Raw genomic sequence first — 55,806 nt, 5'->3', positions numbered from 1 at the left:
CCCGTCCAAGAATTGGGGCGCAGTTCAGTATGAACTCGGGGCTCTTTGTGCCGCACATCTATGAGAGGAAAAATTCGATGCGTACGGGCGCTACCCCATGAAGCCGCCCTGGGATGGCGGCAACCTCGCCGTTACCCGTCTGATGGGTGTGCTCAAGGCATCCGTTCCCCTCTTTATCGACGTAACGGGCAAAAAAGTTCGTCGAGGAGACCATCCGCACGCACCACGGTGTGGCCGACGCCATTGAGACGCGCAACCCCACCGCCGCTCACGATGCGATGTATCTGCACCTGGTCTACAACCGCAATATGATTGCGGAAGGCACACAAACAAAAGGCATTTAAGGCTCGACAATAATCTTTCTTTGATAAAACGCAGGCAGCGAGCGCTTGCGTTTTATCAAATGGTGCAATGGGGTCAGGTTTACATGCATCAACTTAGCGCAAAGTAACCTGGCCCCCACGCAACAAAGGGTTAACTAGAGCTCACAGGCAACCTTGTAGCCATCGCCGATGGCGTCGCGAATGTTACCGCACTTGTTGGCATCGCCCAGCACGTGGGTGGCAACACCGGCTGCAGCCAGGTCGTCTGCCAGCTTGGTATTGGGACGATAGCCCATGGCAAGCACCAGCGTATCGGCACCGGTGATGGTGTGGACCTCGCCGTCCTTCTCGTAGCTGATAGCATCCTCGGTAATCTCGGTCACCTTGGCCTCAGTCAGCACGTGGACACCCTTGGAGAGCATGCGCGTGATGAGCACCGCGCGGCCGGCACCGCCCTCGTTGGCGGCGAGCGTCTTGGTCATCTCGATGACGGTGACATCGCGATTGGCCGGCGACAGGTCGTTGACCAACGGGGCCAGGTAATCGGCCGTCTCGCAGCCGACGGTGCCGCCGCCCACGATGACGATCTTCTTGCCCGGAAAAGCCTTGCCGCCCAACAGGTCGTCAGCCGTCATAACCTGCTTAAAGCCCTGCATGAAGGCCGGAGCGATGGGCTCGGCGCCATAAGCTAGGACGACCTCGTAGCCGGCGTAGTCACGCTGAATGTCCTCGGCAGTAAGCTCAGTGCCAAATACGCACGTGACGCCGGCCTCGGCCAGGCGACGGTACTGGTACTTGATCACACGAGTGAGCTCCTGCTTTGCCGGCGGAACGGCCGCGATGCGCATCTCGCCGCCCGGTTCGTCCTGCTTATCCACGAGCACCACGTTATGGCCGCGCTTGGCGGCAATGTAGGCCGCCTCCATGCCAGCGGGACCGGCGCCCACGACGAGCACGTTCTTGGCCTCGGCGGCAGGCTCGTAGCCGGCCTCGTCGCGCTCGACGTCCGGGTTGACGGTGCAGGAGATGCGCTTGCCAAACATGATGCCGTTCAGGCAGCGCAGGCAGCCGATGCAGGGACGGATCTCGTCGGCGTTGCCGGCAGCCGCCTTATTGCAGAACTCGGCATCGCACAGATTGGCGCGGCCCATCATGCAGATGTCGGCGGCGCCGTCCTCGATCAGCTCCTCGGCGATCCAGGCCTCGTTGATGCGGCCGACCGTGGCAACGGGAATGTTGACGTGCTTCTTAATCTCGCGCGAGCAGGCGGCATGCGAGGCCTGCTGCGTACCGGCGGCGGGAATTGCGGAGCCACGCTTGATGGTGGTGCCGCCCGACACATGAATCATGTCGACGCCGGCCTTCTCCAGGCGACGCGAGACGTAGATCATGTCGTTGAGGGTCAGGCCGCCATCGGTGTACTCGTCGCCCGAGATACGGACGTCGATAATGAAGTCCTTGCCGCAGCGCTCGCGAATCTCGGCGATGACCTCGAGCAGGAAGCGCATGCGGGCGTCGAGCGAGCCGCCGTACTCGTCGGTACGCTTGTTGTAGAGCGGAGTCAAAAAGCCGCCGAGCATACCGTGGGCGTGCGCCGCATGGACCTCGACGCCATCGACGCCGGCCTTCTGCATACGCACGGCAGCGTCGCCGAACTGATGCGTGAGCTCGTGGATCTCGTCAACCGTGATGGGACGCGGTGCCTCGCGGGCATAGGACGGGCCCACAAAGGACGGGGCGATCAGGCGCGGCGTGCCTGGAATGTTAAAGGCCATGTAGGCGGGGTGGAAGAGCTGCGGCATGATCTTGCAGCCGTACTCGTGGACGGCCGCGGCGAGCTTTTCCCAGCCGGGGATAAACGTGTCGTCGTAGCAGCACATGTCACCCGGCAGATAGGTATAGGTGGGCTCGACCGTCACGACCTCGGTGATGATGAGGCCCACGCCGCCCTTGGCGCGGGCGCGGTAATGATCGACCAAGTCGTCGGTCACATAGCCATGATCGGCCAGGTTGGTTGACACTGGCGGCATAAAGACGCGGTTCTTGACCTCGGTCGTACCGACCTTGATCGGGCTAAAGAGCATTGGATAGGCAGAAGACTCCATGCAGGCTTCCTTTCGTTTGAGCCGCTCGGCGGCAGTTACTAACGTACTTATCGTATCAGTATCCGCCGCATTCGCACTCGCTCGCACTCCCCACCTTCAATCCCGACCCTCACAAAAAAGTTGCGGTGGAATACGGAGTAGATGAGACTTTTGACAGCCAAAACAGTCCGTATTTCACCGCAACCGATGGGCGGGGTGGAATTGAGGGCTCAGATAGTCAGTCATGCCCTCATCCGCCACTCCCTCACTTACAGCGCGCCGTCCAGCATAAGGTTCACCTTGAGCACGTTAACCGTGGGCTCGCCGAACACGCCGAGGAAACGGCCCTTGGTGCACTGGGCGATGATCTCGCGCACCTCGTCTTCGCTCTTGCCCGTGGCCTTGGCAAGGCGCGGGACCTGGTACTCGGCGGCATCCGGAGAGATCTCCGGGTCGAGGCCGGACCCCGAACACGTCACCAGGTCGACGGGCACAGCGTCCATATCGGCATCGGAGTTGGCGGCGCGAATCTTCTTCACGCGCGCATCCACAAGCTGCCGATACTTCTCACTCGCCGGGGACAGGTTGGACGGGGCACCATACGCCATGAGCTCGCCGTCTTCGCCTTCGACAATTGACACGTTCTGGATACGACCCCACATGTGGGCTTCGTCATCGAAGTTCTGGCCGATGAGCTCGGAACCCACAACCTTGCCGTCGACCGTAATAAGCGATCCGTTCGCCTGGTACGGAAACGCAAGCTGCACGACGCCGGTCACCACGAGCGTGTATCCCAGGCCGCAGACGATGGTAAACAGCGCGAACACGCCAAGTGCGCGCGATGCGATACCTTTGAACATACAAACCTCCGTCTACATCATGCCAATGCCGAACAAGGCCAGCAGCATGTCGATAATCTTGATGAATACGAACGGCGCCACGATGCCGCCCAGACCCCACACCAGCAGGTTATGGGTCAACAGCTGGCCGGATGGAACCTCGCGGTACTTGACGCCCTTGAGAGCCGCCGGAATTAGCGCGACGATGACCAGCGCGTTGTAGATGATGGCGGACAGCACGGCCGTCAACGGGTTGGTGAGGCTCAGGATGTTGAGGGCGCCCAGTCCCGAATAGATCGGCGAGAACAGGGCCGGGATGATAGCGAAGTACTTCGCCACGTCGTTGGCCACCGAGAAGGTCGTGAGCGAGCCGCGGGTCATGAGCAGCTGCTTGCCAATACGCACGACCTCGATGAGCTTGGTGGGGCTGGAGTCGAGGTCGACCATGTTGCCGGCCTCCTTGGCAGCCTGGGTGCCCGTGTTCATGGCCACGGCGACGTCGGCCTGGGCCAGAGCGGGCGCGTCGTTGGTGCCGTCGCCGGTCATGGCGACCAGGTGACCCTCACGCTGGAACTCGCGGATCTTCTCGAGTTTGCCTTCAGGGGTGGCCTCGGCCAGGAAGTCGTCAACGCCGGCCTCGGCGGCGATTGCCGCGGCGGTGAGCGGATTGTCGCCCGTCACCATGATGGTCTTGATGCCCATCTTGCGCAGGTCGGCGAACTTCTCCTTAACGCCGGACTTGATGATGTCCTTGAGGTACACAACGCCCAGCACGCGGCAGTTCTTGGTCACGACCAGCGGGGTGCCGCCGGCCTTGGCGATGCGTTCGACGGCCTCTTCGCACTCCTGGGAGAACACGCCGCCGGCTGCCTCCAGATAGGTGCGCACGGAATCGGCAGCGCCCTTGCGGATCTCATTGCCCTCGTAGTTCACGCCGGACATACGCGTTGCCGCGGTGAACGGGATGAACTCCATGCCCTTATCCTCGAGCGTGCGGCCGCGCAGACCGAACTGCTCCTTGGCGAGCACGACGATGGAACGGCCCTCGGGGGTCTCGTCGGCCAGCGAGGAAAGCTGGGCGGCATCGGCCAGCTCCGCGGGATCGACGCCGTCGACCGGGATGAACTCGGCGGCTTGGCGGTTACCCAGGGTGATGGTGCCGGTCTTGTCGAGCATGAGGATGTCGACGTCGCCGGCGGCCTCGATGGCGCGGCCGGACATGGCCAGCACGTTGGCCTCGTTCAGACGGCTCATGCCGGCGATGCCGATGGCGGACAGAAGGGCGCCGATGGTAGTGGGAGCCAGGCACACGAGCAGCGCCACGAGCGTGGTCACGGCCGTGGGGTTGACCATGTCGTTAAGACCGACCGAGAAGCAGGAGTAACAATACAGGGCCAGCGTGACCAGAATAAAGACGATGGAAAGGGCCACCAGGAAGATCTCCAGAGCGATCTCGTTAGGGGTCTTCTTGCGCGCGGCACCCTCGACCATCGCGATCATCTTGTCCAGGAAGCTCTGGCCGGGCTCACTGGAGATCTTGACGATGATCCAGTCGGACAGCACCGTGGTACCGCCGGTAACGGCAGAGCGGTCGCCGCCGGCCTCGCGGACCACGGGGGCGGACTCGCCGGTGATGGCGGACTCGTCAACGGAGGCAGCGCCCTCGATGACGTCGCCGTCGCCGGGAATCTGCTCGCCGGCGCGTACGATCACCAGGTCGCCGCGCGTGAGCTCGGTGCCGGGAACGACGGTGAAGTGCTCCTTGTCCTCAACGGACTCGATGCGATGGGCCTCGACATCCTTCTTGGCCGCACGCAGAGAATCAGCCTGAGCCTTACCGCGGCCCTCGGCAAGCGCCTCGGCGAAGTTCGAGAACAGGTCGGTGAGCCACAGGATGACCGCGATGGCGACCACATAGTAGGTGGGCACACCCGCGTCCCGCACACCGAAGATGGAAGCGACGACCAGGACGGAGGTCATGACGGCTGAAAGCCACACCAGGAACATGACCGGGTTTTGAATCTGGACGCGAGGGTCCAGCTTGGCAAACGAGTCGCGGACCGCGCGGCCCATCATGTCTTTTTGCATAGTCATAAATCTGCGCCCTCCTTTACGCAATCATCTGGAAGAACTCGGCAACGGGGCCAAGCGCCAGGGCCGGGAAGAAGCTCAGGGCACCGATCAGCAGAACGATGAACACGAGCAGGAATACGAACATGCCGTTGGTGGTAGACAGGGTACCGGCGCTCTCGGCGACCTTACCCTTCTTGGCCAGCGAGCCGGCGATAGCCAGCGTACCGATGATGGGCATGAAGCGGGCGAACAGCATCTCGAGGCCGAGCATGACGTTGATCCAGGGAATGTTGCAGTTCATACCTGCAAACGCCGAGCCGTTGTTGCCGCCGCATGAGGTGAAGGCATACAGCACCTCGGAGAAGCCGTGCGCGCCACCATTGTTGAGCTGGTCGGCAAGACCGGGCACCATGCAGGCGATGGCCGAGCACACCAGAATGGCAAACGGAGTTGCCAGGCACAGGACAACTGCCCAGCGCATCTCGCCCGGCTCGATCTTCTTGCCCAGGAACTCGGGCGTGCGGCCGACCATAAGGCCGGCGATGAACACTGTGAGGATGGCGAAGCCGATCATGCCGTACAGGCCGCAGCCCACGCCGCCGAAGACAACCTCGCCCAGAGCCATCTGGAGCATCTGGACAAAACCGCCCAGCGGGGTGTAGGAGTCGTGCATGGAGTTAACCGAGCCGTTGGAAGCGGCGGTGGTGTAAGCCGACCACGTGGAGGAGGTGACGATACCGAAGCGGCTCTCCTTGCCCTCCATGTTGCCGCCGGCTTGGCCGTCGGTCATCTCGATATTGACCGCTCCGCCATCGGCCAGCTGCGGGGTGCCCGCATGCTCGTTGACGGCGATGATGCCGGTGAAGATCACCAGCAGGATGAACATGGCGGCAAAGATGGCCTTGCCCTGCTTGGTGTTCTTGACGCCGATACCGAAGGTGAAGCAGCAGGCAGCCGGGATCAGCAGCAGGCTGGTCATCTCGATGATGTTGGTGAAGGCACTGGGGTTCTCATACGGATGGGCGGAGTTCACGCCGAAGAAGCCGCCGCCGTTGGTTCCGGACTGCTTGATGGCGACCTGAGGAGCCGCAGGACCCTGGGGCAGGAACTGCTCGGTGACCACGCGCGCGCCCTCGACAACCTTGCCGTCGACCTTGACCGTGTCGCCCTCGATCTGGGCGCCGTCGAGGACGCTCCAGCCGCCGTCTGCATTAGGCTGGACGGCGACGGGCTCTACGAGCTCAGCCTTCTGAGCCGGCTGGAAGTTGGAGATGACGCCACCGGCAGCCAGGCAGATGCCGAACACGAGGTTCAGCGGGATGAGCACATACAGGACGGTGCGGGTGAGGTCGACCCAGAAGGAACCCAAGCTCTGCTCCTTGACCTGACGGAAGCCACGAATCAGCGCGAACATGACCGCGATACCGGTGCCAGCGGAAACGAAGTTCTGCACGGTGAGACCCATGAACTGCACAAGGTAGGACAGGGTGGTCTCGCCGGAGTAGGACTGCCAGTTGGTGTTGGTTATGAAGGAAGCAGCCGTATTGAACGACAGGTCCCATGGCACACCCGGCAGGTGCTGGGGATTGCCTGGCAAGAAGGACTGAAGCGCTTGAAGTGCCACAAGGACCACGAGGCCGATCCCCGAAAAGACCAGCACGCTCGCCAGGTAGCGCCTACACCCCATCTGCTCTGCCGCGTCGATGCGAAGCAGACGATAGACGCCACGCTCCACAGGAGCAATCACAGGCGACAGGAACGTATGCTCACCATCCATGATATGGGCCATGAACCGACCGAGCGGAACGGCCAGGACGACGAGCACGGCAAAGTACAAGATGTACTGAATCGCAGCGTCCATAGTTTACGAATCACTCCTCATCAGAATGTAGATGTAATAGATAAGGAGTCCAATGCAGACGACTCCGATGATGGGAATGAGGATGTTCATTTACCGCCCCTTTCACGCGCGGTCCGATGTCTCGGACGCCTGCTCTCGCAAGCGCCTGGGGACAGTAAACGCTTCTAGAGATTAAAGAGGCGTGAGGGCCGGGGCTCACGACCTTAAGATGCCGTAAAGATGCAGGTAGAAAGCACTATTGCGGCTGCAGTGCGCCTATACTCGACCTCGCGAGCATACAGTGGCGTCCTCACCGCGTATGCACGCATGGGCAACGTTTCAGAAAGGCTACGCTATGCAGCGCGACGCATCGGACACTCGCGTCAATCCAGACCTCATCCTCAAGGCAATTGAGAAAGACGAGGCCGCCGATGACGCTCGAACCAGCCGGGGACACCTCAAGATTTTCTTTGGCTACGCTGCTGGTGCAGGCAAAACCTATGCGATGCTTCAAGCCGCCCACGCCGCCAAGCGGCGAGGTGTCGACGTCGTCGCGGGATACATCGAGCCGCACGAACGTCCGGCAACTGCCCATCTTGCACAAGGGCTTGAGAACGTGCCCTGTAAACTCGCTGAGCACAACGGCATTGCGCTCAGCGAGTTCGATCTAGATGCGGCTATCGAACGCGCCCCTCAGCTCATCCTTGTCGACGAGCTCGCCCATACGAATGCGCCGGGGTCTCGCCACGACAAACGTTATCAAGACGTCGAGGAACTTCTACATGCAGGCATCGACGTCTATACGACTGTGAACGTTCAGCATATCGAGAGCCTAAACGACATGGTTGCATCCATCACCGGCGTTGTCGTGAGCGAACGAATCCCCGACCGCATCTTCGATGATGCCGACCAGGTCGAGCTCGTTGACATAGAGCCCGAAGACCTACTTGAGCGCCTTCGCGCCGGCCTCGTCTACCGTCCCGCACAAGCCGAGCGAGCGCAACAGCATTTTTTTACCGTCGAGAACCTCACCGCACTCCGAGAAATCGCGCTGCGCCGCTGCGCCGATCGCACCGGCCACCTCACAGACGCCGCACGCGTGCTGGGAAACCGTGACTACTACACCAGGGAGCGTATCTTAGTCTGTGTCTCCCCGGCGCCGACCAATCCCCGCATCGTCCGTGCCGCCGCACGCATGGCGAAAGCGTTTCGCAGCGAGCTCGTCGCCCTGTTCGTAGAGAGCCCGCGCACGCAAGCCATGAGCGATGATGAGCGCGCCAAGCTTGCAGACAATATCGCCCTAGCCGAGCAGCTCGGAGCACATATGGAAACCGTCTATGGCGACGACGTCGCGTTTCAGATCTCCGAGTTCGCACGCCTGTCGGGTATTTCGAAGATCGTCATGGGGCGCACGGGCGAGCACAGCAGCGTCCGTCAGGCCCTCTTTGGCCGCAAATCTCTCGTAGAACAGCTCATAACATTCGCCCCGAACCTCGACATTTACATCATTCCAGACCAGTCGACTCCGCCCTCCCGACCCAAAGGACGCCGCCATGCGCTCGCCCTGCAGCCGCCCAGCAGCCGAAACGTGCTTCGCACGCTGGCCCTCTCTCTTGTCGCCACAGCGATCGGCACGGCTTTCCGCCATCTGGGATTTGCCGATTCCAGCATCATATCCCTCTATATCCTCACGGCCCTGCTGACCGCCGTCACCACGACGGGGCGTATCTGCACGATCGTATCGAGCGTGCTCTCTGTAGTGCTTTACAACTTCTGCTTCGTAACGCCTCTGTTTTCGCTCGCCAGCTACGACCGAAGCTATCTGGTCACGTTCGGCATCATGTTCGCTACCGCTATGGTCGCCGGCGAGTTAACTGCGCGCATCGCCGACAACGCCCGTACCTCCGCCGAGAACGCATTCAAAACGCGCGTACTCCTCGAAACGAACCAGCTCTTGCAGCAAGCCCATAGCGCGGAGGAGTGTGCCCGCGTCGCCATGAACCAACTCATCAAACTGCTAAAACTCGACGTGGTCTTCTACACCGCCGAACACGGCACGCTCGGCAAGACGCTCTATGAGTCCGCTGGCACCGAAAACCGATCCGCGTCGCTGCTCACCGACTACGAGCGCGCTGTTGCAACCTGGACCTACACCAACAACAAACGCGCGGGCGCAAGCACGCGGACCCTGCCCGAGGCGCGCTGCCTCTACCTCGCGGTTCGCACCGGCGACAAGGTATTCGGTGTCATCGGCATCGACCTGGAGGGGCGCGAGATCGAAGCCTTCGAGCATTCGATCGTCCTATCTATCGTAGGCGAATGCGCCTTGGCGCTCGAAAGCGACCGGGCGGCGCAAGAGCGCGAAGAGGCTGCGGTCTTGGCGAAAAACGAGCAGCTGCGCGCCAACCTTTTGCGCTCCATCGGCCACGATTTGAGGACACCACTCACGGCTATATCCGGATCTGCGGCAATCCTTCGGAAGAGCGACGAGAAGCTCAGCCTCGAACAACGCTGCGATCTTGCCGATGCCATCTACGACGACTCCCTCTGGCTTATCGATACCGTGGAGAACCTCCTCGCCATCACACGCGTCGAGGATGGCACCATTTGCCTCAACTTCACATCCGAGCTCATCGACGAGGTCATCGAGGCCGCCCTCAGCCATGTCGCCCAAGCATCGCATGGACGTACCGTCACCATCGAGCACACTGACGACATCCTGCTGGTACGCATCGACGTCCATCTCATCATGCAGGTGCTTACGAATCTCATCATGAACGCCTTCAAATACACGCCCGAGGACTCGACTGTCACCATCAGCGCACGTCGCGAGGGTGCGTTCGTCGTGGTGGACGTCGCAGACGATGGGCCGGGTGTGGCAGACTGCGACAAGCCTCATATCTTTGAGCGCTTCTTCACCTCACGCAATACGCGGCCCGTGGATTCGCGTCGAAGCATCGGCCTTGGGCTGTCGCTCTGCCGCTCCATCGTGGAGGCGCATGGCGGCGTCATCGAAGCTCGCGACAACCACCCCCATGGGGCCGTCTTCCGTTTTACCCTGCCCGCCGAGGAGATCGAGATTCATGAATAATGCCGCTAAGCCACGCATCCTCCTGGTCGAAGATGACCTGACCGTTCAAAACCTCGTTTCGACCGCGCTTGACCTCCACGGCTATGTCGTGAGCAAGGTTTGCAACGGCCAGGCCGCCATCATGGATGCGGTGTCGCACGGCCCCAGCCTCATCATGCTCGACCTCGGCCTTCCCGACATTGACGGTATCGAGGTCATCACGAAGATCCGAAGCTGGTCGGCAGTCCCCATTATCGTCATTTCGGCGCGCACCGAAGATTCCGACAAGATTGCAGCACTTGACGCAGGGGCAGACGACTACCTCACCAAGCCCTTTTCTGTGGATGAGTTGCTCGCGCGCGTCCGTGCGAATTTGAGGCGCTCCTCGATGGCGTCAAGCGAATCGACAGAAGCGAGCACGTTCGACAACGGTCCGCTGCATATCGACTACGCCGCGGGATACGCGACGAAAGACGGACGCGAGCTCTCGCTCACCCCAACCGAGTACAAATTGCTCGTCCTTCTGGCGAAAAACGTCGACAAGGTGCTCACCCACACCTTCATCACCCGCGAGATATGGGGCACGAGCTGGGACAGCGATCTGGCGAGCCTGCGCGTGTTCATGCGCACCCTGCGCAAGAAGATCGAGGCAGACCCCTCTCACCCCAAGATGATTCAGACGCACATGGGTGTCGGGTACCGCATGCAGCGTCTCTAGCCCACCCCACAAAAAAGTTGCGGTGGAATACGGAGTAGATAAGGCCTTTGACGGCCAAAACAGTCTGTATTTCACCGCAACTGATGGGCGGGATGGAGTTAGAGGCCCAGGTAGTTGGTCATGCCTTCGACGGCGAGATTGGCGCTCGCTACGGCATGGACCACGGTGAGCGGGCCGTTGACCACATAGTTAGCGATACCCAAAAATACTCTTCAACTCGCCACACTCTCCCCCAAATGTGCAAAGCGCCCCGCGAACGGATGCTCGCGAGGCGCTTGGGTGCCTGGACCTTTATTTGATACCGCGGCCCAAGTCTTCGGCGATTTTGTCTACGCCCTTAAGTGCGGCGCAGGTCTTTTTGTTGGAGCAATGCCCCGTACAAACGCCACCCTGGGCGCAGTCGGCGCAGGTGCCCTTTCGGTAGATGCGCACGCACACGGCGACAAACGCAATGCCGATAACAGCCAACACAACAATATCGATAGGTGCCATAGTAAGCCTCCTCTAGTTAACCACCACTTACTTTACCCCATCTTCCACCTGCCAAAAAGGGACAGGTTTGTTTTGGTCGGTTTTATCTGCGGAAACGCCACATCTTACTTCTGGAGCAAAGCAATCTGTCCCCCATTGCACCAAAAAGCCCGAGTGTCGCTGGGACACCCGGGCTCGTGGAAAGGGGCTAATCCTTATTCGGACTTAAGCGGAAACTGCGGCGGAAGCAGTATTGGTCTCGTCCTCGTCGGTCCACGCGTGCTTGGGCATGGGGCGGAAGATCTGGAAGAGCATCGCAACCAGCAGAACGATGGCCACAACCGTCCAAATACCAAACCGGCCAAGGACAAGCAGGTTGTAGAACTGGTTGATGAACAGGCCGATCACCCAAGCGAAGGCGCACTCATAGCCGATGGCAATCGCGGTCCACTTGCCGGAGTCCATCTGGTTGCGGATAGTACCCATGGCGGCAAAGCACGGGGCGCACAGCAGGTTGAAGGCACCGAAGGCCACGCAGGCGCCCATGGTCGGGAACATGCCGGCGAACGCGGTCCATAGGCTCGGGTCGGTCTCGGCGGCGTCGGCCACGGACAGCAGCGAGCCGGCGGTGGCGACGACGTTCTCCTTGGCGACAAGGCCCGAGACAGTCAGCGCGGTTGCCTGCCAGGTGCTAAAGCCGAGCGGGGCGAAAATCCAAGCGACCAGGTTGCCGAGCATGGCAAGCACGGAGTAGTCCATGAACTCCTCGGGGATGCCCTCCATAGCAGGCAGGAAGCCAAACGTGCCGTTGTAGCTACCAAAGTTGGACAGGAACCAAACAACGACGGTGGACGCGAAGATGACCGTGCCGGCCTTCTTGATAAAGGCCCAGCAGCGCTCCCACACGTGCAGCGCCCAAGAGCGGATCGCCGGGAAGTGGTAGGCGGGAAGCTCCATGACGAACGGCGTCGGGCGACCGGCGAAGAGCTTGGTTTTCTTGAGCATGAGGCCCGAGGCGATGACGGCAAAGACGCCCAGGAAGTAGAAGAGCGGGCTGATCCATGCGGCCGTGGTGGAAGAATCGCCGATGATGGAACCCATGAGCAGGGCAATGATCGGCAGCTTGGCGCCACAGGGGATGAACGTAGTGGTCATGACCGTCATGCGACGGTCCTTCTCGTTCTCGATGGTCTTGGTGGCCATGACGCCGGGGACGCCGCAGCCCGAGGACACGAGCATGGGGATGAAGGACTTACCGGACAGGCCAAACCGGCGGAACACGCGGTCCATGATAAAGGCGACGCGGGCCATATAGCCGCAGTCCTCCAGGAAGGACAGCATGACGAACAGCAGGAACATCTGCGGGACGAAGCCGAAGATGGCGCCCAGGCCGCCGACGATGCCGTCGCAGACCAGCGAATCGACCAGGCCACCGTCCTCGGTGCCGCCCGCCACAAGGGCGTCGTGGACCACGGTGGTGATACCCGGGACATAGGGGCCGTACTGCGCCGGGTCGATCGAGTCGGCGGCGTCACCCGCAGCCTCGACAGCTGCGTCGTAGGCGTCGCGGCCCTGGCCGAGCACATACCAACCGTCGGTGCCAAAGAGCTGGTCGTTGGTGAAGTCGGTTACCGTGCCGCCCAGGGTGGAAACGGCGATGTAGTACACGCAGAACATGATGACCACAAAGATCGGCAGACCCAGGATACGGTTGGTAACCACGCGGTCGATCTTCTCGGAAGTGCTCATCTTGGCCGGAGCCTTGGTGAGGCACTCGTCAATGATGTGGGCAATCACGCTGTAACGCTCGCCGGTGATAATGGACTCGGCGTCGTCGTCGCAGTCCTGTTCGCACTGGGCGACCAGCTGCTCCACGCGAGCGGCCTTCTCCTTGGTGAGGTTGATGAGCTTGCAGGCGTCCGCGTCGCGCTCGAACAGCTTGACGGCGTAGTAGCGACGCTTGTTGGCGGGAACGCTCGCCGGCAGATTGTTCTCGATGTGGTCCAGAACGTCCTCAATGGAGGAATCGAACTTGTGCTCCGGCACCTGGCCCTTGGAAGCAGCGGACTTTTTGACCTGCTCGAATAGCTCCGTGATGCCCTTGTTCTTAAGAGCGGAGATCATCATGACCGGGCAGCCGAGCTTCTTGGAGAGCTTGTCCGTGTCGATCTTGTCGCCGTTCTTCTCGACCAAGTCGGCCATGTTGAGGGCAACGACCACGGGCAGGCCGGTCTCGATAACCTGAAGCGCCAGGTACAGGTTGCGCTCGAGGTTGGTAGCGTCGACCACCTGGACGACGACATCAGGCTCGCCGCTCATGAGGTAATCGCGCGAGCACTGCTCCTCGGGGCTGTAGGGGGAAAGCGAGTAGATGCCAGGGAGGTCCGTGATGGTAACGTTCTTGTCGCTCAGGAGCTTGGCTTCCTTTTTCTCAACCGTGACGCCGGGCCAGTTGCCAACGTAGCCGTTGGCGCCGGTGATCAGGTTGAAAAGCGTGGTCTTGCCGCAGTTGGGGTTACCCGCCAGCGCGACATGGATCTGAGAGTCCGCCATTCAATCCTTCTTCCTTGTGTGCCTGCGCTGCTTTCTCCGCGCAGGCTGGATAATGTGCTTTAAAGTTGTAGCATTAAGTTAGAAAAACCTAACTTTATCTGCAGAAATATACGTCGCGAGTCCTTACTGAACCTCGACGACGGCGGCCTCCTCCTTGCGGATGGAAAGCTCGTAGCCGCGCACGTTGATCTCGACCGGATCACCGAGCGGTGCAACTTTCACGACCTTGAACGAAGTGCCCTTGATGAGCCCCAGGTCCATAAGGTGACGGCGAAGCGCACCCTCACCGTGAAGCTTGACGATGGTAGAGCTCTCGCCCACCTTAACGTCACCCAACGTCTTCATCCTCTTGTCCCCCTTTCAGTTTTTATGAAATGCTGCGGACTAACCGACGGTCATGATGTGCATGGCAACCTTGGAATCGATGCCAAAGCGTGCGCCCAGCACCGTGACGATGATATTGGCGCCACTCGAGCTCACCACGTGGATTTCGTTGCCCTCGACAAAGCCGAGGTCCTTGAGGTGGTGCTTCATGTCCTCATTGCCCTTTACACGAGACACGCGCACGGTTTCGCCCGCTTTTACCATCGAAAGCGGCATGGCCGGCATCTGCGGTCCGCAAGACATGAGTGGCTCCTAACGTCAGTTCGTCCTCAACATCGACGCGATAAAAGTTAACCACGTCTATGTTCGCTTTAGTAAACTAGCACGTGGTTAACTTTTTGGAAAGGGTCCCTATTCAGATTTCGAAAAAGTTTCCTATATGAAACAAAAAGGCGCGGCAAAGAGCTGTCCTTTGCCGCGCCCTGTCATGCTTAGAGCGAGAGGTTTCTGATCGACGTAACGCAGGAAGCCTCGTCTACGCCCGAAACGCGAAAGATGATGTCCTCGCCGCACTCGCCGTAGAGAGCCATGAGGCCCATGACATCGCGACCGTCGGTATGGCGGTCGCCGATGCTGACCGACACGTCGCTACGGTGCTTGGCAATGATGTCATAGAGCAGCGCAACCGGGCGGGCGTGTAGTCCCAACGGATCTTTAATCGTCTTTGTAAACTCGACCATGTCCCCTCCCACGACATCACACATTCGGCCGGCAAACCCAGCCACGTGGTAGTTATTGTAGCGTTAGATGCTTATCGAGGGCCCCTCCGGATACCCCGTGGTCAAAAAGTGGCAAATATGAGTACTGTCACAAATTTAGTAGCAGCAAAATCGAGAGCAAATTGCCTAGCTTGAGCGATTCGAAGAGGTTGAAAGCCGTCAAACGCCCTTTAAAGGGAGTTAGATAAATCGATTTTGAGCCCATTTTCGCTCAGAGCAGGCCGAAAAATATGGCACTTCTTTTGCAACAGTACTCATATTTGGCATTTTTTGACCACGGGGGCCAAAACCATGCCCCAAAACACAAAAGGAGGGGCCTCGTAAGGCCCCTCCTTAGGAAAGGGAATCGATTTATTCCACAGCCGTAGATTAATCCTAGCCGCTACTCCATCATATCGAGGACGGAAGGGCGAAGCTCGTTCTCGGCGGCCTCGGGATCGGTCTCGCGCAGGCGGTTGATGTAGCGGTTGTACCACATCACGGCAAGGCCCAAGAAGACAACCACGCCGCCAACGTTGTAGACCAGCGTCAGCCACAGCGGCTGATCGAGCGGAATGGTGCCGCAGATAAGCACGAAGCAGAAGACCACAAGCAGGAATGCGGCAACGACCAGGCCAAAGCGGCGCGAACCCATGCGGAAGCCACGGGGAGCGGCGTCAAAGTTCTTGCGCAGCATAAAGTAGGCAAGCAAAATCAGCAGCGGTGGGAGCAGAGCGGTGGCAGCAGTCATGTTGGTAACGATCATGAGCAGGTCGTCGAGGTTACCGGAGCCCAGGGCCGGAATGATCAGGATGGGGACGACGATGGCGAACTGCAGCCAAGCAGCGCGGGCAGGAATGCCATGCTCGTTGAGCTCGACGATCTTGCTACCAAAGACGCCCTTGGGGATCTCGGTGAAGAAAACCTTGATGGGAGCAGAGGTCCACATCATGAGGGAGCCCAGCGTGGCGGCGAGAAGGATCAAGCCGATGGCGCGCGTAGACACTTCCATGGGAATGCCAAAGTGGGCAAAGACAGCGCCGAATACGTCGAAGATACCGGTGGAGATGGCAACGCCGCCCTCGGGGATGAACAGGTTAACCAGCAGCGAAGCGCCTGCATACAGAAGGCCGATGGTCAGGCCGGCGATAACGACGGTGCGCACGAAGGCCTTGACGCCACCCTTAAGGTCGTTAAGGAACACGCCGACAGACTCAGCGCCGCCAACGCCCTGGATGATCCAGGCAAGCGTACCGAAGAAGCCCCACGCAGTTGCGAAGTTGCTCATGTCGGGAGCCATGTTAGCGGGAGTAGGAGCCGTAGCGAACTCAACGCCGCCAAAGGCAGCAGCCAGGGACAGCAGGATGAACACGGCGGTCAGGCCGAGAGCCGCGGTCGAACCGAAGGAGGAAATGGAGCCGATCCACTTAGCGCCCTTGGTCGAAACCCACGTGGCGATAGCAAAGACGACGATCTCGATAATGGTGATCCACAGCTGCGAAAGCTCGGCGTTGGCACCAAAGAACACGTAGCTCGCGTAGATGATGACGTTGGGCAGGACGGACGCAAAGAAGAACAGGTTAACGAACCAGTAGCTAAATGCCGTCAGGAACGCCCAGCGACCACCCATCGAGGTCTTAACCCATGCGTACACGCCAGACTCGGAGTCCTTGTTGAGGCCGACGAACTCGGCGGTAACCAGGGTATAGGGGACAAAGTACAAAAGCGTGGCGAAGAAGAACGACGGCGCAGCTGCCAAGCCGATGGCCGCGTTGTTGTTGATGATGTTCTTGATACCGAACACGGCGGCGACCGTCATGCCCAGCAGAGCGAACGAACCAATCGTTCCTCGTTTTTCAGAGCTCATAAGCCCTCCCAATCATCTGTTAAATGTCATCTAAAACCGTCCGAGCTGCAAGTGCAAACACGGACGGCGCACCTGCTAAGGGGAATGGGGAAAAGGGAGTCAACAAAGCCATCCCCCTTAACGGCGCGAAGCAAACGTCCAGGCGGACGAATACTACTTGTTGGGGAAGGAATAACCTTCGACTGTCACGTGCAGCACCACGACGCGGGGATCCGCGGCATCGGCCACGACACGGTAGGCCTCGTCAATTTCGACGACGGCAACGCCGCCGGTGGGAATCGTCACGGTCTCCCCCGTACCCTCAAAGCGCTCGCGATCATCGATATCGCTGTAGGCGCGCGTACAGGTAAGATCGGCCTTGGAAGCCACCTCAACGGTCAGATTGCCGTCGAGCGGGGCGAGCACGGCATGGTAGCGACGGTGACCGACCAGATCGGCAGTAGCCGCCTCGTGGGCGTTCACCCACCAATACACCAGCGAGTCGCCGATAGAGTACGCCACATCGTGCTGCAGTTCAGAAACGCCGTCGAGTGCCTGACCGGTACGCATCCACTTCTTGACGGACTTCATCTGGGCGTCGAAATCGGCACGCGAGTTAAAGATATGCATGACTTATGCCTCCTTAATGGGTGCCAGCGCCTGAGCCAGATCGGCAGACGTCAGCGGTCGCAGGGACACCTCAAAGCTGAAGCTCTCAAAACGGGTGCGATAGGAATCGAGCACCTCGGAACCCCAAGAGTTCGAGCCAAGGCCGAGCAGCTGGTCGTTGATGTTGACCGTAACCGTGTCGCCCGGGACAAGATCGTAGACATGCTTGGCATTATCGATAGCCTCGCAGCTATAGGGCCATGCGGAGAACGAGAACGGATTGGAAGCGGCGTCGCTCGGACGCGTCACGACCAGACCGTCACCGTGGCTGGAGCGCAGGGCGACCCAGCGGGTACCCTCGCGGTTGGCGCAGTCCTGGGGCATAACGTAGGGCGTGAACATGTCGTCGACCGTAGTGCGGTAATGACCGACCGGGTTGGCGCGCAGCGAGTCCGGATAGTTCTCGCCCGGGCCGTGGCCATACCACTCGACGGCACGATCACAACCGGGGACCTCGAAGGAGATGCCGATGCGCGGGATAATGTCCGAATAGTCGCCGTAGGGCTCGCCGGAAACCTTGAGGTCGACGCGGCCACTCGGAAGCACGGTATAGACGAGCTCGACGCGCATGCCGAACGCGCGGACGGGAGGAGCGATACGCTGGCTCACGGTAACGACAACCGCATTGTCGTCCTGCTTCCAAGAAACATTGCGGGTAGACGTCTGCATCACATCGATGAAGTTATCCTTCCACAGGGAGTCGTACTCCTGGGCGTGGTTATCGACGAGCGGATGCCAAAAACCAACCTGGGGACCGGAGGTCATGACGTCGCGACCGGATGCCTTCCACTCGCTCACGGTACCGTTGACCTTGCTGAAGGTCAGCTCGCCGTTGAGGGAGCGAATACGAATCTCCTGCTCGGTCTCCTCGACCGTAAGCTCAGGACGAGTGGGGGCGGCAATTGCCGGCGCCGGATGGTTTGCGATGGCAAACTGGCTTGCACCCAGTTGGAACATCGGCTCGCACCAGGCGTGAGCCGCCATGGTGTAGGCGTGCACGGTCAGCAGGGTCTCGCCCACTGCGGCCTCGCGAATCACCAGCGGAAGCTGGACGGACTCGCCGGGGGCAACCGCACCGGGCATGAGCGTCTTGCGGCAGACCACGTCGCCGTCCACCAGGGTCTCCGCCGACAGGCAGACATCCTCGAGGGTGGTAAACCAACGCTTGTTGGTGACGGTCAGCTCGCCCGCCTCGGCATCGTAGGCCATGCGAACCGGGCAGATGACCTGGCCGTACTCGGTAAGGCCCGGGCTCGGCTGCTGCCAGGGGAACACCATGCCGTCGATGCAGAAGTTGCTGTTGTTGGGGTAATCGCCGTTGTCGCCGCCATACATGTCGTAGGCAACGCCGTCCTCGGTCACAGCAGCCAAACCGTGGTCGCACCATTCCCAAATAAACTGGCCTTGGATGCAATCCCAGCGATCGAAGACCTCCTGGTACTCGGACAGGCCTCCGGGACCATTACCCATGGAGTGGCCGTACTCGCAGTTGATGCGCGGCTTGGGGAACGGATGCTCGCCAAAGTCGTTCATCTGCGACACGCGGGAGTACATGGTGGAAATGACGTCGACGGTATCGGCGTTGCGATCCTCCTCGTAGTGGACCGGACGACCGTCGAGCTCGTGAGCTTTGGCGTACATCGCGCGGATGTTGCAGCCATAGCCGCTCTCGTTGCCCATCGACCACATGATGATGCACGCGTGGTTGCGTTCCTGCATCACCAGGCGCTCAACACGGTCAACGTAAGCCGGCTCCCAGGCAGGGTCGTCGGTGACCAGGGCGATATTGCCGATATTCTCGAAGCCGTGGCTCTCCATATCGGTCTCGGCGACCAGCATGATGCCGTACTCGTCGCACAGCTCGTAGAAGCGCGGATCGTTGGCGTAGTGGGACGTGCGCACCGCGTTGATGTTGTGCTGCTTCATGAGCTCCAGGTCGCGGCGCATGCGCTCGAGACCCACGGCGCGGCCCTTGTGATCGTCGTGGTCGTGGCGGTTGACGCCATGCATCTTAAAGTAGGTGCCGTTGAGGTAGATATGATTGCCCTCGACCGTCACCTCGGCAAGGCCTTGGCGATGCGGAACGTACTCGCTGACCTCGTCGCCGTCGTAGACCTCAAGCGTAAGGTCATAGAGGAAGGGGTCCTCGGGGTTCCAGAAGTGGGCATCGGCAACGCTGCACTCGGCATGGCCGTCGACGCACTCGCCCGTAGCGACCACATTCTGGCCATCGCTGAGCGTATACACGACGCGACTTGCGCCCTCGGCAACCGTATCGAGCGTGATCAGAGCGGCATCGCCCTCGCGGTGCGTGCGGAACCTAAAGTCGACCAGATGCGCGGCGGGACGCTGCATGAGGTACACATCGCGGAAGATGCCCGATGCCCACCACATGTCCTGGTCCTCGATGTAGCTACCATCGCTGTACTGCAGAACCTTGACCGCAAACAGGTTGTCGCCCTCGACGAGCGCGTCGGTCACGTCAAACTCGGCGGACAGGCGCGAACCCTTGGTCATGCCGATAAACTTGCCGTTGACATACAGCTCGCCGTAGCTCTCGATACCGTCGAAGCGAATAATCTCGCGAGCGCCGGCAGGCACGGCGGGAAGTTTGACGATGCGCTGGTAGACGCCCGTAGGGTCGTCGGAGGGAACGAACGGCTGATCCACCGGGAACGGAAAACCCTCGTCGGTGTAGGCAAGGTTGCCATAGCCGTCTACCTGCCACAGGTGCGGAACCTCCACGTGATCCCACTCGGGCTTGTACGTGCAAAGTGCTTCGTTGGAGACGGCCGCGGGGCCCTCAAAAAGGCGGAACTGCCACGAGCCGGACAGCTGGACAAATCCGCGCGACAGCTCGCGGCTGTACGTAGCGGCGAGATCGGCGGCCTCATAACCCATAAAGTACGCATGGGGTGCCAGGCGGTTCCTGTGGGTGAGCGCTTGGTTTTCCCAATCGTTAATGGCGTCCATGGTGATGCTCCTTCGTCATCGTAGTGCTTCTTTGTGCAACCGGTTGTCCTTATCTTACGGGCGGTACAAAAATCTGTGCAACCGGTTGTCCGCCGAACGGTCGATTTTGTCGGATTAACGGTGCAACCGGTTGTACAACCACGACACTTATGTCACCCTGAGTATCGAAACTCAGCGCAAAACAGCATTCCCAGGCGGCTGACAACGGCCGCGCCCATCTATGCCCCACCCGTGCAAGCCATGTTCAACAGCAGCTTGAACGTGAAATGCCACCAGTGGCCGGATATCATGAACGCTGTTCAGGCGCACTATAGTAAGCTGTATCCGCACCAGCCCGTATCAATGACAACATCGACCGCATTTTCCAGGAGACGCCATGACCCAACCAGTTCGCACCGCACCTACGCTTGCCGAGGTTGCCGCAGCTGCCGGCGTGTCGCGCTCCACGGCATCGCGCGCCCTCAACGATTCGCCCCGCATTAGCGAGGAAACCAAAAAGCGCGTCCGCGCAGCGGCCAAGGAAGTCAATTTTGTCCCCAACGCTCGTGGCCGAGCGCTCGCTGTCGGACGCACGGAAATCATCGCCGTGCTCGTGACCGAGCCCCTGAGTGAACTCTTCAGCGACCCCACCTATAGCGAGTTTTTGAGCGGCATTACCGAAGAACTGTCGGAGTCATCCTATCTGCCCGTTATCTTGCAGGCGTCTTCTACGCATGAGCGCAACCGCGCACGCGAGCACTTTGAGCGCCGCTCGTTCGACGCCGTAATCAACGTCTCCCCCTACAAGGGCAGCGAACTGCTCGAGGTACTGCGCGAGCTGGGCGTGCCCACCGTGTTGTGCGGCCAGCTCGAGGGTCACCCCTATCGCGATGTGTTCTCGACGGTCTACTCTGACGACGAAGAGGGCGGACGCTTTGCGGCACTCGCCATGAAGGAGCGCGGGCGCAAAGATATCGTCGCCGTGTTGGGACCGCAAGACAACCCCGCTGTTGTCGACCGCCTGCGCGGCTACCGCGCCGTCTTGGGCGAAGACCTCCCAGACGCAAACGTTATCTATACCGGCTGGAACAGCGGAGACGGCTATCAGGCCATGCACCAGATCCTCGCGCGCGAGATTGCTTTCGATGGCGTGCTCTGCGGATCGGACCGTATCGCGGCTGGCGTCATCACCGCACTCAACGAGGCAGGCCTATCCGTTCCGGCGGACGTTTCTGTCGTCGGCTTCGACGATCACGAGATTGCGGCGCGCTGCGTCCCCGCACTCACGACCGTCCGCCAGCCCCTGCGCGAAGAAGGCCACATGGCCGCCAACATTGCGCTCGACATGATCAAGGGCGCCGAGCCCACCACCTCCGTGATGCACATGCAGCTCGTTCAGAGAGACTCGCTGTAGGAAACTGGGCCGGGCTTTTCGCCAGACAGTTGTTGCGGAAAGCCTGCCCCGTTTTGAGCGCTCATTCTGGGGCACAGTTTCCGTTAGACCGCTCAAGCGGAAACTGTGCCCCATTATTTTGCCGAATTCTGGGTCGCGCTTTCCCAGAGGACCCCCTTTGGGAAAGCGCGACCCGTTCTGGACGCAGATTCCGGGACGCACTTTCCGCAACGCCCGGTCATCCCATGCCCTCACAATCTCGACGTATAAAAAACGAGGGAAGGCACGTGTCCTTCCCTCGTTACGGGCAATATGTAGCCGCTTGCCTACATCAGGCGCAGGCTGACGTCCTTGAGCTGGGCGCCGGAAACGGCACTCGGGGCGCCCGACATGAGGTCGGAGCCGCTGGCCGTCTTGGGGAACGCCATGACGTCGCGGATGGAGTCGGAGCCGGTGAGCAGCATGCACACGCGGTCCAGGCCCAGGGCGAAGCCGCCCATCGGGGGCGCACCAAACTTGAGAGCCTCCATGAGGAAGCCGAACTGCGACTCGGCGCGCTCCTCGGTAAAGCCCAGGAGCTTGAGCATGGACATCTGCATTTCGGCGTTGTGGATACGCATACCGCCGCCGCCGGCCTCAAAGCCGTCCATGACAAAGTCGTAGGTGCAGGAACCGGCTGCCAGCGGGTCGGCCTCGATCTTGGCGATGTCGGTCTCGGTCGGCAGGGTGAAGGGCTGGTGCTCGGCAGCGTAAGCCTTGCGGTCCTCGTCCCAGTGGAACAGCGGGAAGTTGACGACCCACAAGAAGTCGTGGCCCTCGCGCTTGATCTCGAGCGCGTTAGCCATGTGGGAACGCATGCCGCCCAGGATCTCGTCGGAGAGCAGGCGCGGGCCGGCGGCGAACATCACAAGGTCGCCGGGCTCGACGTCCATGCGCTCGCGCAGGGCAGCCATCTCCTCGTCCGAGAAGAACTTGACGATGGGGCTGTTGATGGAGCCGTCCTCGCGGAAGGCGATCCAGGCAAGGCCCTTGGCGCCAAACGTGGAAGCCACGCCGGCAAGCTTATCGATCTTGGCGCGAGCCCAGGCACCGGCGCCCTTGGCGTTGATGGCCTTGACGACAGAGCCCTCCTCGTTCGCGGCAGTCGCAAAGACCTTGAACTTGGAGTTGGCGAAGATGTCGGTCAGGTCGACCAAGTGCATGCCATAGCGGGTATCGGGCTTGTCGGAGCCATAGGTGTCCATGGCCTCCCAGTAGTTCATGCGACGCAGCGGCGTGGGCATCTCGACACCCATGCGGCCGAAGGCATCGGCAAGAACCTCTTCGAGCGCGCTCATAACGTCGTTCTGGTCCACGAAGGACATCTCGATATCGACCTGGGTGAACTCGGGCTGACGGTCGGCACGCAAGTCCTCGTCGCGGAAGCACTTGGCAACCTGATAGTAGCGCTCGACGCCACCGACCATAAGCAGCTGCTTCAGGAGCTGCGGGGACTGCGGCAGGGCGTAGAAGTTGCCCGGCTGGATGCGGCTGGGGACGATGAAGTCGCGGGCGCCCTCGGGCGTGGACTTGAACAGGGAGGGCGTCTCGACCTCCATGAACTCACGGTTGTGCAGCGCCTCGCGAATGGCAAAGGTAAAGTCGGAGCGCAGCTTGAGGTTGGCCATCATCTCGGGACGACGAAGGTCCAGATAGCGATAGCGCAGGCGGGTGTCCTCGCTGGTCTCGATGCCGTCCTCGATCTGGAACGGCGGGGTGACGGACGTGTTGAGCACCTCGGCGTGGTCGGTCAGGACCTCGATCTCGCCAGTCGCGAGCTTGGTGTTGGTGGTCTCCTCGCCACGGGCGCGCACGACGCCGTGAATCTTGATGGGCCACTCGGGACGCATGGTCTCGGCGATCTTAAAGGCGTCGCCGTCGGAGTGCTCGGGGTCGAAGGTGAGCTGCGTGATGCCCTCACGGTCGCGAAGGTCGCAGAAGATAAGGCCGCCGTGGTCGCGGCGACGGCTCACCCAACCGGTGAGGGTGACCTCTTCGCCCACGTTCTCGAAGCGAAGCTCGCCGCAGGTACGGGTGTGCATGGAATGCTCATCGATGGGACGGGTCTGGCTCATACCAGTGATCCTCCTTTATGGATCTGTGCCGCCCCGTGTCGTTCCGGGCGGCGTCGTACAGATTTGCCCAGCCTGCGTAAACCGCGCAGCCAGACATGGCGTTCTATCTTATCGCACTCGCGTCGATGTGCCGCGAAAAAGTGGCTCCTGCCCAAAGACTTGACGGAGACGAAACAATTGACGCGCCGTGACACCCGCCCGCGCTCGTCACGTGCGACAATGTGCCCCAATACAACTGCACTTGGAAAGGCCCGCCATGACTGCACGCCTCATCGTTATGGATATCGACTCCACGCTCATCAACCAGGAGGTCATCGACCTGTTGGGCGAGGAAGCCGGCGTGGGCAAGCAAGTGGCGCAGATCACCGAGCGCGCCATGCGCGGCGAGCTTGACTTTAAGCAAGCGCTCGAGGAGCGCGTGGGGCTGCTTGCCGGCTTGGACGAGAGCGTGTTCGAGCGCACCTTTGAGCGCGTGACGTTTACCCCCGGCGCGCTGGAGCTTGTGCGCTCGGCGCACAGCAAGGGCTGGAAGGTCGGCGTCGTAAGTGGCGGCTTCCACGAGGTTGCCGACAAGATCGTGGCCGCCGCGGGAATCGACTTTTGCCTGGCCAACCGTCTGGAGGTCGTAGGCGGCAAGCTCACCGGTAAGTTGGCTGCCGACATTGTGACCAAGGAGTCCAAGCTCATCCAGCTGCTGGACTGGGCAGTTGAGTGCGGCGTCGACATGGCCCACACCGTCGCGATCGGCGACGGTGCCAACGACATCCCCATGATTCAGGCCGCGGGCACGGGCATCGCGTTTTGTGCCAAGCCCAAGACGCGCGAGGCCGCCCCGTTTGCCATCGACGAGCGCAATCTGATGCTCGCCATGGACATCATCCTGCGTGACTAGTCGATCCGTCTAACAATTGAATCAGTCTGTCCTATAGTTTCCGAACAATTTTGTCTTAATGTTCGGAAACATACCCTTTGAGTGCTAGACTTTGCGCCGTCGAAGGGAACATATATGGATAAGCGAGATCTTGAGCAGTTACTGAGCGATGTTGCCGGCGGGGCAGTCACCCCGGCCGTCGCCCTCACGCGCATCCAGACGGCTCCGACCGCCGATTTGGGCTTTGCGCAGCTCGATCTTTCGCGCGGGGTGCGCCAGGGAGCCGGCGAGGTTGTCTACGGTGCCGGTAAAACCGCCGATCAGATTGCCGCCATTATCAAAGCGCTGCGCGATGCCGGCCAGGAGCGCATCCTGGTCACGCGCCTGGACGCCAAAAAGGCCGCCCGCACCTCGGAGCTTCTCGGCAACGGCATCGACCTGGGATATGTCCCGGACGCGCAGCTCGCCCTCGTGGGCGGCAAGCCCTCCCCTACCGGCAACGGACGCATCGTTGTCGCCTGCGCCGGCACGAGCGACCTGCCCGTCGCCGAGGAAGCCGCGTTGACGGCCGAGTTCTATGGCAACGAAGTCGATCGCCTTTACGACGTGGGCGTCGCCGGGCTGCACCGCCTGCTTGCGCATGCCGAGGAACTTGCCCAGGCGCAGGTGGTCATCGCCATCGCCGGCATGGAAGGCGCCCTGGCGAGCGTCATCGGCGGCCTGGTGAGTTGCCCGGTCATCGCCGTTCCCACCAGCGTGGGCTACGGCGCGAACTTTGGTGGCGTGGCCGCGCTGCTCGCCATGCTCAACTCCTGCGCCAGCGGCGTCTCGGTCGTCAATATCGACAACGGCTTTGGTGCCGCCTACCAGGCAAGTCTTATCAATCATCTGAGCGCCGGCACGCCCTGCGCCCGCTAAGGAGCATCCCATGTCCAACCATCAGCACACGCTTATCATCGACGGCACCTCGGGCATCAGCGGCGATATGACCGTTGCGGCCCTGCTCGACCTGGATGCCAGTGAGGAGCAGCTGCGCGAACAGCTCGCCACGCTGCCGGTCGATGGCTTTTCGATCGCCGTCACGCGCGTAAACAAGCACGGCATCGACGCCTGCGACTTTGACGTTCAGCTGGCAGAGGAGCTCGAGAACCACGACCACGATATGGCCTGGCTCTACGGCAACGAAGCAGCTGTCGAGCATATGCATGAGCATGAGCACCACCATCATCATGACCATGACGAGCATGAGCACGAGCACACACACGACCATGACCATGAGATCCACGGCCATGGCCACGAGGGGCATCATCACGCCCACCACCATCACCACCGGTCTTTGGCGGACGTCACCGCCATTATCGATGGCTCGCAGCTAAGCGATGGCGCCAAGCGTCGCGCCCTCGCCATCTTTACCGCACTCGCCGCTGCCGAGGCCAAGGCTCACGGCAAAACGCCCGAGACCGTCATGTTCCACGAGGTGGGCGCCATCGACTCCATCGTCGACGTCTGCTCTGTCGCCATCTGCCTCGATGACCTGGGCATTGAGGACATCGTGGTCGAGTCGCTCTCCGAGGGCCACGGAACCATCCGCTGTGCACACGGCCTCATGCCCATTCCCGTCCCCGCTGTCGTCAACCTGTGCCAGGCGGGCAATATCGCTCTCACGCCTGCACCGGTCGCTGGCGAGCTCGTAACGCCCACAGGCGCCGCCATCGTCACCGCCCTGCGTACGTCCGACCAACTGCCCTCACGCTACCGCATCGAAGCTGTCGGCTACGGCGCCGGCAAACGCCCCTACGAGGGTTGCTCCGGCACGCTCCGCTGCCTGCTCGTTCACGCGGACGCATAGCCATGGATGCCCGCAAGGCAAAAAGCCGCGCCGCCATCGTTGCGGCGTTCTCCGAGCTCCTGCGCGAGGAAGATTACGGCAAGATCACCGTCGGCGACATCATCGCTCGCGCTCACGTAGGCCGCGCGACATTCTACGGTCTCTTTAAGAGCAAAGACGACCTACTGTCCGAACTCGTGAGCGACATCTGCACCCACGCTCTTGACGACGATGGCACACCGCTCGACGACCCACTCGTGCAGGTCGAGCATATCCTCAACAATCTCTGGGAACGCCGCCAGGGCGTTCGAGCCCTCGTAGCCGGCGCCGGCTCACGCGTCTTCGCCGACTGTCTCCGCAAGACCATCATGTCGCGCGCAGCCGAAACCGTCCCCGTCGACCCCGCAGGCCCCGCCGGCACCATGGACCGCAGTTTCCTACTACACCACATAGCCTCAAGCTTCGTAGGAATGGTCCAATGGTGGGCCTGGCATAACTTCCAAGCCCCAAAAGAGGACGTAGCCAAAGACTACCTATCAGCCATAAAACCCCTCTTCAACTAAGTAAGAAGCTCATCCCAAAGCACCGCCCCACGCCAAGGCGCCACGCATCCCAAAGTGTCACTCGCACCTCAAAGCGCCTAACAACAAAGTGCCCACCACATCCAAATTCAGATATATATGTTGGTTGCTTGTTCGAACGCAACTGGATTCCCGCAGGGTCCGGCATAGGTTAACTTTCCGCCGCATTCCGCAGGACGCAAAAAGCTCCCGCCGCACGAAGTGCGCAGCGGGAGCTTCTTGCATGTCCGAGGACGCGGCGGAAAGTTAACCTATGCCGGACCCGGACGTTATATCAATTGCCTTGGACTAGAACATGCCCAAGAAACCATGCACAAACAACGCAGCCACGATGGCACCGACAAACGGCGCGATGCCAGGAACAAGCAGACCATACTTCCAGTTGTTGTCAGCCTTGTTCTTAATCGGCAGCACCTGATAAGCAAGGCGGGGACCAAGGTCACGTGCCTGGTTCATAGCGAAGCCGGTGATGCCGCCCATGCCCATGCCAACGGCCCAGACAATCAGGCCGACGCAGATGGCGAGCATCAAAACGTCCTCACCAGCACGGCTAGCAGCAGCAAGGATGGCGCTAATGAACACAAAGGTGCAGATTGCCTCGCAGAAGAAGTTGCGGGCATAGTTCGTACCCTCGGTGGTGGGGTTGGTCGAGAAGATGTTGCGCTGGGCAATGGGATCGACGACACCCTCGGAAGCCTTGAACTCATCGGCATACATAAACCAAGCGATCACGGCACCCACAAAGCCGCCGAGCATATCGGCAAGCATGAAGGGGATGCAGTTGCCCCACGGCACCAGACCGACGATGCACTGGGCAAGCACCATAGCGGGGTTCATGCACACGGCGCCGCCAAAGACAAACAGGCAGACCGAGATGCCAAAAGACCAGGTGGTGATGGCAAACATATGGCCGGAGCCCTGATACTTGGTGCCTTTGAGCACGGTATCGCAGTGCACGCCCACGCCAAAGACGATCATGAGGGCCGTCGCGCCGAATTCGCAGAGGAGTTTGGTAAGCATAAAACCTTATCTTTCTTGTCGGTTATAAACGATTCGTTTAAGCCGCGCACTAGTGCTGCGCGACGACAACACCCAGGCCATCGGGGATGACGGCGACCTTGGCGTCGGCACCCTTCATCTCAAAGGCGAGCTTGAGCGCCTCCTCGAGGGTGTTGACCGGCGTCATGTGCATATCCTTGAGCATCTGGTGATCGCACAGGTCGGTGACCATGATCACGGGGTGATGCGCCAGGATGCGGGCAAAGATCTGGCTCGTCCACTGATCGGGCAGGGTCTCGTCCTTAGGACGATCGATACAGGCGCGCTCAAACTCTGCCGGATCGTTGTCGGCGATGTTGTGATAGAAGCCCTCGCCGCCGTGACCGTCGGCACAACCGGCGACGTCGATGATCACGCCGCCCTCGGGAAGCGTGGCCTCGGCAGCGCACATGCCCTTCACAGCCTGATAGATGTTCTGATCGAGGGGGTAGCCGCCGTTAGTGGTAATGGCGATCTCGCACTCGACGGGCTCAACGCCGGCAAGGCTCTTCACGAACTCGCAGCCAGCCTCGTGCGCCTTGTGGATGTCGCCGGCAAAGGAGCCAATGACCTCGTGCTTGCCGTTGAGCACCACGTTGAGCACAAAGGCAAGGTGAGCCATCTCGGCGGCGGCAAACATGTCCTCGCTCACGTGGTTGTGGCACAGGTTGCCGGCACGCGAGTGGGAATCGTTCACAAACTGACCGTTGTGGTTGTACATGATGGTCTTGTAGCTGGCGATGCCAGGCAGGACGGACTTGCGGCTACCAGAGAAACCGGCAAAGAAGTGCGGCTCAATAAAGCCCTCGGCAAGCAGCAGATCGCAATCGGCCGCAATCTTGTTGATGATGCACTCGCCACCAGAAGGCAGGGTGCCGATCTTTTTCATCATGCTGTCGTCGGTCGCGACATGCATAACGATTTCCTCGTTGGCAACGATGTCCTCGCCATACTTATTGACGAGCTCCTCGTGCGTCGACGGACGGTGCATACCCGTAGCAACCAAAATACGCACACGGGCCTCGGGCGCAGCGGCATGAATGTGATGCAGCAGAATAGGCATCGTCACACGCGAAGGAACGGGACGCGTATGGTCAGAGCTGATAATTACGATATCCTTTTTGCCAGCACAAAGCTCCTCGAGCGAAGGCGAGCCATAAGGGTTGGCAAGCGACTCCTCTACCAGCTCTTCCTGCGATTTTGTAGTCTTAAACTCGTTTTGATGACCTTCCATCACACCCGCGAAGTTCTTGTCCTCGAGCTCCAGATGCAACGTCTTGTGGTCAAACGGTAGTTCACATTCAAACATTGACGAGCGCCCTCTTCCTTTCAACTGACACACTAGTCAAACCGTTGGAAGGATACGCCGCTCACCGAAAAACACCACCGTCCACCGACTCATTAACACAACGTTCATATTTGACCCACAACAAAACAACCGCGATCCCAAACGGGACCGCGGCCGCTACAGTCGTAAGTCAAGAAGCGCCACATGCATCTCAATCCCGATCGATAAGACGCGAGGCGCGAAGCGCGCCTTATTCCCTTCAGCTTTAATCCCAGAAGACCGAGGACGAAGGGACCCGACGGGTTTCCCTCTGAATGCATTCCGCAGCACGAAGCCCCATCAAAGTGCGCGAAGCGCGCTATCTTTCCCCAGCAGTAATCCGCCGAAGACCGGACATCGTAGGGCCCGCCATTAGTTTACTTTTAGGCACACTCCGCAGGACGCAAGAAGCCCTCGCCGCACCCCACATTAAGCGCGAAGCGCGCCATTCTCCCCTCAGCTGTAATCCCCGAAGACCGAGGACGAAGGGACCCGATGGGTTTCCCTCTGAATGCATTCCGCAGCACGAAGCCCCCTTATCCGCAGCTCCGAAGGAGCAGGATAAGGGGGCTTCAAGTGCGAGGACGCATTCAGAGGGAAACCCTTCGGGTCCCGGTGAGAGCCACAGGGCTATCGATTACCCCGTGTTTTGCAATCCTGCCGAGACGCCGGTCACAGTCGAAAGAATCAGGCTCATGTACTCGGCCTTCTTCTCCTCGGCCATCTCGTCCTGGTTCATACGCACCTCGCGAAGGGCGCGGACCTGAGCGATGGACAGGGCGTCGACATAGGGGTTACGCACGCGAACGGCGCAGCCAAGCACGCGACGGCGCTGTAGCGGCCACTCGTCACCGACGATGGCAAGGACCCACTTACGCGTGAGCTGCATCTCGGTGAAGACCTTCTTGGACAGATCCTGGCGATCGCCCAGGTGCAGATACATCTTGGCGATGCGCTGGTCGGTCTTAGCGATCGACATCTCGATGTTGTCGATGAACGTGCGGAAGAACGGCCACTCCTGGTAGGCAGCCTTGAGCTGGTCAAGATCGCCCAGCCGCTCGCAGGCGGTACCCAGACCGTACCAAGCGGCCAGGTTAATGCGAGCCTGGCTCCAGCTGAAAATCCACGGAATGGTACGCAGGTCGTCGAGCGACTTGGCACCCAGACCGCGCTTGGCCGGGCGCGAGCCGATCGGCAGCAGACCGACCTCGGTCAGCGGCGTCACGGTCGAGAACCACGGTGTAAAGTCCTCGGTGTTCAGCAGATCCAGATAGCGCTCGTGGCTTGCAGCGTTGAGCTTCTCGGCCATATCCCAGAACTTCTGCGTGGTCTCGGTGTTGGTCTTCTCGACGCTCGGGGCCGACTGCAAAAGCGTTGCAGCGGCAACGGACTCAACATGGCGCTGAGCCAGCGTGCGGTTACCGTAACGGGCAAAGATGACCTCGCCCTGCTCGGTGAGCTTAAAGAAGCAGTTGACCGAACCCTTGGGCTGCGCCAGCACGGCCTTGTTGGCCGGGCCGCCACCACGGCCCACGGCACCGCCGCGACCGTGCATGAGCACCAGATCGATATCGTTCTTCTCGGCCCACTTGGCAATACGCTCCTGTGCGGAGTGCAGCGCGAGCATAGCCGTGGTAGGACCGGCATCCTTGGAGGAGTCGGAATAGCCCAGCATGACCTCCATGCGACGGTTGGTCTGGGCAAGGCGCTTTTGCACCACGGGCAGCGTAAGCATCTGGTCGAGCACGTCGACGCAGCCCTCGAGGTCCTCGAGCTGCTCGAACAGCGGGATCACGTCGAGCTCGGGGACATCCTCCTCATGCGCAAAGGACAGGTGGGCAAGCTCAAAGACGTCGGCCACATGCTGGGCGCTCTTGGTGAACGAGATGATGTAGCGGTGCGCCATCTTCTTGCCGTAGCGCTTTTGGATGGAACCGATAGCGCGGAAGGTGTCGATGACCTCGCGCGTCATAGGCTGCAGGTCGCCATGGATACCGTTCTCGTGGATATCCTTGAGGGCGCGGGCGTGCACCACGGAGTGCTGACGGAACTCCATCTCGACCATATGGAAGCCGAAGGACTCGACCTGCCAGATGATGGTCTGGACCGGGCCGTAGGCAGCACGGACGGCACCGCAAGCGGCCAGCGAGCGCTGGACGACACGCAGGTCCTCCAGGAACTCATCGGCGCTGTGGTACATGGTATCGGTGATACGGCGCACGGTGGCGTTCAGACGGTCGGCCATGACGAGCATGACGGCGCGATGCGGCTCGTGCTCGGAAATCAGCTCGGCGCGAGCCGTGTACTGAGCGCTCATCTCGACCTGATGGTTCCACAGGTTCATGAGCTCTGCCGACGGCTTGCTGTAGGCGGCCTCGAGCGTAAGGTTGCGGCCGATGCGGCGGCACTTGTCCTCGAGCTTGAGCACCATGTGCGTGAAGTACTTGGCGGCGACCTCGCGGCTCACCTTGGCGGTAACGTTGGGGTTGCCGTCGCGGTCGGAACCGATCCAGCTGCCGGGATGGAAGAACGCCGGGCACAGCGGCGGCACGGTACCGGCCTTGTCGCCCAGCACCCAGTCGTCAAAACGACGGTAGATGACGGGGATCACATCGAACAGTGTGTTATCGAAGATGTCGATGATGGTATCGGCTTCCTCGACCGGCGTGGGCTTCTTGAGCGCGATGGGGCTCGTACGCACCAGAGCGTCGATCTCCTGCAGCATATGGCGCTCGTTCTCCACCAGGTCGGAGCCGCCCAGGCGCGGACGCTCCTCCAGCAGGTTGGAGATACGGCGAATCTTGCCCTCGACGGCCTTACGACGGGCCTCGGTGGGATGTGCGGTAAAGACAGGGTGGAACTCGAGCTTGCCGAGCAGCTCGTTGGCGCCCTCGACACCCATCTCGTTTACCAACTGGTGATAGGCGACGGTGAGCTCGTTGGCGGGATCGACCTCGGTATCGGTCGATGCGCCGGCCTCGCGCTCGCGCAGCTGCGCCACACGGTAGTTCTCCTCCGACAGGTTTGCCAGGTGGAAGAAGCTCGTAAAGGCGCGAACGATGACCTGCTGCTTATCGAGCGGCAGACTGTCGATCAGATCGACGACCTCACGGAATGCCACGGCGGTGGGCTCGTCGGCGGTGGGCACGCCCTGCTCGTCGACGGCCTCGTCGGCAGCACGGGCGCCGGGGTTTCCGGCATTGGCCACAATCTCGGCCGTCAGGATCTTGTCGAACAGGTCCGCGATCTCGGGATCATACTCGCTAAGCACACGGCGCTCCAGGCGCAGGAACAGCGCCAAGTTGTCGCGCAGCTCCTCGGGGATCTCGATCTCGGCGAGACGCTCCCTGGACTCGGCATTCGAGCCGATTCGGTTAACGAGGCGGTTGACCACGGCAGCGACGCGCGCCGCGGCTTCGGGTACAGACTGGTTGCTTAGGTTCTCAGCCACGTTTCCTCCCATTCCTCCTTCTATGCACGTAACATGCGGTATTCATTATAGGCGCTTGCGAAATACTTTCGACACTGATTGCGCTTTACCACACAAAAGTATTTTCTGCATTGCAAGGGTTTTTGCTCTAAATGGTCGTATTTCTCGGTGGACGGCATACACAAACGGGGGCATTCCGCATAAATGCGAAACACCCCCGTAACAATCGCTCGCAATGGACGAGACACTCAAGCGGACCCGCAGCTCAAAATGATGCGCTACAGGCGCTCGCGAACCGCCTCGACGACGTTGGCCAGATCGGCAAGGACCTCTTCATGGCTCTCCATGTCGCGCACCTTGACCTTGCCGGCGGCAAGCTCGTCGCCACCCAGGACCAAAATGAGCTTGGCGCCAACCTTGTCGGCCTGCTTAAACTGAGCTTTGAGCGAACGACCCTGGTAGTCGGCCTCGGTCACGATGCCAGCGGCGCGAAGCTCCTGCGTGATGGCAAAGACGTTCTGGCGCAGCTCCTTGCCGGCGTTGGCGACGTAGACGCACGGGGCCTCCTCGGCACCCAAGTCGTTACCAAAGGCCTGCAGGGCCAGCAGGGCGCGCTCAAAACCGACAGCGAAGCCGACGCCCGCCGTGGGCTTGCCACCCTCGAGCTCGACCAGACCGTCATAGCGACCGCCGCCACCAATGGAGCCGACACCGGCGCCGGGAGCCTCGACCTCAAAGACGGTACGGGTGTAGTAGTCCAGACCACGCACCAGTGTGGGATCCTCGACATACTCGATACCGGCGGCATCCAGATAGCGCTTGACCTGCTCGTAGTGCTCGCGGCACTCGTCGCACAGGTTGTCGCCCATCAGCGGTGCGTCGGCCATGATCTCGCGGCAGTGGTCGTTCTTGCAGTCGAAGGCACGCAGCGGATTGAGCTCGGCGCGCTCGCGGCACTCGTCGCACATCTCGTCGGCGTGATCGAGGATAAACTGCTTGACCTGCTCGCGATAGGCCGGACGGCATTGGGCATCGCCCATCGAGTTAATGAGCAGACGGAGCTTGGAAAGATCGAAACCAAGGCGCTTGTAGAACTCCATGAGCATGATGATGCACTCGGCGTCTGCTGCCGGATCGGGAGCGCCGAGCCACTCGATGCCCACCTGGTGGAACTGGCGCAGGCGACCCTTCTGGGGACGCTCGCCACGGAACATGGCCTCGGCGTAGTACGCCTTAAACGGCGTGGAGCCCTGGGGCACCAGGTTGTTCTCCACGACGGCGCGCACCACACCGGCCGTGCCCTCGGGACGAAGCGCCAGGCGCTGCTTGGGCTTGAGCTTGCTATCGGTGCCCTCAGCAAAGACGCGCTCCAGGTTGGCGCCGCTAAAGACGCGGAACATCTCCTTGCGCACGACGTCGGTCGACTGGCCGATGCCGTGGACAAACACGTCCACCTGCTCGATGGCGGGCGTCTCGATGGGCTTAAAGCCAAACGGCTCGAACACGCCGGCAGCGATCTGCTGCATCTTTTGCCAGGCGCGCATCTCAGCGCCGATAAGGTCGCGGGTTCCCTCCGCCTTCTGTGCCTGCATGGGCAAACACCTTTCTTTTGTATCGCGTCATAGGTAGTGGTCATTATACGGCACAAACACAAACAGCGGCGGTGCATCTGACCGAACGAGGGTATGGGGGCTCGTTCGGCCAGATGCGCCGCCGCGGCAGCCGATCCGCTTTCCTCCGACCCCTTTGGGTCACATGATCTGCTGGGGACGGAGGAAAACGGATCATTTCGTAGGCCCGTGGCCGCCTTGGAAACCGAATGATGGTACGAGCATCCATTCGGCTTCCAGGGCGGCCACGAACAGAACGGGGCAAACAGAAAAGAGCGACTGACGTCTACTCCCCCGCCACGCTCGCGCGCAGCTTGGCGGCGATGGGCTCAGACGCCAGCAAGAACGCCAGCATGACCACGGAGCACGCCAGGCACACAATCCAGATGCTCGCAAAGGAGCCCGTGGCATCGAACAGCACGCCCGAGACGATGGCGCCCACGGTGCCGCCGACCATCTCGAGCGAGGTAATGGTGCCCGTGACCTTACCGAGGTCGGCCATGCCAAACTGCTTAGACGCAGCGATCGTGGGCGTTGGAGATGTTGTACTGCGCAAGAGATATCCCCAAGTCGCTGACGATGAGCGGCTGGAACAGGCTCATGCAGTTGACGAAAATGGTGTAGCACGTGGCCATGATCACAAAGCCGGAGGCCACCACGAGCCAGCCGGGGAAGAACTTACGTTGCTGAGACATACTGTTCCTTTTTAAGCAAACGAGTAGCAAGATTGGGTGCTACCGGTGGTCGGCGATGTAGCCCAAAGCGACGGCAGCATAAGCCGCGGCGCCAAGGGGAAGCTCGGCATCGCTAAAACGTGCCTTGGGATGATGCTGAGCAAAATGCTCGTCCGTATCAGTCACGGCAGCGCCCACGGTAAAGTACGCACTCGGGATCTCGCTCGAGATCAACGCGAAGTCCTCGCTCGCCATGGCGTGGAACAGCGGCAGGAAGGCAGCCTTGGGCAGCACCGCGCCCACGTAGCCAAGCGACGCCTGCGTCATGCCGTCGTCGAGTACCAGCGGCGGAACATCCGAGAGCGTCTCGATAGTCGCCGGCGTGCGATACGTTGCGGCAACGCCGTTGACGACCTCCGCGATGCGGGTCTTAAGATGTTCCATGAGCTCGACATCGAAGCCGCGCAACGTTCCCTCGAGCACGCAGGTGTCGGGGATGACGTTGGCCGCCAAGCCGCCAGCGAACTTACCCACGGTAAGCGCGACCTCCTTGGCCGCCGGCACCTCACGGGAGATAAGCTCCTGAAGCGCCAGGTGCACATGCACGCCGGCCGTAATGGGGTCGATGCAAATCTCGGGGCTGGACCCGTGGCCACCCTTGCCCTGCAGCGTGATGCGGAAACCGTACACACCCGAGAGCGCCGGACTCCCATAGAGCACCAGGCCAAGCGGCGATTGGCTGTTAACGTGCATGGCAAAGGCAGCCTGGGGACGCGGGTTCTCGAGCAAGCCGTCGGCGATGGCAGCGCGTGCGCCCTCAAAGGTCTCCTCACCCGGCTGGAACAGCAGTTTGACGGTGGCATTGGCATCGACAAGCTCGGCCTCGCGAGCCTTGAGCAGACGCGCCGCGCCAAGCAGCGCCGTCGCATGCATATCGTGGCCGCAAGCATGCATGCAGCCGTTCGTAGAGGCGAAAGGCTCGCCTGACTCTTCAGCAACAGGCAGGGCATCCATGTCGCCACGGAGCATGATGACCGTACCGGCCTGTTTGTCCGTGCACGTACCGTTACCCCGAGCAGCAGCTGCCGCGCCGGCACCGATTAGGCCAACGACACAGGTGCCGTCAACAAGCACGGCATAGGGAATATCCATCTCGTCCAGACGCGCCTGGATAAAGGCGGACGTCTGCGGAAGGTTGTTACCGAGCTCAGGCGTTTGATGGAGATCATGGCGCCATGCGGCAAGCTCGTTGGCAAACGCCTGAGCTTCTGCAACAAGACCGTCACCGATAGCGGCCTGCGCCGCCGCGGTGGCCTTGGGCGCTGATTGCGGTTGAAGATCGGACTGAGCTGGTGCCATAAATGCCCTCCAGTAACGTTTTTGCAGTAAGCACTTTGATAGCGTAAAGCGCAAGGTACAACTTTAAGGGCGAGGCATAAAAAATGCCGCCCCAGGAGGGCGGCGCAACAAGTTGTTTACAATTGCGGGCGCGGCTTTCGACGCAAAAAATCGAAGTGAGTCTCGCTCAAGATAATCGACAGGAAGATAAGCACAAAGCCGGCGAGCAGGCGCGAGGTGAGCGCCTCCCCCATCAGCAGCACCGAAAACAACACGCCCGAAGGCGACTCCATCGAAAGGAGCAGCGAGCCCGTCGAAGCCGGGACATGCGCCAGGCCGACGTTTTGGATGAGCAGAGCCACGCATGTGCAGCCCACCGAGAGAAACGCCATCACACAGATAAAATTCGGCGTCCACACGGACAGAGGCGCCTGGGTCTCGAATAGCAGCGACGAGATCAGGCTCAGCACGCCATTGCCCACAAACATCCAAAACGTGATGACGTTGATGTCCATTTTGCGACCGTACTTGGCGGTCACCGCCATCTGGATGGCGAAGAAAACCGCGCCGCCCAGCGTAATGGCATCGCCGATGTTGAACTCGACGCTATCAAGCGCCACCAGGCCAATGCCCGCCAAGCACAGCAGTGCCGCGCCCAGATTATAGCGGGTGAGTTTTTCGCCGCTCAGAAAATAGCTCGCAAAGGGCACGAGGATGCAGTACGTACCCGTCAAAAACGCGTTCTTGCCCGCCGTGGTGTGCGCCAGACCGACCGTCTGCAGGACGTAGGCGGCCCACATAAGTGTGCCCATTCCAAGTCCGACGATAAGATTGCGGGCGTTGAGGTGCGCGATGATGCGCTTGTGGAAGATGACAAACATGACCAACGCCGCAGGCAGAAAGCGCACGTAGAGCAGTTCAAACACCGGAATGGTGTCGAGCGCGTCCTTCATAGTGGTAAAGGAGTAACCCCAGATAATCGCCACCGAAAGCAGTAGAACTTTCCAGAACAACGGCGAACGAGCACCGGCACCACGGGAGGTGCCGCCCGCACCCAGGTCCTCGCGAGCCACAGGGCCATCGGGCATCATTTCGATATTGTCAGTGACATGCTGGGGCATAGGGCATCCTCGCGCTCAATCTGGGCGTGGTGTCCGCACGCGCGTGACCGCATGCCGCCTCATGGTCAAATAAAAACAGGGCGCACCGGACCCCCGGCACGCCCCGCTACTGTAGCAACAACCAAGCAGCCCATGCAATTCACTCAACTAAAGCGTCGGAACAGAAATCCTCGATGTTCCGACAGCGTTTACGTTGCTGTATTAAATCAATTTGGTCGACTCCAGCTTTTCGATAATCCAGTCGTTGGCTTTGATGACCGGACGGCGGAAGACGACGCCCAGGGCCAGCGACGGAATCAGATAGCTCGCCAGAATACCCAGCTCAACCCAGTACTCCATATGGTAGGCGCCAGCCATGGCGGCATGCATGGCGTTGATGCCGTGGGTGAACGGCAGGAACGGATAGATCGCCTGGAACACAGGGCCGGTCATCTCGATGGGGAACGTACCGCCCGAACCGCCGACCTGCATAACCAACAGCACGACGGCGAGCGCCTTGCCGATATCGCCAAACGAAACCGTAAGCGTGTAGACGATATTGGAGAACACGAGACTCGCGACCCAACCCGCCAGCACAAATTGCAGCGGGTTGTCGCACTGAATGCCAAAGAACAGGATGTCGCCCGCGCACACGAGTGTCGCCTGCAGCAGGGCCAGACCTCCAAAGAACAGGTAGCGGCCCAGGTAGATCTCGTGCAGGCGCACGGGGATCAGCTCGTTGATGAGCTCGTCGTCGACCGAGACCTTCATCATGGCCGCCAGTACGATCGAGCCGACCCAGAGCGACAGAATCGTATAGAACGGCGCCATGGCCGAACCGTAGTTGCGGATCGGATAGACCGGCTTGCGGTCGAGCGCAACGGGGCCGGAAAGCGACACGGCCAGGCCCTCGGGGTCGTTGCCGATCATCGTCTTGATCGTCGCCAGGTCACCCGACATCAGGGCGCCGTCGAGCTCGTCCTTGAACGCGCTGATCTTGTCCGACGCCTCGCCCAGCTGATCGGAAGCCTTGTTGACCAGCTTTGCGGCCTTGGAGAGACCCTTTGCCAGCGAACCGGATGCGTCGGTCAGGCCGGCAACAGCGCTATCCAGGTCGCCCGAGATGCCGTCGAGCGAATCCAGAACGCCCGAAATAGTTTTCTTGAGCTCCTTGGCCTTGACCGAGAACGTGGAATCGTAGTCGGACTTAGCGCCCGAGATGCCCGCCTTGGCATCGGCGATGGCCTGGTCGACCTCGGCACGCGTGCTGTTGACCTCTGCCATGCTGTCGGAAAGGGACTTTGCGGTTGCCCTCAGGTCGTTGGCATTGTTACGATACTCCGTCGCGATCCTGCCCAGCGATGTAGCCACAGACTTGAGGCTGTCCTGGAGCTTTTCGTCACTCACCTGATCGGCAAAGCTGCGGAGCTGGTCGGCCGTGTCGTCGATTTCCTTGGCGCGCGATTCGAGTGCCGACGCGGCTTCGTTGAGCTGGGTCACCGTAACGTTGACATGCTGGTTTGCGGCGTCGAAAGCCTTCGCGAGCTCGGCGGACACGTTGTCAAACGAGCCCGCACTTCCGTCAATCGCGGCGTTGATGGCGTCGTTGGCGGCCTTGAGTGCTTCCTTGGAATCACTAATGCCGCTCTCGGCGTGCTCCATCAACTGCTTGGTAGATTCATCGACCTTACCCGTCTGCTGGAGCATACCGCTCGCCGACGTCAACGAATCGGAGGTCGAGCTCAAAATGCCCGCCAGCGAAGTCGCGTTGGCTTGAACGTCCTGCAGGTCCTCGACCGAATCGCCCAGTGTCGAGGACAGGTTGGCGATAAAGCTGCTGACCTGATCGGTGCTCATGTAATCGAGCAGGCTGGACACGGTCTTAAGGCCGATGGTCGTGATGGTCTTGGTAAAGGTCTCATTCACCTGGCTCTGGACGGCGCTCGAACCCTTTTCGGTCACGATCTGGGCGATGGCGTTAGCCTTCTGGTTTTCGTAGAACTCGATGTCGGCGTGCTTCACGTTGGTCGAGAAAAGCGTCATCATGTCGGCGCTAAACGTCTTGGGGATAACGACGGCGGCATAGTATGTGCCCGACTTAACGCCCTCAATCGCCTTATCGCGGTCGTTGAGGACAACCCAGTCAAAGTTCTCGTTACCGCGCAGGGTCGCCGTCACGTTTTCGCCCACGTTGATCTCGACGGGAATCAGGTCGCTCTCGTAGCCCTCATCGGTGTTGACCACTGCAATCTTAAGGTTGCCGGTATTGCCGTACGGATCCCAGCTGCCGGCGATGTTAAACCACGCGTACAGGCACGGCACGATAATGAGGCCCATCACGACGACCATGCCGATCACGGAGCGAGACACGTTTTGGACATCACGCTTAAACAGGTGCAGGATGTTCTTCATTTATGCCTCACCTCCTTTAGAGTGCTTGCCAAGCAGGGTGGTATCTCCATCATTTGTAGCTGTGCTGTCGCTGCCCTGAGATTTACGATGCGCACCAATATGCGGCAGACGGCTCGTGGGCTGTTCGCTGTCCTTGGTGCCCCGCTCGCTGGCGTTGAGACCAAACATGCGACGGGCGGCAGGGATGGCAGCCGTGTGCTCGCGCATCTCGCGGCGCAAGTCCTCGTCCGAAAGCGCCGAGATGCGCATCTGGGTGTTGAGGCTTGCACGGATGTACTCGATGTTGATGAGCCAGCCGCAGATGGCAATGACCGAGATAATCCAGATAACGAGCAGGATGATCTTGCCGTTATTGTCGATATCGAGCACCGTCGAAAGCACAAAGAGCAGAACCTGCACGCCTACCACGGCGGCAAAACCGCCCTTGATGTAGTACGGGTAGCGATGCTCAAACGCCACGGCATGATCGAGCAGCTCGCGACGGTACGAATCCGAATCGAGCATGACGCGCATGGCCGTGCGCAGCGAATAGCGCTGGCGCGGTAGGTCGTTGGACTCGCAGATCATGAGGCCCGTCGTGGAAAGCTGCTTATCAAAGAGCAGATTGAGGTTGAGCAGCAACGGGCGCAGCTGCAGACCGATAAAGAGCGCGATGGCAAGGAACACGCCCAGGATGCACAGGTTGAACAGGTAGTTGAACGAATACATGCCACCGACGGTCTCGCGCAGCAGGTTGATGCCATAAGTGAAGGGCAGCAGCGGATGCAGCCATTGGAAGAAGCCGGGCATCATCTCGATGGGATACATGCCCGACGAGCCGGGGATCTGCACAATGACGAGGATGACGCCAATGGCTTTACCGATATGCTTAAACGTGGTGGACAGCGCATAGATGATGTTGACGTAGGTGAACGAAATAGCGATGCCGCCCAGTACAAAGAGCAGCGGATTGACGCACTGAACGCCAATGACCAGGTCGCCCACCGTAACGATAATGGCCTGGAACGCGCCCAGGATCACCAGCAGCAGCCAGCGGCCAAAGTAGCCCTGACGCGCCGTAAAGCTACCGATGCCCTCGCGGTCGACCTCGAGTTTATAGATAGCGATGAGCACATAGCCGCCTACCCACAGCGCCAGATTGGTGTAGAAGGGCGCGATGCCCGAGCCAAAGCTCTTGACCGGATAGATTGACTTGGACGTCAGCTCAACCGGAGATGCCATGAAATCTGCCACGTCATTGACGTCGACGTCCATGAGGTCGGCTAACTCGCCCATAGACTCAGAGGTCCGCAGCGCCGCAATGTCATTGGCGGCGGTCGCGAGCTTGTCCTGAACCTTGGCAAGGGAGGCGTCGGTTTGGGATAGCGTGGTCTTTGCCTGCTTGAGCGTGGCGTCGAGCTGCGCCAGCGTGCCGCGCGCGCTCGCTATCGTGGGGGTCATACCCGACACAATGCCGGTCAAATCGCCCGAAACGGCGGCAAAGGAATCAAGCGCGCTCGAAGCCTTCGGAAGTGCGTTCTGACCCAGATCGGTCTGAGCCTGACCGAGGTTAGCCGTACCGGTCTGAATTGCCGCGTTGAGTGCGTTGCTCGCGTTCGAGATTGCCGTAGCGTCGTTTGCCATGGCGCTCGACTGTGCAGAAAGGCCATCCTTGATGCTCTGCAGCTTCTGGTTTTGCTCGCGAAGCGAATCGATGGTCGATACAATGCGCGCGTCAATTTCCTCGGAACCTGTCGACGTGTCATTAACGAGAATCTCCAAGTGCCCGATAACGGCCTTATTGTGATCGATCGTCGCCTGGAGAGACTCGAGCGAGTTGTCGATGCGGGTGGTCGTAGATGTGACCGTACCCGTTAGCTTGCCAATCGCAGCGTTCGCGGAGGCTGACGTCTTGGTGAGTGCAAGGCTACCTTCCGAGAGTGCCTTGGAGAGCGAGGTGATAGAGTTGCCCGCCGTGGCGCGAGCCTCGCCCAGCAGGTCGTTGCCCTGGGAGATTGCCTGCGTCAGCGACGGTGCCTGACCTTGCAAGCCGGCAAGCGCCGCATCAGCCGAGGCGATAGCGCCACTCGTCTTATCGATGGCGGCATTCATATCGCCAATCGAATCGCGCACCTCACCCAAGGTGTCGGATGCCTCGGACACCGAACTTGTCAGCGAGTCCTGAGTCTGGGTTGCCTTGTCCTTTAAATCGACACCGGCATCCTTGGCGATACTGGCAACAGTCTCGCCCACCGTGGAGACAAACTCCGAGTTGATCTGCTCCTCGATGGTGTTGGCACCGGTATCGGTGACCTTGGGCGCAATGGCGCTCTTTTTCTCGTTGACGTAATAGGTGAGCTTCGGCTGATGGTAGTTGCCGTCGAGCATCGAGACCAGATTGTCGGAGAAGTTCTTGGGGATTACGATCGCCGCGTAGTATTCCCCGCTCTCGACGCCCTCTTTGGCATCGGCGGCCGAATCGACGAAGGTCCAGCCCAGCTGATCGTTTTCCTTGAGCCGATCGACCACCTTATCGCCCGCATTGAGCTCGCCCACTAGGTCGTTCTGGGTGCCCTGATCGTTGTTGGCGATGGCGATTTTAATGCCCTGGGTATTTCCGTACGGATCCCAGTTGGCAACGATGTTGTACCAGGCATACAGCGAGGGAATGACGCACACGCCCAAGGTAACCACCAGGGCGACGGGGTTCATAAGCAGTCGCTTAATGTCGCGCTTAAATATCGCAAAGGAGACCTTTGCGTTGGATAGTTTGCTGCCGAGACTCACGCTTGGACCATCCATCCTGTCGTTGAATCGAATCGTACTATCGACAACCATTGTACGTAGGCGCTTTAGTGCCTCGCGGCACAATGGTGCTGAGTTTTGCGGGTAGCAATATACTACGAAGATGAGTTAGTGTACAGTTGTACAGTATCTTTAATATCAGCAGGTCACAAAACCACAGCCCGCACAAATTAGCAGTCCGAATAAATAGTCATTGGGGACGTTCTTAAACGACTACTCAAACAAGAACGTCCCCGATGACTACTTAGGGCCACGAAAGCGTCGCAGGTTGAGCATAAGTCAGCGAAAACGCCCCTAAGCGAGCAAGGTGACGTGAAAGAGGAGGGAAGCGTTTTGGTACGCGGCCGACGATTGAACGTCAGATTGCCGCTTAGGGGCGTTTGCAGCGTCGAGTAGTTACGCGGTTCGTAGAACCGCGTAACTACCCAATTACATAAGCTCGCAGACAGCTGCTGCGAAGGCAACGGGGTCCTCGGGGAGGATGCCCTCGACCAGCAGGGCCTGATCGTAGAGCAAGCCGGAGTACTGCTTGATCTTATCGGCGTCGCCTGCCTTCTGGGCAGCGACAAGCTTGTCAAAGACCGGGTGCTTGGCGTTGAGCTCGAGCACGCGCTGGCTCTTGGGCATGCCGTCGGGCGCGCCCTCGGGCCCCTTCTGGAGCACCTTCTCCATCTCGAGCGAAAGCGGACCCTCGGTGGTGATGCAGGCGGGAGCGTCAGTCAGACGCGCAGAGACGGCGACCTTCTCGACCTTGTCGCCGAGCGCCTCCTTCATGGCGTTAAAGAGATCCTCGTTCTCCTTGGTGGCGTCCTCGGCCTCCTTCTTCTCGTCATCGGTCGCCATGTCAAGATCGCCGGTCGCGACGTTCTTAAGCTCCAGGTGACGATCCTCGACCTCGGGCTCGGCACCATCGGCAACTGCCTTCTCGGCAGCCTCGCGGGCAGCATCGTCCTCGTAGATCTTGGGCATATCGGCGGCAACGTACTCACGCATAGCCTGGAACGTGAACTCATCCACATCCTGCGTCAGCAGCAGCACGTCATAGCCGCGGTCGAGCACGCCCTTTACCACGGGCATCTTGGCCAAGCGCTCACGCGAGTCGCCGGCGGCGTAGTAGATGGCCTTCTGATCCTCAGGCATGCCCTTGGCATACTCGGCCAGGGTAATCATCTTCTGTTCCTTGGCAGACCAGAACAGCAACAGGTCGGCGAGCTCATCGGCCTTCATGCCATAGCTCGAGTAGATGCCGTACTTAAGACCGCGGCCAAAGTTCTCAAAGAACTTCTCGTAGGCCTCGCGGTCGTTGTCACGCATATCCTCAAGGTCGGCGGTAATCTTCTTTTCCACACGCTTGGCGATGGCCTTGAGCTGACGGTTCTGCTGCAGCGTCTCGCGCGAGATGTTGAGCGACACGTCGGCGGAATCCACGACGCCGCGGACAAAGTTGTAGTAGTCGGGCAGCAGGTCGTCGCACTTCTCCATGATCAGGACGTTGGAGCTGTAGAGCGCCAGACCCTTCTCGTAGTCCTTGCTGTACAGATCGAACGGCGCGCGTCCCGGCACAAACAGCAGGGCATCGTACTCGAGCGTGCCCTCGGCGTGGAAGCTGATGGTGCGCGCAGGATCGTCAAAGTCGTGGAACGTGGACTTGTAGAACTCGTCGTAGTCCTTCTGCTCGACATCGGAGCTGTGCTTCTTCCAGATCGGTGTCATGGAATTGACGGTCTCGAGCTCCTGGTAGTCCTCGTACTCGGGCTTGTAATCGTCGCCGGCGTCCTCGGGCTTGGGTTTCTGGCGGCTCTTGGACACCATCATCTGGATCGGGTAACGCACATAGTTACTGTACTGCTGAATCAGGCTCTTGAGACCCCACTCGGTCAGGAAGCGATCGTAGGTCTCGGCCTCGCCGTCGGCATCGAGCTTCTCGTTCTCGCGCAGCGTCAGGATGACATCGGTACCGTGCTCGGCGCGCTCGCCGTCCTCGATGGTGTAGCCCTCAAGACCGTCGGACTCCCACACATGGGCGACATCCTCGCCGTAGGCGCGGCTGACGACCTTCACATGGCTGGCGACCATAAAAGCCGAGTAGAAGCCCACGCCAAACTGACCGATGATGTCGACATCGGAGCCCTGCTGCTCGGCGTTCTCGGTCTTAAACTCCTCGGAGCCGGAATGGGCGATGGTGCCCAGATTGCGCTCCAGCTCCTCGGCGGTCATGCCAATGCCGTTATCCGAGATGGTAATGGTGCGGGCGTCTTTATCAAAGGAGACGCGAATGGCCAGGTCGCCCTGGTCGATCTTGACGCTCGGGTCCTGCAGGCTCTTAAAGTTGAGCTTGTCGACGGCGTCGCTCGCGTTAGAGATAAGCTCGCGCAGGAAGATTTCCTTATTGGTGTAGATGGAGTTGATCATGAGGTCGAGCAGTTTTTTGCTCTCGGTCTTAAATTGACGCATGTGCAGTCCTTTCGCGCTACCCCCGTCCGCAAAAACGGCCCGGTTGCCCGAGCCGCATCGCAGACCTGCTATGTTCAGACTTAGATTTTATAACCCAATAGCGCGCATATATACATACGGAATCGAAAAACTGTATGTCCGAGCGCTCCAATGCGTCAATTGCCAAGGAGTGTCCCCAGCTGCCGGCAGAAAAGGAACGTCCCTATCTGCCATCTACGCGCTTGGCCATCCAGACATGGGGCTGGCCCTCGTCTTCGTAATCTACCGGGGCAATTTGCGTGTAGCCCGCCTTTACATAGAGCGGCAGCACGTATTCCTGCGCATGCAGCTTAATAAGCTTGGCGCCGGCATCGCGTGCACACGAAGCACTGGTCTCCACGATCGCACTCGCCAGTCCGCGACGACGCATAGCCGGCAGCACGGCGACGCGCCCCATAATGTAGGTCTCCCCCGCCGCAACGCCTTCGTCCATGTCGCATGCCGGCAACACCGGGGCCTCTGCGTCAGCCACGCGCTCAAGCTCTTCGGGAAACACGCGCGAGCAACCGGCAAGCTCGCCGTCTACATAGAGCGTCACATGAATGCAGTTTGGATCCTCGTCGATAGCGTCGAACTCATTCTCGTAGCCCTGCTCGTCCATAAAAACGACGCGGCGCACCAACGCCGCGTCATCAAAGCATCCCGTCTTAAGTTGGATATCCATGGCTGCCCTTTCATTCAATGCGAACGTTAGGGACAGATTTTAGCGAAAATGAGCTCCGCGTACGCTAAACTTCGCGCGAGCCTTCGCCAGGCAGTCGTAATGACCCACGTTATGGGCATCGCTCGCGATGAAGCTGTACAGGTTCTGATCGAACAGGCGCTGTGCCGGCTTTTTCTCGCGACCAAAGCGACCGCCGGCAATAAAGTCCGCCGAAGCCTGCAGCTTGCAGCCCATATCGACCAGACGCTCCGCCACGCTTACATCCTTTTGAACCGCACGATAGCGCTCAGGATGAGCGATGATCACCTGGTAGCCACGGCACTGCAAATCGTAAATCGTGTTCTCGTACTCTCTAAACGCATACGCATCGGCATGCGTCGAAAGTTCGAGCAGAAACTCGTTGGTCCCATCGAAATGCAAGTGCTCCGCGGCATCGATACCAAGCTCAACGAGCTTTCGATGGTTGACCTCGAAGCCCATCTGGAGCGGAAAACCGTCAGCGTTATCACGCAGCAGCTCAAAGGCATCCCACATCTTGTCGTAATCAAAATAGGGATCACGGCAGTGAGGAGTGCAAACGATTCTGGTTACACCGGCCCGCTTGGCAGCCTCGAGCATCGCCAAGCTCTCATCGAGATCGGCGGCGCCGTCGTCTACACCCGGCAAGATATGGCAATGAATGTCACGCATAGGTCAGCCTTAATCAACTAAACGTTTGCTCGGTTGGTGAAGATGCCCTTTTTGGAAGTCCCCTGATCGTCGGAGCCCTTCTTAACCTTCTTACCGTCCTTGGTGTAGTAGGAGTAGTAGTACTCGCTGGTCTCGGTCTCGCAGTAGTTCATAACGGTACCGATGAGCTTGACCTTCTCGGACTTCTTAAGCTGACCGATGGCGTTGAGCGCCTCCTCGCGCTTGGTGAAGTCCTCGCGCACCACGAACAGCGTGCCGTCGGTCAGGCTGGCAATCTCGGCAGCATCGATGAAGGTGCCGACCGGGGGAGCGTCGAAGATGACGTACTGGAACTTAGCAGACAGTGCCTTTACCAGCTTGGCAAAGCGGTGAGAGACGATGATGTCGGCAGGATTGGGAATATGCGGCTCGGCATCGAGGAAGTAGAAGTTCTTCTGACCCGTCTCGACAATTGCCTGGTCAATGGAGATCTGCTCGGAAAGAACCGCATAGAGTCCGCCGCGCGAACGAACGCCGAGCATATCGGAAAGGGACCTGCGGCGCATATCGGCCTCAACCAGGAGCACGGACTTGCCACTCGTGGCAATTGCCTGAGCAAGGTTAATGGAAACCGTAGACTTGCCCTCGTTGGGAATCGAGGAGGTAACGGTGATGGTGCGAATGGGGTCGTCCACGCTCGCAAAGCGGATGTTGGCCAGAAGGGTCTTGGCGGCATTCTGTACAACGAGCTTATCGGTGTTCTTTGCCTTAGCCATGCCTATTTACCACCTTTCATAGCCGGAATTCGGCCAACAACGGGAATGCCCAGGAGCTCTTCTGCCTCTTCGGCACCGCGGATGCGGGTGTTGAGCATGTCTGCCAAAACGACATAGGCAACTGCGATAAAGATGCCCGCGAGGAACGCGACAGCAACGTACAGCATACGCTTGGGGCCGCTGGGGGCTTCGGGGGTCTTAGCCTCGTCGATAACGTTGATGCTCTGGGCAGCGCCGACGTTCTGAGCGACCGTACTCACCGAGCTAGCTATGGCCTTTGCGACCTTAGCCGTCTCCTTGGCATCGGTGCCGGTAACCGAAAGCGTAATGACACGCGTGGTGGTCTCGGAGGAAACAGACACCTTGTAGTCATCCAGATCGGTGAGGCCCAGTTCATTGGCTGCGCCGCTCTTAACGCTATCGCTATCCAGCAGCGTGGCGATATCGTTGGAAAGCATCTGACTCGCCGAGAGATCGTTGTAGCTCATCTGACCGCTATCGTCGGTCTTGGCGAGAATGTACATGCTCGTCGTCGCGGTATAGGTGTTGTCCATCGCAACGAAGGACACGATGCCCATGGCGATCGCGCAGACCACCGGAAGGGTGATGACCAGCTGAAGGTGCTTCTTCAGCAGCTGGAACAGTTCGAGAAGGGTCATGCAGCTTGCCTTTCATTTCCCCAGTTCGGATTGACAAAACTGTCCGTATGTTATCGCATCTTTTTACCGAGACCAAACTCTATACATAAGAAACAGGCTCTCCTGTAAAAATGTCGGAAGCAATCGTAAAATTGCACAACAACGCCGCACCCGAAAGTCAAATGCGGCGTCTACATCAATATCTATGTTGTATCGCTATGCGAATGGCTCGTCCTGCTGTATGGGAAACGTCACCGTAATGGTGGTTCCCACGCCCAACTCGCTCGACAGATCGAGCGTGGCGTGATGATACAGGGCCGCATGCTTGACAATGGCAAGCCCCAGACCGGTTCCGCCGCGTGCCTTGGACCTACTCTTGTCCACGCGATAGAACCGCTCAAATACCTTGCCCTGTTCTTCAGGCGCGATACCGATTCCCGTGTCGGCGACCGCAAGGAACGGATGGCCTTCGTCGTTGGTGCCGCACTGCAGCGTAACCGTACCGCCGGGTCGATTGTAGCGGATGGCGTTGCTTGCCAGATTATAGATGAGCTCGTCAATCAAGCGCGACACGCCCTCGATGACCACAGGCTTGGTCTCATGACTTATCGTCACATTCGCCTGACGGGCGACCTGTTCAAGACGCTGCTCGACCGCGTAGATGGCACGCGAGAGCTCAATAGGCTCCGTGGACCCAATGGGCACCGCCTCGCCCTCAGCTGCACGCTCGGCCTCGTCCAAGTTAGACAGCGTAAGGATATCGTTGACAAGCGCTGCCAAGCGGCCCGCCTCACGATAGATGCGACCGCCAAAGTTGCGCAGGTCGCCCTCGCCCTCGACCATGCCGTTTGCGATGAGCTCGGCATAGCCCGAAATCGCCGTAAGCGGCGTCTTGAGCTCATGGGTGATATTCGCCGTGAACTCGCGGCGCATACGGTCGTTGTCCGCTAGCACCGCCATTTGGCGCTTGAGTTCCTGGCGCTGCGACTCGATACGCTCAAGCATGGGGACCATCTCGGCATAGGCGTGCTCATAGCTACGGCGTGGGTGGTCCAAATCCACCTCTTGCAACGGCGCGATGATGGCACGGGACTCGCGGCGCGCCATAAAAAACGAGAGTACCGCACCCGCTGCTGCGATAAGCAGCATCGGCGCCACCATCGACAGCAAAATCGCCGCAACGCCAGGCTGGGCCTGCGCCAAGCGGACAACCTGGCCGTTATCAAGGGCGACGGCGCGATACAGCATAATCTCGTCGAGCGTAGAGCTTGCGCGCTCCGCGGAACCCAAACCACTCTCAAAGGCCTCGATGACCTCGGGGCGATCGCCATGGTTGGGCAGTGTGGAAGGCGACGCCTCGTTGTCGTAGGCAACCGATCCATCCTTGTTAATCAGCGTGATGCGCAAGTCCTCGCGATCGAGACTACGCAAGAACGGGATGGGCTCCTGCTGTTCGTCGAGAGCGGCAGCAATGAGCTCGGTTTCCTGCGCCAGATTGGCACTCGTGGCATCCGCCAAGGTGTTTTGCACAAAGAACGCACCCAGCACCGTAAACGCCACGATAACCGCCATGGCGCAGACAAAGATCGTCACAAAAACGCGGTGCGACAGCGTATGTTTTCCCTGGGGGGCGAAGACCACGGGTTACTCCTCCGATGCGGTGGCCGCGGTGTCGTCGCCTTTGGCACCATCGCCGGCAGAAGGCTCGGCCAAGCGGTAGCCCACGCCGCGCACGGTCTCGATGGCGCTGGCATGCTCGCCCAGTTTTTGGCGAAGCGTCTGCACGTGCACGTCAACGGTGCGCGAACCGCCGTCGAAGTCCCAGCCCCACACGCTCTGCAGCAACGACTCGCGGGTAAAAACCACGCCGGGCTTGCGCATGAGGTACTCGAGCAGGTCGAACTCGCGCAGGGTGAGCTTAAGCGGCTCGCCGGCAACGGTCACCTCGCGATGGCTGGGCGAGAGCACGATGTCGCCCACGCTGAGCACATCGCTCGCCTGCTTGACCATGCCGCCGCGACGCAGCAGTGCGCGGCAGCGGCTCGCAAGCTCCATGAGCGAAAACGGCTTAGTCAGGTAATCGTCGGCACCGCCATCGAGCGCCATCACCTTGTCGAGCTCGGTATCCTTGGCGGTAAGCATCATGATGGGCACCGTCGCCGTCAGGCGATCGGCACGCAGTCGACGCATAATCGCCAAGCCATCGGTATCGGGCAGCATGATGTCGAGCAGGACGGCATCGGGTACCCGTCGCGCCACGGCAGCCTTAAACTCACCGTCGCACGAAAAGCCTTCGGCCTCAATCCCCTGCTTGCGCAGCGCATAGACCGTCAAATCCCTGATGTTGTCATCGTCCTCGACGTAATAGATCATGTTGAACCCCTTTGCGGCCGGCATGACCGCATCTTAACCCTAAAGGTACCTTTACTAGATGGTATCAGCCAAAACGCCCCGTCAAATAATCCGCCGTGCGCGGATCGGTCGGATTCTTGAAGAGTTGCGCGGTGGGCGCGTGCTCCACCAGCTCACCCAGCAAAAAGAATGCGACCGAATCGGAGATACGCGCCGCCTGCTGCATATTGTGCGTAACGACCACGAGCGTGCAGGTCTCTTTGAGCTCACAGGCCAGCTGCTCCACCACCAGCGTCGACACAGGGTCGAGTGCCGAGGTCGGCTCGTCCATCAGCAGAATGTCGGGCTGCACGGCCAGCGCGCGGGCGATGCACAGACGCTGCTGCTGGCCGCCCGAAAGACCCAGACCCGACTCTTTGAGCTTGTCCTTGGCCTCGTCCCACAGGGCGGCGCGTCGCAGGGAGTCTTCGACCAGCTCGTCGAGCACGACGCGATCGCGCACTCCCATTCCGCGAGGACCGTAGGCGACGTTGTCGTAGATGCTCATGGGAAACGGGTTGGGGCGCTGGAACACCATGCCCACGCGCTGGCGCAAACGGCAGATGTCGTAATCGCCCAGGATATCTTGACCATCGAGCGCAATCTTGCCCTCGATACGGCAATCCTTGATGCCGTCGTTCATGCGGTTAAAGCAGCGCAGCAACGTGGACTTTCCGCAGCCCGAAGGCCCGATAAATGAGGTGATCTGCTTGTCGCGGATCTTGATATTCACGTCCTTGAGCGCATGATGGTCGCCATAGAACAGGTCGAGGCCCTCGACGTCGATGCGCGTCGGCGAGGCGGCAAGATCCTCTGCCGTGGGGCGAGTCGCATCCCCAACCTCGCGCTCGTGCGCGGCCTCGGCCTGCGCTTCCATGAGTTCTTCAAGCTCCGTGGGCTCCACAGCCGCAGCAGCCGTCATACCGCATACCTCCACATCGATATCAATTCAGCAGTATCGATAGTAGAAATCGCGGCTCATATGCACGTGAGCGCATTGTCAAGTGTTTGTAAGGGCACGCTGGCTATGCGGCGGGCAGCTCGATGGTGAATATCGTGTGTTCGGGCGTCGATTCACATGCAACGGTACCGCCGTGTGCCGCGATGATCTCCTTGGCAATAGCAAGGCCCAGACCGGCACCACCGCGATTGGTCGCACGCGCCGCATCCAGGCGATAGAACTTCTCAAAGATCACCTTGAGCTTAGCCGCAGGGATAGGATCGCCCTGATTGATAAAGCGAACGCGCACGCCGCCATCGTCTTGGCGCCCGGCCTCAATCGTGATAGTCGAGCCCTCATAGCTATAGGCGACGGCGTTTTTCATGATGTTGTTGAACACGCGAGCCATCTTGTCGCCATCCACGAGCACCGTCAGGTCCTCGTGGATATCAACTTGGGCTTCCTTATGCTGCTCGTTGAGGATGGGATAGAACTCGTCAGCCACCTGAGCCAGCAGCAACCCAAGATCACCATAGCCGCGCGTGAGCACGATATCGTGGAAGTCAAAGCGTGTGATATCGAAGAACTCTTCGATGAGTGCATCGAGCCGGTGCGCCTTGTCGAGAGCCACGCCCGTAAAGTGCGCACGTTGCTCAACCGGCAGCTCAGGAGCCTCTTGCAGCAGCGAAAGATAGCCCACCACACTGGCAAGCGGGGTGCGTAGGTCATGTGCCAAGTACGTGACCAGATCGTCCTTGCGATGCGACTCGTCACGCAAGGCCTGTTGCACCTTGCGCTCACGGTCACGCACGCGGTTAAGGGCGCCCTCGACCTCCAAGAAGTCGCCGTCGATGTTGTCCCAGGTGTCGGGGTGATCGATCAGGCGATCTTGAATACGAGCGGCCAGCACACAATCGGCATGCTGCTCGCCCTGTTCGTAGCCCTGGTAGTACAGGGCGCGGCCACACAAGAACAGCACGCACGCGGCAAGCGCCAGCACAAAGCCAAGCATGTTGAATACAAAGCCGGCATCGAACAGCACCGGCCCTTCGATGCCGCCGAGCGCCATGGCGCCAATCGCCAACGTCATGGCCCACGCGGCGCCGCCAATCACCATGCAGCGGCGCACGATCTCAAATCGATCGATCAGCAAAAAGCCGGCAAGCAGCACCGTCAAGATTCCGGCGATGTTGTCGATGCCAATCAGCAGCAGGCTCAGCAAAAAGAGCAGCACCGTTGCAAGCGCGCGGTTGTCGACGACCGACCTCACGTATTCAAAGAGCCGATCGAGTACCTCGAATGCCTGCCTATCGTCTTTTGTCATATCCACTTCCCCACCATCAAAGGCGCTATTCGATGATGTAGCCGACGCCCCAGACGTTTTTGATAAAGCGTGGCTTTTGTGCGTCGTCGCCGATTTTTTCGCGCAAGTGGCGAATGTGCACCATCACCGTATTGTTGGAGCCGGGCATAAAATCCTCGCTCCACACCGCGCGGAACAGGTCCTCCACGGCCACCACGCTGCCGCGATGCTCGACCAGATACAGCAAGATTGAATACTCGGTGGGTGTGAGGCGTACCGGTGCACCGTCCACCGTCACGGAACGAGCGTCGCGGTTGATCTCCAAGCCGTCGAGCTGAATGGTCGGCGACTCGGCCGCCTGTGCACGGCTACCGTAGCTGGTGTAGCGGCGAAGCTGAGCGTGCACGCGCGCGATGAGCTCCAGCGGACGGAACGGCTTAACCACGTAATCGTCCGCGCCAAGCGAAAGGCCCCCGATCTTGTCTTGCTGGGCATCGCGCGCCGTCAGCATGATCACGGGATAGGTATGGCTGGAACGGATCGTACGCAGCAGCTCAAACCCATCGATATCGGGCAGCATGACATCTAGCAGCGCCAAATCGAACTCCTGCTCCAAAATCGCCTTGGCAGCATCGGCCCCGCTATAGGCAATCTGGACATCAAAGCCCTCTTTTGTAAGGTAGATGCCAACCAAGTCGGCGATGGCCTTTTCGTCATCAACTACCAGTATGCGCTCGTTCATGCGTGCTCCTCTCGCGCTCCATTATGCCTGAGGCGACGCACGCCACACACAACAAGCGTGGGTGATTAAGTCGGTCTTAAGCACCCTTGTGCCCGTTCGAACGCGGATGTGGGCCACGCACGCACGCGATGATCGCCGACGCCGGCAAACGATATACTCTAGTTTCAGAAGAGACCATCCCGTCGAAAGCGAAATCTGTGAAGTCCCTCACCTCTTTTGCAAAGCGCTCAGCCCAGCTTGCCGCCGGCTTTGTCTGCGCTATCGCCCTTGCCGCTGGCGCGCCCACCGTCGCCGGCGCCCAAGTGCTCACGACCGACAATGTTTGCGGCAAAACCGCCGATGCGCGCGGCATCACGGCCGAAAACCTGCCCGATATCGATGCGACCAATGCCCTCGTCATGGGCAAAGACGGTACCGTCTACTATGGGCGCGGCGCCGATGAGCAGGTCAAAATCGCCTCGATCACCAAGGTCATGACCGCAATCCTAACCGTCGAGAATTGCAAGATGGACGAGAAGGTCACGGTGAGCAACGCCGCAGCCACCGTGGGTAATTCGACCGCCGGCTTGCTCGAAGGCGACGAGCTTACCGTGGAGCAGGCACTACGCGGTCTGATGATTCCCTCGGGCAACGACGCCGCCATCGTGCTCGCCGAATATGTGGGCAAGAAGATCGACCCCAAGACCAAAGACGCCGAGGCCACATTTGTGAAGGCCATGAACGAGCGCGCTAAGAAGCTCGGCTGTACCGGTACGCTTTTTGAAAACCCGCATGGTCTGGACTTTGATGAGTGGGCTGGCAATATGCACTCAACCGCACACGACGTAGCGCTGATGATGCAGGAGGCCATGAAAAACGACACGATCCGCGAGGTCGTAGCGAGCGAGGATTCCTGGATCGAGGTCACGGGCGCCGACGGCACCGACCATTCGCATTCCATGGACACGCATAACTATTTGCTGGGCCAAGATGGCAACATCGGCGGCAAGACCGGCACCACCGACGACGCGGGCTATTGCTTTACGAGCGCCTACAACCGCGACGGCGACGAGATCTACACCGTTATTTTGAACTCCACCACCACCGATCAGCGCTTTACCGATACCGCCACCCTTGCCAACTGGTACTACGGTCACAAGGTGACGGTCGCAATCGCCAACACGCAAGAAAAGACCGCCAACGGCAACCCGCTTATGGCGCGCATTAGTCAAACCGACTGGACGGATAAGACAATCGACGCCACGCTCGCCGATCCCACGGCGCAAGCGACCGTGTTTTCTCTTGCCGGCGAGGTGACCGAAAAGGTTAGCTACGACGATCTTTCGGGCACGGTGCATGTGGGCGACAAGGTGGGCAGCGTTACACTCAAGCAGGACGGCACCAAAATCGCCGTTATGGACCTGGTTGCCGACGAGGAAGGCGCAGGGCCGAATCCCATTGAGTGGCTCCTTGTGAAGCTCGACCGCCTGGGCCGCCGCATCGACAACCGCCCGCTCACAGCCGAGAGCGAGACCGTAGCCAAGGCGCCCGAGATGTAAGATCGAAGAACAATACACTCGCTGAAAGGAGGTGTCCGAAAGGATGCCTCCTTTTTTTGAGGGTTCGAATCCCCAGCCGCCATTCTTGATAATAAAAAGGGCCCCAAATGGGACCCTTCTTCAAATTCGTACTGGCGGAGAGCTGGGGATTCGAACCCCAGATGCCCTTTTGGGGCATACTCGCTTAGCAGGCGAGCACCTTCGGCCTCTCGGTCAGCTCTCCGTAACAGCCGTTCTATAGTAACCAAACAGCCAAGGATGAGCAAGAGGAAATTTTCTAATTGCCTAGCAGCCTTTCCTTCTTGAAAGCTTCGCCTACCCCAGCGAGCGGTTGAGGGAGCCGAGCTCGTCGTTGCCCATGGTGCGCCACATTTGGAAGATACAACCGCGCGCCAGGAAAAAGAAACCGTTGTCGACCAGTTGCACAGCGGCATCTGCCAGCTGATTCGTCACGGCGGACACTGGCGGCAGCTCTAGTCCAGCCTTATGGATGGTCTCGACCGCTTCCTCGAACGTCGGAGGCTCGCTGACGCCCATCTCGTTCATAAGGCCCTGCATTTCTTCCAGCGCGCTGCTGCCCGACTCCTCGCCGCGCGGCACCAGACGGTAACAAGCCAGCGCCAGGTCGAGCT

At 59.9% G+C, this 55,806-nt stretch carries 42 protein-coding genes and 1 tRNA gene (1 of these 43 cut by a window edge); 8 read left to right on the top strand and 35 right to left on the bottom strand.

Going from position 1 to position 55,806, the window contains the following annotated elements; all coding sequences use genetic code 11:
- Nucleotides 1-478 precede the first annotated feature (478 nt).
- From DW850_RS02295 to kdpA, 4 genes are all read right to left on the bottom strand, one after another.
- On the bottom strand, nt 479-2,428 hold the full coding sequence (locus DW850_RS02295) for an NAD(P)/FAD-dependent oxidoreductase (protein ID WP_117583368.1): 1,950 nt from the start codon (nt 2,426-2,428) through the stop codon (nt 479-481).
- 248 nt (nt 2,429-2,676) lie between these two features.
- Complete coding sequence (gene kdpC, locus DW850_RS02290; protein ID WP_117583369.1) at nt 2,677-3,267, bottom strand: potassium-transporting ATPase subunit KdpC; 591 nt, start codon at nt 3,265-3,267, stop codon at nt 2,677-2,679.
- Between the two features lie 12 nt (nt 3,268-3,279).
- Nucleotides 3,280-5,340, bottom strand: a complete 2,061-nt coding sequence (gene kdpB / locus DW850_RS02285) for a potassium-transporting ATPase subunit KdpB (RefSeq protein ID WP_117583370.1) — start codon at nt 5,338-5,340, stop codon at nt 3,280-3,282.
- Nucleotides 5,341-5,356: 16 nt separating this feature from the next.
- Nucleotides 5,357-7,180 (bottom strand): potassium-transporting ATPase subunit KdpA, encoded by a 1,824-nt coding sequence (gene kdpA / locus DW850_RS02280; protein ID WP_117628962.1) that lies wholly within the window; start codon nt 7,178-7,180, stop codon nt 5,357-5,359.
- A gap of 334 nt (nt 7,181-7,514) precedes the next feature.
- Between kdpA and DW850_RS02275 the strand changes: the two genes are divergently transcribed.
- Nucleotides 7,515-10,250: a sensor histidine kinase KdpD gene (locus tag DW850_RS02275; RefSeq protein ID WP_117583372.1), complete on the top strand. Its 2,736-nt coding sequence runs from the start codon at nt 7,515-7,517 to the stop codon at nt 10,248-10,250.
- The gene (locus DW850_RS02270) at nt 10,243-10,947 is read left to right on the top strand and encodes a response regulator (protein WP_117583373.1); all 705 of its coding nucleotides are present in this window, start codon (nt 10,243-10,245) and stop codon (nt 10,945-10,947) included. Before DW850_RS02275 ends, DW850_RS02270 begins: the two co-directional genes overlap by 8 nt.
- Nucleotides 10,948-11,238: 291 nt before the next feature.
- Here the strand turns inward: DW850_RS02270 and DW850_RS02265 are convergent, their stop codons facing one another.
- The 8 genes from DW850_RS02265 to DW850_RS02230 form a co-directional block, all read right to left on the bottom strand.
- Complete coding sequence (locus tag DW850_RS02265) at nt 11,239-11,439, bottom strand: hypothetical protein (protein ID WP_035136858.1); 201 nt, start codon at nt 11,437-11,439, stop codon at nt 11,239-11,241.
- Between the two features lie 204 nt (nt 11,440-11,643).
- Nucleotides 11,644-13,971, bottom strand: a complete 2,328-nt coding sequence (locus DW850_RS02260; protein WP_117786121.1) for a ferrous iron transporter B — start codon at nt 13,969-13,971, stop codon at nt 11,644-11,646.
- A gap of 123 nt (nt 13,972-14,094) precedes the next feature.
- A complete protein-coding gene (locus DW850_RS02255) occupies nt 14,095-14,316 on the bottom strand; it encodes a FeoA family protein (protein WP_006234774.1) in 222 nt (73 codons plus the stop codon).
- A 39-nt stretch (nt 14,317-14,355) separates the two neighbouring features.
- Nucleotides 14,356-14,598, bottom strand: coding sequence for a FeoA family protein (locus DW850_RS02250; RefSeq protein WP_022094360.1), 243 nt, complete (start codon nt 14,596-14,598; stop codon nt 14,356-14,358).
- A gap of 188 nt (nt 14,599-14,786) precedes the next feature.
- Nucleotides 14,787-15,035, bottom strand: a complete 249-nt coding sequence (locus DW850_RS02245; RefSeq protein WP_022094361.1) for an HPr family phosphocarrier protein — start codon at nt 15,033-15,035, stop codon at nt 14,787-14,789.
- Between the two features lie 421 nt (nt 15,036-15,456).
- On the bottom strand, nt 15,457-16,920 hold the full coding sequence (locus DW850_RS02240) for an amino acid permease (protein WP_117583376.1): 1,464 nt from the start codon (nt 16,918-16,920) through the stop codon (nt 15,457-15,459).
- Nucleotides 16,921-17,073: 153 nt separating this feature from the next.
- Entirely contained in the window at nt 17,074-17,529 is a 456-nt protein-coding gene (locus tag DW850_RS02235) for a hypothetical protein (protein ID WP_117563669.1), read from the bottom strand.
- Between the two features lie 3 nt (nt 17,530-17,532).
- Nucleotides 17,533-20,541, bottom strand: coding sequence for a glycoside hydrolase family 2 TIM barrel-domain containing protein (locus DW850_RS02230; protein ID WP_117583377.1), 3,009 nt, complete (start codon nt 20,539-20,541; stop codon nt 17,533-17,535).
- Nucleotides 20,542-20,917: 376 nt separating this feature from the next.
- On the opposite strand from DW850_RS02230, the gene DW850_RS02225 reads away from it, so the two are divergent.
- Nucleotides 20,918-21,934 (top strand): LacI family DNA-binding transcriptional regulator, encoded by a 1,017-nt coding sequence (locus DW850_RS02225; protein WP_117583378.1) that lies wholly within the window; start codon nt 20,918-20,920, stop codon nt 21,932-21,934.
- A 305-nt stretch (nt 21,935-22,239) separates the two neighbouring features.
- On the opposite strand, the gene aspS is transcribed toward DW850_RS02225, so the two are convergent.
- Nucleotides 22,240-24,027, bottom strand: coding sequence for an aspartate--tRNA ligase (aspS, locus tag DW850_RS02220; protein ID WP_117583379.1), 1,788 nt, complete (start codon nt 24,025-24,027; stop codon nt 22,240-22,242).
- A 256-nt stretch (nt 24,028-24,283) separates the two neighbouring features.
- Here aspS and serB point away from each other — a divergent pair, with 256 nt between their 5' ends.
- The 4 genes from serB (at nt 24,284) to DW850_RS02200 (ending at nt 27,289) form a co-directional block, all read left to right on the top strand.
- Complete coding sequence (gene serB, locus DW850_RS02215; RefSeq protein WP_117583380.1) at nt 24,284-24,919, top strand: phosphoserine phosphatase SerB; 636 nt, start codon at nt 24,284-24,286, stop codon at nt 24,917-24,919.
- Between the two features lie 114 nt (nt 24,920-25,033).
- Nucleotides 25,034-25,816, top strand: a complete 783-nt coding sequence (gene larB, locus DW850_RS02210) for a nickel pincer cofactor biosynthesis protein LarB (RefSeq protein ID WP_117583381.1) — start codon at nt 25,034-25,036, stop codon at nt 25,814-25,816.
- 10 nt (nt 25,817-25,826) lie between these two features.
- Nucleotides 25,827-26,747, top strand: coding sequence for a LarC family nickel insertion protein (locus tag DW850_RS02205; protein ID WP_117583382.1), 921 nt, complete (start codon nt 25,827-25,829; stop codon nt 26,745-26,747).
- A 2-nt stretch (nt 26,748-26,749) separates the two neighbouring features.
- Nucleotides 26,750-27,289, top strand: coding sequence for a TetR/AcrR family transcriptional regulator (locus tag DW850_RS02200; protein ID WP_117786120.1), 540 nt, complete (start codon nt 26,750-26,752; stop codon nt 27,287-27,289).
- A 306-nt stretch (nt 27,290-27,595) separates the two neighbouring features.
- Here the strand turns inward: DW850_RS02200 and larD are convergent, their stop codons facing one another.
- The 20 genes from larD to DW850_RS02100 all read right to left on the bottom strand — a co-directional run bounded on the left by larD (nt 27,596) and on the right by DW850_RS02100 (nt 53,636).
- The gene (gene larD, locus DW850_RS02195; protein ID WP_117583384.1) at nt 27,596-28,327 is read right to left on the bottom strand and encodes a D/L-lactic acid transporter LarD; all 732 of its coding nucleotides are present in this window, start codon (nt 28,325-28,327) and stop codon (nt 27,596-27,598) included.
- A 49-nt stretch (nt 28,328-28,376) separates the two neighbouring features.
- Nucleotides 28,377-29,654, bottom strand: a complete 1,278-nt coding sequence (gene larA, locus DW850_RS02190) for a nickel-dependent lactate racemase (protein WP_117583385.1) — start codon at nt 29,652-29,654, stop codon at nt 28,377-28,379.
- Between the two features lie 655 nt (nt 29,655-30,309).
- Nucleotides 30,310-33,123 carry a phosphoenolpyruvate carboxylase gene (locus DW850_RS02185; RefSeq protein WP_370215562.1) on the bottom strand — a complete coding sequence of 938 codons (2,814 nt, stop codon included), beginning with the start codon at nt 33,121-33,123 and terminating at the stop codon, nt 30,310-30,312.
- 257 nt (nt 33,124-33,380) lie between these two features.
- Nucleotides 33,381-34,694 (bottom strand): histidine--tRNA ligase, encoded by a 1,314-nt coding sequence (gene hisS / locus DW850_RS02180; protein WP_117786118.1) that lies wholly within the window; start codon nt 34,692-34,694, stop codon nt 33,381-33,383.
- A gap of 304 nt (nt 34,695-34,998) precedes the next feature.
- The gene (locus DW850_RS02175) at nt 34,999-35,214 is read right to left on the bottom strand and encodes a hypothetical protein (RefSeq protein WP_199575485.1); all 216 of its coding nucleotides are present in this window, start codon (nt 35,212-35,214) and stop codon (nt 34,999-35,001) included.
- A gap of 10 nt (nt 35,215-35,224) precedes the next feature.
- Nucleotides 35,225-35,407, bottom strand: coding sequence for a hypothetical protein (locus DW850_RS02170; RefSeq protein ID WP_089572657.1), 183 nt, complete (start codon nt 35,405-35,407; stop codon nt 35,225-35,227).
- Nucleotides 35,408-35,446: 39 nt separating this feature from the next.
- On the bottom strand, nt 35,447-36,745 hold the full coding sequence (locus tag DW850_RS02165) for a M20 family metallopeptidase (protein ID WP_199575483.1): 1,299 nt from the start codon (nt 36,743-36,745) through the stop codon (nt 35,447-35,449).
- Between the two features lie 116 nt (nt 36,746-36,861).
- Complete coding sequence (locus tag DW850_RS02160; protein ID WP_117637368.1) at nt 36,862-37,845, bottom strand: DMT family transporter; 984 nt, start codon at nt 37,843-37,845, stop codon at nt 36,862-36,864.
- A gap of 201 nt (nt 37,846-38,046) precedes the next feature.
- Nucleotides 38,047-40,236, bottom strand: coding sequence for a YhgE/Pip domain-containing protein (locus DW850_RS02155; RefSeq protein ID WP_117786117.1), 2,190 nt, complete (start codon nt 40,234-40,236; stop codon nt 38,047-38,049).
- Nucleotides 40,237-43,002: a YhgE/Pip domain-containing protein gene (locus DW850_RS02150; protein ID WP_233540589.1), complete on the bottom strand. Its 2,766-nt coding sequence runs from the start codon at nt 43,000-43,002 to the stop codon at nt 40,237-40,239.
- A gap of 447 nt (nt 43,003-43,449) precedes the next feature.
- The gene (gene htpG, locus DW850_RS02145) at nt 43,450-45,474 is read right to left on the bottom strand and encodes a molecular chaperone HtpG (protein ID WP_117786115.1); all 2,025 of its coding nucleotides are present in this window, start codon (nt 45,472-45,474) and stop codon (nt 43,450-43,452) included.
- Between the two features lie 202 nt (nt 45,475-45,676).
- The gene (locus DW850_RS02140) at nt 45,677-46,177 is read right to left on the bottom strand and encodes a GNAT family N-acetyltransferase (RefSeq protein WP_117786114.1); all 501 of its coding nucleotides are present in this window, start codon (nt 46,175-46,177) and stop codon (nt 45,677-45,679) included.
- 39 nt (nt 46,178-46,216) lie between these two features.
- Nucleotides 46,217-46,867 (bottom strand): tyrosine-protein phosphatase, encoded by a 651-nt coding sequence (locus DW850_RS02135; RefSeq protein ID WP_022094060.1) that lies wholly within the window; start codon nt 46,865-46,867, stop codon nt 46,217-46,219.
- A 17-nt stretch (nt 46,868-46,884) separates the two neighbouring features.
- Nucleotides 46,885-47,622 (bottom strand): CpsD/CapB family tyrosine-protein kinase, encoded by a 738-nt coding sequence (locus DW850_RS02130; RefSeq protein WP_055309657.1) that lies wholly within the window; start codon nt 47,620-47,622, stop codon nt 46,885-46,887.
- 2 nt (nt 47,623-47,624) lie between these two features.
- On the bottom strand, nt 47,625-48,281 hold the full coding sequence (locus tag DW850_RS02125) for a YveK family protein (protein ID WP_117786113.1): 657 nt from the start codon (nt 48,279-48,281) through the stop codon (nt 47,625-47,627).
- Between the two features lie 195 nt (nt 48,282-48,476).
- Entirely contained in the window at nt 48,477-49,901 is a 1,425-nt protein-coding gene (locus DW850_RS02120) for a cell wall metabolism sensor histidine kinase WalK (protein ID WP_117786112.1), read from the bottom strand.
- Nucleotides 49,902-49,904: 3 nt separating this feature from the next.
- The gene (locus DW850_RS02115) at nt 49,905-50,633 is read right to left on the bottom strand and encodes a response regulator transcription factor (RefSeq protein ID WP_117786111.1); all 729 of its coding nucleotides are present in this window, start codon (nt 50,631-50,633) and stop codon (nt 49,905-49,907) included.
- Between the two features lie 64 nt (nt 50,634-50,697).
- Nucleotides 50,698-51,573, bottom strand: coding sequence for a phosphate ABC transporter ATP-binding protein PstB (gene pstB, locus DW850_RS02110; protein ID WP_199575481.1), 876 nt, complete (start codon nt 51,571-51,573; stop codon nt 50,698-50,700).
- A gap of 103 nt (nt 51,574-51,676) precedes the next feature.
- Complete coding sequence (locus tag DW850_RS02105) at nt 51,677-52,915, bottom strand: sensor histidine kinase KdpD (RefSeq protein WP_117786110.1); 1,239 nt, start codon at nt 52,913-52,915, stop codon at nt 51,677-51,679.
- A gap of 25 nt (nt 52,916-52,940) precedes the next feature.
- Nucleotides 52,941-53,636 carry a response regulator transcription factor gene (locus tag DW850_RS02100; protein WP_117786109.1) on the bottom strand — a complete coding sequence of 232 codons (696 nt, stop codon included), beginning with the start codon at nt 53,634-53,636 and terminating at the stop codon, nt 52,941-52,943.
- A gap of 197 nt (nt 53,637-53,833) precedes the next feature.
- On the opposite strand from DW850_RS02100, the gene DW850_RS02095 reads away from it, so the two are divergent.
- A complete protein-coding gene (locus DW850_RS02095) occupies nt 53,834-55,174 on the top strand; it encodes a D-alanyl-D-alanine carboxypeptidase family protein (RefSeq protein ID WP_158565206.1) in 1,341 nt (446 codons plus the stop codon).
- A gap of 132 nt (nt 55,175-55,306) precedes the next feature.
- Here the strand turns inward: DW850_RS02095 and DW850_RS02090 are convergent.
- Nucleotides 55,307-55,397, bottom strand: a tRNA-Ser gene (locus DW850_RS02090).
- A 92-nt stretch (nt 55,398-55,489) separates the two neighbouring features.
- Nucleotides 55,490-55,806: the 3' portion of a lipopolysaccharide assembly protein LapB gene (locus tag DW850_RS02085; RefSeq protein ID WP_117786107.1), read on the bottom strand. Its footprint extends 2,125 nt past the window's final position; 317 of the gene's 2,442 nt are visible here — the last part of the coding sequence; its start codon lies beyond the right edge, outside the window; it ends in the stop codon at nt 55,490-55,492.

Origin of the sequence: Collinsella sp. AM36-4AA (assembly GCF_003467795.1) — a bacterium.
Lineage (GTDB): Bacteria > Actinomycetota > Coriobacteriia > Coriobacteriales > Coriobacteriaceae > Collinsella.
The sequence above is the reverse complement of the archived record's forward strand: the minus strand, read 5'-3'. Positions and strand labels throughout refer to the sequence as shown.

Bases quoted from the DNA above. Each gene is read 5' to 3' on its own strand.
- DW850_RS02295 (WP_117583368.1), bottom strand. From the start codon at position 2,428: ATGGAGTCTTCTGCCTATCCAATGCTCTTTAGCCCGATCAAGGTCGGT.
- kdpC (WP_117583369.1), bottom strand. From the start codon at position 3,267: ATGTTCAAAGGTATCGCATCGCGCGCACTTGGCGTGTTCGCGCTGTTT.
- kdpB (WP_117583370.1), bottom strand. From the start codon at position 5,340: ATGACTATGCAAAAAGACATGATGGGCCGCGCGGTCCGCGACTCGTTT.
- kdpA (WP_117628962.1), bottom strand. From the start codon at position 7,180: ATGGACGCTGCGATTCAGTACATCTTGTACTTTGCCGTGCTCGTCGTC.
- DW850_RS02275 (WP_117583372.1), top strand. From the start codon at position 7,515: ATGCAGCGCGACGCATCGGACACTCGCGTCAATCCAGACCTCATCCTC.
- DW850_RS02270 (WP_117583373.1), top strand. From the start codon at position 10,243: ATGAATAATGCCGCTAAGCCACGCATCCTCCTGGTCGAAGATGACCTG.
- DW850_RS02265 (WP_035136858.1), bottom strand. From the start codon at position 11,439: ATGGCACCTATCGATATTGTTGTGTTGGCTGTTATCGGCATTGCGTTT.
- DW850_RS02260 (WP_117786121.1), bottom strand. From the start codon at position 13,971: ATGGCGGACTCTCAGATCCATGTCGCGCTGGCGGGTAACCCCAACTGC.
- DW850_RS02255 (WP_006234774.1), bottom strand. From the start codon at position 14,316: ATGAAGACGTTGGGTGACGTTAAGGTGGGCGAGAGCTCTACCATCGTC.
- DW850_RS02250 (WP_022094360.1), bottom strand. From the start codon at position 14,598: ATGTCTTGCGGACCGCAGATGCCGGCCATGCCGCTTTCGATGGTAAAA.
- DW850_RS02245 (WP_022094361.1), bottom strand. From the start codon at position 15,035: ATGGTCGAGTTTACAAAGACGATTAAAGATCCGTTGGGACTACACGCC.
- DW850_RS02240 (WP_117583376.1), bottom strand. From the start codon at position 16,920: ATGAGCTCTGAAAAACGAGGAACGATTGGTTCGTTCGCTCTGCTGGGC.
- DW850_RS02235 (WP_117563669.1), bottom strand. From the start codon at position 17,529: ATGCATATCTTTAACTCGCGTGCCGATTTCGACGCCCAGATGAAGTCC.
- DW850_RS02230 (WP_117583377.1), bottom strand. From the start codon at position 20,541: ATGGACGCCATTAACGATTGGGAAAACCAAGCGCTCACCCACAGGAAC.
- DW850_RS02225 (WP_117583378.1), top strand. From the start codon at position 20,918: ATGACCCAACCAGTTCGCACCGCACCTACGCTTGCCGAGGTTGCCGCA.
- aspS (WP_117583379.1), bottom strand. From the start codon at position 24,027: ATGAGCCAGACCCGTCCCATCGATGAGCATTCCATGCACACCCGTACC.
- serB (WP_117583380.1), top strand. From the start codon at position 24,284: ATGACTGCACGCCTCATCGTTATGGATATCGACTCCACGCTCATCAAC.
- larB (WP_117583381.1), top strand. From the start codon at position 25,034: ATGGATAAGCGAGATCTTGAGCAGTTACTGAGCGATGTTGCCGGCGGG.
- DW850_RS02205 (WP_117583382.1), top strand. From the start codon at position 25,827: ATGTCCAACCATCAGCACACGCTTATCATCGACGGCACCTCGGGCATC.
- DW850_RS02200 (WP_117786120.1), top strand. From the start codon at position 26,750: ATGGATGCCCGCAAGGCAAAAAGCCGCGCCGCCATCGTTGCGGCGTTC.
- larD (WP_117583384.1), bottom strand. From the start codon at position 28,327: ATGCTTACCAAACTCCTCTGCGAATTCGGCGCGACGGCCCTCATGATC.
- larA (WP_117583385.1), bottom strand. From the start codon at position 29,654: ATGTTTGAATGTGAACTACCGTTTGACCACAAGACGTTGCATCTGGAG.
- hisS (WP_117786118.1), bottom strand. From the start codon at position 34,694: ATGCAGGCACAGAAGGCGGAGGGAACCCGCGACCTTATCGGCGCTGAG.
- DW850_RS02175 (WP_199575485.1), bottom strand. From the start codon at position 35,214: ATGGCCGACCTCGGTAAGGTCACGGGCACCATTACCTCGCTCGAGATG.
- DW850_RS02170 (WP_089572657.1), bottom strand. From the start codon at position 35,407: ATGTCTCAGCAACGTAAGTTCTTCCCCGGCTGGCTCGTGGTGGCCTCC.
- DW850_RS02165 (WP_199575483.1), bottom strand. From the start codon at position 36,745: ATGGCACCAGCTCAGTCCGATCTTCAACCGCAATCAGCGCCCAAGGCC.
- DW850_RS02160 (WP_117637368.1), bottom strand. From the start codon at position 37,845: ATGCCCCAGCATGTCACTGACAATATCGAAATGATGCCCGATGGCCCT.
- DW850_RS02155 (WP_117786117.1), bottom strand. From the start codon at position 40,236: ATGAAGAACATCCTGCACCTGTTTAAGCGTGATGTCCAAAACGTGTCT.
- htpG (WP_117786115.1), bottom strand. From the start codon at position 45,474: ATGCGTCAATTTAAGACCGAGAGCAAAAAACTGCTCGACCTCATGATC.
- DW850_RS02140 (WP_117786114.1), bottom strand. From the start codon at position 46,177: ATGGATATCCAACTTAAGACGGGATGCTTTGATGACGCGGCGTTGGTG.
- DW850_RS02135 (WP_022094060.1), bottom strand. From the start codon at position 46,867: ATGCGTGACATTCATTGCCATATCTTGCCGGGTGTAGACGACGGCGCC.
- DW850_RS02130 (WP_055309657.1), bottom strand. From the start codon at position 47,622: ATGGCTAAGGCAAAGAACACCGATAAGCTCGTTGTACAGAATGCCGCC.
- DW850_RS02125 (WP_117786113.1), bottom strand. From the start codon at position 48,281: ATGACCCTTCTCGAACTGTTCCAGCTGCTGAAGAAGCACCTTCAGCTG.
- DW850_RS02115 (WP_117786111.1), bottom strand. From the start codon at position 50,633: ATGATCTATTACGTCGAGGACGATGACAACATCAGGGATTTGACGGTC.
- pstB (WP_199575481.1), bottom strand. From the start codon at position 51,573: ATGACGGCTGCTGCGGCTGTGGAGCCCACGGAGCTTGAAGAACTCATG.
- DW850_RS02105 (WP_117786110.1), bottom strand. From the start codon at position 52,915: ATGACAAAAGACGATAGGCAGGCATTCGAGGTACTCGATCGGCTCTTT.
- DW850_RS02100 (WP_117786109.1), bottom strand. From the start codon at position 53,636: ATGAACGAGCGCATACTGGTAGTTGATGACGAAAAGGCCATCGCCGAC.